47 protein-coding genes (1 of these 47 cut by a window edge) are annotated in these 51,385 nt (G+C 63.2%); 19 read left to right on the forward strand and 28 right to left on the reverse strand.

Annotated features, from left to right (window positions below; translation table 11 throughout):
• The 6 genes from NKI69_RS18870 to olsB form a co-directional block, all read left to right on the forward strand.
• Window positions 1–317: the final stretch of an RsmD family RNA methyltransferase gene (locus tag NKI69_RS18870; RefSeq protein WP_023812530.1), read on the forward strand. It extends 778 nt beyond the left edge of the window; 317 of the gene's 1,095 nt are visible here — the last part of the coding sequence; its start codon lies off the left edge, out of view; its stop codon occupies window positions 315–317.
• Window positions 314–1,171: a TrmH family RNA methyltransferase gene (locus NKI69_RS18875; protein WP_013529576.1), complete on the forward strand. Its 858-nt coding sequence runs from the start codon at window positions 314–316 to the stop codon at window positions 1,169–1,171. Before NKI69_RS18870 ends, NKI69_RS18875 begins: the two co-directional genes overlap by 4 nt.
• A 13-nt stretch (window positions 1,172–1,184) precedes the next feature.
• The gene (gene lspA, locus NKI69_RS18880; RefSeq protein ID WP_352610182.1) at window positions 1,185–1,727 is read left to right on the forward strand and encodes a signal peptidase II; all 543 of its coding nucleotides are present in this window, start codon (window positions 1,185–1,187) and stop codon (window positions 1,725–1,727) included.
• 57 nt (window positions 1,728–1,784) lie between these two features.
• Complete coding sequence (acuI, locus tag NKI69_RS18885) at window positions 1,785–2,774, forward strand: acrylyl-CoA reductase (NADPH) (RefSeq protein WP_128303215.1); 990 nt, start codon at window positions 1,785–1,787, stop codon at window positions 2,772–2,774.
• Window positions 2,775–2,911: 137 nt separating this feature from the next.
• The gene (locus NKI69_RS18890) at window positions 2,912–5,170 is read left to right on the forward strand and encodes a response regulator (protein WP_352722329.1); all 2,259 of its coding nucleotides are present in this window, start codon (window positions 2,912–2,914) and stop codon (window positions 5,168–5,170) included.
• Window positions 5,171–5,350: 180 nt separating this feature from the next.
• Window positions 5,351–6,226 carry a l-ornithine N(alpha)-acyltransferase gene (gene olsB, locus NKI69_RS18895; RefSeq protein ID WP_023812526.1) on the forward strand — a complete coding sequence of 292 codons (876 nt, stop codon included), beginning with the start codon at window positions 5,351–5,353 and terminating at the stop codon, window positions 6,224–6,226.
• Window positions 6,227–6,380: 154 nt separating this feature from the next.
• Here the strand turns inward: olsB and NKI69_RS18900 are convergent, their stop codons facing one another.
• Complete coding sequence (locus tag NKI69_RS18900; protein WP_352440853.1) at window positions 6,381–7,013, reverse strand: trimeric intracellular cation channel family protein; 633 nt, start codon at window positions 7,011–7,013, stop codon at window positions 6,381–6,383.
• Window positions 7,014–7,119: 106 nt separating this feature from the next.
• On the reverse strand, window positions 7,120–7,755 hold the full coding sequence (gene grpE / locus NKI69_RS18905) for a nucleotide exchange factor GrpE (RefSeq protein WP_127296395.1): 636 nt from the start codon (window positions 7,753–7,755) through the stop codon (window positions 7,120–7,122).
• Window positions 7,756–7,994: 239 nt separating this feature from the next.
• Here grpE and NKI69_RS18910 point away from each other — a divergent pair, with 239 nt between their 5' ends.
• The 3 genes from NKI69_RS18910 to NKI69_RS18920 all read left to right on the forward strand — a co-directional run bounded on the left by NKI69_RS18910 (window position 7,995) and on the right by NKI69_RS18920 (window position 9,821).
• Window positions 7,995–8,195 (forward strand): hypothetical protein, encoded by a 201-nt coding sequence (locus NKI69_RS18910; RefSeq protein WP_023812523.1) that lies wholly within the window; start codon window positions 7,995–7,997, stop codon window positions 8,193–8,195.
• A 97-nt stretch (window positions 8,196–8,292) separates the two neighbouring features.
• Window positions 8,293–8,670, forward strand: coding sequence for a hypothetical protein (locus NKI69_RS18915; protein ID WP_023812522.1), 378 nt, complete (start codon window positions 8,293–8,295; stop codon window positions 8,668–8,670).
• A gap of 128 nt (window positions 8,671–8,798) precedes the next feature.
• Window positions 8,799–9,821: a fatty acid desaturase gene (locus tag NKI69_RS18920; RefSeq protein ID WP_023812521.1), complete on the forward strand. Its 1,023-nt coding sequence runs from the start codon at window positions 8,799–8,801 to the stop codon at window positions 9,819–9,821.
• Window positions 9,822–9,938: 117 nt separating this feature from the next.
• Here the strand turns inward: NKI69_RS18920 and NKI69_RS18925 are convergent, their stop codons facing one another.
• The 6 genes from NKI69_RS18925 to cysG all read right to left on the reverse strand — a co-directional run bounded on the left by NKI69_RS18925 (window position 9,939) and on the right by cysG (window position 16,479).
• On the reverse strand, window positions 9,939–11,543 hold the full coding sequence (locus NKI69_RS18925) for a GMC family oxidoreductase (protein ID WP_352554969.1): 1,605 nt from the start codon (window positions 11,541–11,543) through the stop codon (window positions 9,939–9,941).
• A gap of 96 nt (window positions 11,544–11,639) precedes the next feature.
• Window positions 11,640–12,173 (reverse strand): DUF934 domain-containing protein, encoded by a 534-nt coding sequence (locus NKI69_RS18930; protein WP_352722330.1) that lies wholly within the window; start codon window positions 12,171–12,173, stop codon window positions 11,640–11,642.
• 111 nt (window positions 12,174–12,284) lie between these two features.
• On the reverse strand, window positions 12,285–13,049 hold the full coding sequence (locus NKI69_RS18935) for a phosphoadenylyl-sulfate reductase (protein WP_023812518.1): 765 nt from the start codon (window positions 13,047–13,049) through the stop codon (window positions 12,285–12,287).
• Entirely contained in the window at window positions 13,024–14,694 is a 1,671-nt protein-coding gene (locus NKI69_RS18940) for a nitrite/sulfite reductase (RefSeq protein WP_352722331.1), read from the reverse strand. The genes NKI69_RS18935 and NKI69_RS18940 overlap by 26 nt, the downstream gene beginning before the upstream one ends.
• A gap of 43 nt (window positions 14,695–14,737) precedes the next feature.
• Window positions 14,738–15,031, reverse strand: a complete 294-nt coding sequence (locus NKI69_RS18945; RefSeq protein ID WP_027037731.1) for a DUF2849 domain-containing protein — start codon at window positions 15,029–15,031, stop codon at window positions 14,738–14,740.
• The gene (cysG, locus tag NKI69_RS18950) at window positions 15,028–16,479 is read right to left on the reverse strand and encodes a siroheme synthase CysG (protein WP_352610166.1); all 1,452 of its coding nucleotides are present in this window, start codon (window positions 16,477–16,479) and stop codon (window positions 15,028–15,030) included. Before cysG ends, NKI69_RS18945 begins: the two co-directional genes overlap by 4 nt.
• Before the next feature lie 419 nt (window positions 16,480–16,898).
• On the opposite strand from cysG, the gene NKI69_RS18955 reads away from it, so the two are divergent.
• Together NKI69_RS18955 and ybaL are read left to right on the forward strand one after the other, a co-directional pair.
• Complete coding sequence (locus NKI69_RS18955; protein ID WP_023812513.1) at window positions 16,899–17,348, forward strand: baeRF12 domain-containing protein; 450 nt, start codon at window positions 16,899–16,901, stop codon at window positions 17,346–17,348.
• Window positions 17,349–17,571: 223 nt separating this feature from the next.
• Window positions 17,572–19,365 (forward strand): YbaL family putative K(+) efflux transporter, encoded by a 1,794-nt coding sequence (gene ybaL / locus NKI69_RS18960; protein WP_128303224.1) that lies wholly within the window; start codon window positions 17,572–17,574, stop codon window positions 19,363–19,365.
• Window positions 19,366–19,435: 70 nt separating this feature from the next.
• On the opposite strand, the gene NKI69_RS18965 is transcribed toward ybaL, so the two are convergent.
• Window positions 19,436–20,245 carry an AraC family transcriptional regulator gene (locus tag NKI69_RS18965; RefSeq protein ID WP_023812512.1) on the reverse strand — a complete coding sequence of 270 codons (810 nt, stop codon included), beginning with the start codon at window positions 20,243–20,245 and terminating at the stop codon, window positions 19,436–19,438.
• A 198-nt stretch (window positions 20,246–20,443) separates the two neighbouring features.
• On the opposite strand from NKI69_RS18965, the gene NKI69_RS18970 reads away from it, so the two are divergent.
• On the forward strand, window positions 20,444–21,364 hold the full coding sequence (locus NKI69_RS18970; RefSeq protein ID WP_023812511.1) for a zinc-binding dehydrogenase: 921 nt from the start codon (window positions 20,444–20,446) through the stop codon (window positions 21,362–21,364).
• 13 nt (window positions 21,365–21,377) lie between these two features.
• Here the strand turns inward: NKI69_RS18970 and NKI69_RS18975 are convergent, their stop codons facing one another.
• A complete protein-coding gene (locus NKI69_RS18975) occupies window positions 21,378–22,130 on the reverse strand; it encodes an SDR family NAD(P)-dependent oxidoreductase (RefSeq protein ID WP_023812510.1) in 753 nt (250 codons plus the stop codon).
• A gap of 164 nt (window positions 22,131–22,294) precedes the next feature.
• Between NKI69_RS18975 and NKI69_RS18980 the strand changes: the two genes are divergently transcribed.
• Window positions 22,295–22,657, forward strand: coding sequence for a nuclear transport factor 2 family protein (locus NKI69_RS18980; RefSeq protein WP_023812509.1), 363 nt, complete (start codon window positions 22,295–22,297; stop codon window positions 22,655–22,657).
• A 9-nt stretch (window positions 22,658–22,666) separates the two neighbouring features.
• Here the strand turns inward: NKI69_RS18980 and NKI69_RS18985 are convergent, their stop codons facing one another.
• From NKI69_RS18985 to NKI69_RS19015, 7 genes are all read right to left on the reverse strand, one after another.
• Entirely contained in the window at window positions 22,667–24,928 is a 2,262-nt protein-coding gene (locus NKI69_RS18985) for a transglycosylase domain-containing protein (protein WP_352722333.1), read from the reverse strand.
• 170 nt (window positions 24,929–25,098) lie between these two features.
• The gene (locus NKI69_RS18990) at window positions 25,099–26,013 is read right to left on the reverse strand and encodes a hypothetical protein (protein WP_023812507.1); all 915 of its coding nucleotides are present in this window, start codon (window positions 26,011–26,013) and stop codon (window positions 25,099–25,101) included.
• Window positions 26,014–26,031: 18 nt separating this feature from the next.
• Entirely contained in the window at window positions 26,032–26,178 is a 147-nt protein-coding gene (locus NKI69_RS18995) for a hypothetical protein (RefSeq protein WP_013529552.1), read from the reverse strand.
• Window positions 26,179–26,203: 25 nt separating this feature from the next.
• Complete coding sequence (locus tag NKI69_RS19000; RefSeq protein ID WP_013529551.1) at window positions 26,204–26,458, reverse strand: GlsB/YeaQ/YmgE family stress response membrane protein; 255 nt, start codon at window positions 26,456–26,458, stop codon at window positions 26,204–26,206.
• A gap of 110 nt (window positions 26,459–26,568) precedes the next feature.
• Window positions 26,569–26,772, reverse strand: a complete 204-nt coding sequence (locus NKI69_RS19005; protein ID WP_352722335.1) for a hypothetical protein — start codon at window positions 26,770–26,772, stop codon at window positions 26,569–26,571.
• 104 nt (window positions 26,773–26,876) lie between these two features.
• A complete protein-coding gene (locus NKI69_RS19010; protein ID WP_031213535.1) occupies window positions 26,877–27,497 on the reverse strand; it encodes a ribonuclease D in 621 nt (206 codons plus the stop codon).
• Window positions 27,498–27,621: 124 nt separating this feature from the next.
• Entirely contained in the window at window positions 27,622–29,007 is a 1,386-nt protein-coding gene (locus NKI69_RS19015; RefSeq protein WP_352722337.1) for a M20/M25/M40 family metallo-hydrolase, read from the reverse strand.
• Between the two features lie 416 nt (window positions 29,008–29,423).
• Between NKI69_RS19015 and polA the strand changes: the two genes are divergently transcribed.
• A complete protein-coding gene (gene polA / locus NKI69_RS19020) occupies window positions 29,424–32,375 on the forward strand; it encodes a DNA polymerase I (RefSeq protein ID WP_023812503.1) in 2,952 nt (983 codons plus the stop codon).
• 82 nt (window positions 32,376–32,457) lie between these two features.
• Here the strand turns inward: polA and NKI69_RS19025 are convergent, their stop codons facing one another.
• On the reverse strand, window positions 32,458–32,862 hold the full coding sequence (locus NKI69_RS19025) for a Fur family transcriptional regulator (RefSeq protein WP_013529546.1): 405 nt from the start codon (window positions 32,860–32,862) through the stop codon (window positions 32,458–32,460).
• Between the two features lie 245 nt (window positions 32,863–33,107).
• Here NKI69_RS19025 and NKI69_RS19030 point away from each other — a divergent pair, with 245 nt between their 5' ends.
• The 3 genes from NKI69_RS19030 (at window position 33,108) to NKI69_RS19040 (ending at window position 36,498) form a co-directional block, all read left to right on the forward strand.
• Entirely contained in the window at window positions 33,108–35,303 is a 2,196-nt protein-coding gene (locus tag NKI69_RS19030) for a caspase family protein (RefSeq protein WP_023812502.1), read from the forward strand.
• 110 nt (window positions 35,304–35,413) lie between these two features.
• Window positions 35,414–35,794 carry a hypothetical protein gene (locus tag NKI69_RS19035; RefSeq protein WP_031213534.1) on the forward strand — a complete coding sequence of 127 codons (381 nt, stop codon included), beginning with the start codon at window positions 35,414–35,416 and terminating at the stop codon, window positions 35,792–35,794.
• A complete protein-coding gene (locus tag NKI69_RS19040; RefSeq protein WP_023812500.1) occupies window positions 35,791–36,498 on the forward strand; it encodes a DUF4760 domain-containing protein in 708 nt (235 codons plus the stop codon). Before NKI69_RS19035 ends, NKI69_RS19040 begins: the two co-directional genes overlap by 4 nt.
• 60 nt (window positions 36,499–36,558) lie before the next feature.
• Here NKI69_RS19040 and NKI69_RS19045 read toward each other — a convergent pair whose 3' ends face one another.
• Window positions 36,559–37,653: a trypsin-like serine peptidase gene (locus NKI69_RS19045; RefSeq protein ID WP_352722338.1), complete on the reverse strand. Its 1,095-nt coding sequence runs from the start codon at window positions 37,651–37,653 to the stop codon at window positions 36,559–36,561.
• A gap of 397 nt (window positions 37,654–38,050) precedes the next feature.
• Between NKI69_RS19045 and NKI69_RS19050 the strand changes: the two genes are divergently transcribed.
• The gene (locus NKI69_RS19050; protein WP_352722339.1) at window positions 38,051–39,148 is read left to right on the forward strand and encodes a S1 family serine peptidase; all 1,098 of its coding nucleotides are present in this window, start codon (window positions 38,051–38,053) and stop codon (window positions 39,146–39,148) included.
• A 71-nt stretch (window positions 39,149–39,219) separates the two neighbouring features.
• Here NKI69_RS19050 and mgrA read toward each other — a convergent pair whose 3' ends face one another.
• From mgrA to NKI69_RS19085, 7 genes are all read right to left on the reverse strand, one after another.
• Entirely contained in the window at window positions 39,220–40,266 is a 1,047-nt protein-coding gene (gene mgrA, locus NKI69_RS19055) for an L-glyceraldehyde 3-phosphate reductase (protein ID WP_023812497.1), read from the reverse strand.
• 120 nt (window positions 40,267–40,386) lie between these two features.
• A complete protein-coding gene (locus tag NKI69_RS19060) occupies window positions 40,387–41,529 on the reverse strand; it encodes a Gfo/Idh/MocA family protein (protein WP_023812496.1) in 1,143 nt (380 codons plus the stop codon).
• An 11-nt stretch (window positions 41,530–41,540) separates the two neighbouring features.
• Window positions 41,541–42,287: a sugar phosphate isomerase/epimerase family protein gene (locus NKI69_RS19065; RefSeq protein ID WP_128303236.1), complete on the reverse strand. Its 747-nt coding sequence runs from the start codon at window positions 42,285–42,287 to the stop codon at window positions 41,541–41,543.
• Window positions 42,288–42,341: 54 nt separating this feature from the next.
• Entirely contained in the window at window positions 42,342–43,439 is a 1,098-nt protein-coding gene (locus NKI69_RS19070) for an ABC transporter ATP-binding protein (protein ID WP_023812494.1), read from the reverse strand.
• A gap of 5 nt (window positions 43,440–43,444) precedes the next feature.
• The gene (locus NKI69_RS19075) at window positions 43,445–44,377 is read right to left on the reverse strand and encodes a carbohydrate ABC transporter permease (protein ID WP_352722345.1); all 933 of its coding nucleotides are present in this window, start codon (window positions 44,375–44,377) and stop codon (window positions 43,445–43,447) included.
• A gap of 2 nt (window positions 44,378–44,379) precedes the next feature.
• Window positions 44,380–45,267: a carbohydrate ABC transporter permease gene (locus NKI69_RS19080; protein WP_352722340.1), complete on the reverse strand. Its 888-nt coding sequence runs from the start codon at window positions 45,265–45,267 to the stop codon at window positions 44,380–44,382.
• A gap of 81 nt (window positions 45,268–45,348) precedes the next feature.
• Window positions 45,349–46,587, reverse strand: a complete 1,239-nt coding sequence (locus tag NKI69_RS19085) for an ABC transporter substrate-binding protein (RefSeq protein ID WP_023812491.1) — start codon at window positions 46,585–46,587, stop codon at window positions 45,349–45,351.
• A 403-nt stretch (window positions 46,588–46,990) separates the two neighbouring features.
• On the opposite strand from NKI69_RS19085, the gene NKI69_RS19090 reads away from it, so the two are divergent.
• On the forward strand, window positions 46,991–48,046 hold the full coding sequence (locus NKI69_RS19090; protein ID WP_023812490.1) for a LacI family DNA-binding transcriptional regulator: 1,056 nt from the start codon (window positions 46,991–46,993) through the stop codon (window positions 48,044–48,046).
• 9 nt (window positions 48,047–48,055) lie between these two features.
• Here the strand turns inward: NKI69_RS19090 and gnd are convergent, their stop codons facing one another.
• Together gnd and NKI69_RS19100 are read right to left on the reverse strand one after the other, a co-directional pair.
• Window positions 48,056–49,483 carry an NADP-dependent phosphogluconate dehydrogenase gene (gene gnd, locus NKI69_RS19095; protein ID WP_352722341.1) on the reverse strand — a complete coding sequence of 476 codons (1,428 nt, stop codon included), beginning with the start codon at window positions 49,481–49,483 and terminating at the stop codon, window positions 48,056–48,058.
• Window positions 49,484–49,622: 139 nt separating this feature from the next.
• On the reverse strand, window positions 49,623–51,260 hold the full coding sequence (locus NKI69_RS19100) for a copper resistance CopC/CopD family protein (RefSeq protein WP_352722342.1): 1,638 nt from the start codon (window positions 51,258–51,260) through the stop codon (window positions 49,623–49,625).
• Window positions 51,261–51,385: the final 125 nt, after the last annotated feature.

The following is a 51,385-nucleotide window of genomic DNA, read 5'->3' on the forward strand; positions in this document are numbered from 1 at the left end:
GTCGCGGCAGCCGCTACGACATCATCTTGTTCGACCCGCCGGCCTATGGCCGCGGCCCCAAGGGCGAGGTCTGGCAATTGTTCGAGGACCTGCCTGATTTGACCGACCTTTGCCGCGCGATCCTGACGCCGAAGCCGCTCGCCGTGGTGCTAACCGCTTATTCGATCCGCGCCTCCTTCTTCGCCATCCACGCCTTGATGCGCGATACGTTTGCCGGCATGGGCGGCAAGATTGAATCGGGTGAGCTGATCATCCGTGAAAAGTCCGCCGGCCGGGCGCTCTCGACCTCATTGTTTTCGCGTTGGGTGGCTGAATGAACGAGCGGCATGCAGGCGCACCTGGCCAGGTGAAGGAGGTCACCAGCCTCGCCAATCCGCTGGTCAAGGACATCAAGGCGCTCGCTCAGAAGAAGTTCCGCGACCAGCAGAACGCCTTCATGGCCGAGGGGCTGAAGCTGGTTATCGATGCGCTCGATCTCGGCTGGCAGATCAGGACGTTAGTTTTCGCCAAGGCAGGGCGCGGCAATGCGGCGGTGGAGAAGGTGGCCGCACGCACGGTTGCCGCAGGCGGCATGGTGCTAGAAGTGTCGGAAAAGGTGCTGGTCGCCATCACCCGCCGCGACAATCCGCAAATGGTGGTGGGCGTCTTTTCGCAGAAATTCCTCGCCTTGAAGGATGTGCGCGCCGACAATGGCGACGTCTGGGTGGCGCTCGATCGGGTACGCGATCCCGGCAATCTCGGCACCGTCATCCGCACCGTCGATGCCGTCGGCGCCAAAGGCGTCATCCTGGTCGGCGATACCACTGATCCATTCTCCGTGGAAACGGTGCGCGCCACCATGGGTTCGATCTTTGCCGTGCCGGTAGCCAAGGCGACGACCGAGGCTTTCCTTGCCTGGCGAGGCGGCTTCTCAGGCCTCGTCGCCGGAACCCACCTGAAAGGCGCCGTCGACTACCGCTCGGTCGATTTTTCCCGCGGGCCCGTGCTGCTGATGATGGGCAACGAGCAGCAGGGGCTGCCCGAAAGCCTGGCTGCGAGCTGCGACAGGCTGCTCAGGATTCCGCAAGCGGGCCGTGCCGATTCGCTCAATCTGGCCGTCGCCACCGGCATCATGCTGTTCGAGATCCGGCGCGGCGCGCTGAAGCTCGAGCCAATCCTGGACCAGCAATGAAGGTTGCCTGCCCGTGAGATCATGGACTCCCTACGCACTGCTCGTCGTCGCGGCCATCGCGCTCGACCAGTGGATAAAGTACCTGGTCGAGGCCGGTCTGCCTTTTCAGGAAAAGGTTGATCTGTTGCCCTTCCTGGCGCTGTTTCGCACCTACAATACCGGCATCGCCTTCTCGATGTTCTCATCCTTCGGCGACACCGGGCTGATCGTCATTTCGCTCGCCGTCGTTGCCTTCGTGCTGTTCCTGGCGACGCGGATCGCGCCGTCCCAGATCCTTGCCCGCACCGGCTTTGCGCTGATCGTCGGCGGCGCGCTCGGCAACCTGATCGACCGCGCCGTCTACGGCCACGTCATCGACTACATCCTGTTCCACACGACGGTCTGGTCGTTCGCCGTCTTCAACCTTGCCGACGCCTTCATCTCGGTGGGCGCGGCACTGGTCGTCTTCGACGAGCTGTTCGGCTGGCGGCGCGAGCCCGGGCCGTCCAACGCCAAGCCTTCCAAAGCCATGCCTTCCAAGGCCAAGTCTTCGAAGGCCAAGTCTTCGAAGGATTGACCCCGTGCCGCCATCGCCGCACAGTTCATGTCGCCAAACACGATCGCGGAGAAAGACATGTCCGAAACCTTCAAAGCCATCCTCGTTTCGCGTGACGCCGAGAAAAAGCAGTCGGTAACCGTGACCGATCTCACCGACGCCGACCTGATGGAAGGCGATGTCACCATCGCGGTCGAGGCAACGACGGTGAACTACAAGGATGGTTTGGCGATCACAGGCAAGGCGCCGGTGATCCGCCGCTGGCCGCTGGTGCCGGGCATCGATTTCGCCGGCACCGTCATCTCGTCTTCCCATCCCGACTGGCGCGCCGGTGACAAAGCCATCCTGAACGGCTGGGGCGTCGGCGAAACCCATTTCGGCGCCTATGCTGGCCGCGCCCGTGTCAAAGGCGACTGGCTGGTGCCGCTGCCGCAGGGCATCAGCCCGCATGACGCGATGGCCGTCGGCACCGCAGGCTATACCGCCATGCTCTGCGTCATGGCCCTGGAGCGGCACGGCATCCTGCCCGATCGCGGCCCGGTGGTGGTGACGGGGGCGGCCGGCGGTGTCGGCTCGGTCGCGGTCTCGATCCTGTCCAGCCTCGGCTACCATGTCATTGCTTCCACCGGCCGCAATGCCGAAAGCCCCTATCTGATCGACCTTGGCGCCGCCGAAGTGATATCGCGCGACGAGCTTGCCCAGCCGGCCAAGCCGCTGGCCAAGGAGCGCTGGGCCGGCGGCATCGACGCAGTTGGCAGCCACACGCTGGCCAATGTGCTCTCGATGACCTCCTATGGCGGCGCGGTCGCCGCCTGCGGCCTGGCCGGCGGCATGGACCTGCCGACCAGCGTCGCGCCCTTCATCCTGCGCGGCGTCTCATTGCTCGGCATCGATTCAGTGATGGCGCCGAAAGCAGTCCGCCTCGAGGCATGGCGCCGCATCGGCACCGACCTCGATCTTCAGAAGCTCGCCAGCCTGTCCAGCACCATCGGGTTCGACGGCATCGTCGATGCCGCGCGCGACATCGTCGACGGCAAGATCCGCGGCCGCGTCGTCGTGGATATGTGACTCCGCCCAACTGCCGGAAGGGATGGAATCGCCAGATCTGCGGCAAACCCGCCGCGCCTCGGCAAAAAGCGCTCATCCGCTAAAATTCGAACGATCCGCCGCAATTTTCCATAATCTCTGTCTGGCAAGGATTTCGCATGATCGCGGAATCCGGCAGCCAACAGGCGGACACTGGCGACGACGTCGATGCGGTGCTCCCGCCGCTGGTGCCCGAGCCGGAATTCTCCAGGCGCGAAAGCCTGCCCTTTCTGACATTCGTCGCCATCGTGGTGGTGGCCGGGCTGGCGCATCTGACCGGGGCACCAATCTTCATTAGCGTCGCATTGCTGGCAACCGGTCTTGCCGGTCTTGCCCTGCATCTGCGCGCCAGGCGGAGCGAACATCGCACCTCTGCCCTTCTTGACGAAACCACTGCCCGCAGCCGCGCCGAGATCGAGACGCTGGCCGACCGCATGTGGGAGATGCAGGAGAGCGATGAGCGCTTTCGCGGCCTGATCGACGCGCTTGGCGATCTCGTCATCCATCGCGACCGCGATGGCTACATCGTCTATGCCAACAAGGTCTTCGCCGATCTCGTCGAGATCGACCAGCGCGACCTTGCCGGCAAGACCCTGGCAGAACTGGGCATCGAGGTCGGCATGGTTCCCGATGCCGCCTTTTCCGACCATGAGTGCCTGAGTTCCACCGATGTCTCTATCAGCACGCCGAGCGGGCAGCGCTGGTTCTCCTGGATCGAACTGTCGGTGCGCGACAAGGACAGCGGCGCGGTTTCGCACCGCGCCATCGCCCGCGACATCACCGCCCGCAAACGCGCCGAATCCTCGCTGATCACCGCACGCGAACGGGCCGAATATGCCAGCCAGGCCAAATCGCGCTTCCTCGCCACCGTCAGCCATGAAATCCGCACCCCGATGAACGGCATCATGGGGATGGCCAGGTTGCTCGCCGACACCAGCCTGTCGCCGGAGCAGCAAACCTATGTCGGCGCGGTCTCGACCTCGGCCAGCGCATTGCTTGCCCTGATCGAGGATCTTCTCGACTATTCCAAGATCGAAGCCGGGCGTTTCGACCCTGAGCCGCAGCCGATGTCGGTGCGCGAGATCGCCGACAACATCATCGAATTGCTGGCAGCGCGGGCTTTCGCCAAGGATATCGGGCTGGGTTGCCATGTCGAACCCGACGTGCCGCAATTGATCACCGCCGATCCGGGCAAGGTGAGGCAGGTGCTTCTCAACCTCATCGGCAACGCCATCAAGTTCACCGACAGCGGCGGCGTGCTGGTGAGCATAGCACGCGCACGCACCGAAACCAGCGACCGCATATGCTTCACCATCGCCGATACCGGTCCGGGCCTGCGTGATGCCGACCTGGAGCGCATTTTCGAGGAGTTCGAGCAGGCCGACGGCACGTCGACACGCACACATGGCGGGGCCGGCCTCGGCCTTGCCATCTCCAGACGCCTGGTGGCCGCCATGGGCGGCACGATCTCGGTATCCAGCCGGCTCGGCCAGGGATCCGAGTTCGTCTTCGAAATCCCTGCGATAGCGGCCACCGAAGCGCCGCAGGGCCACCAGAATGCTCTCTCGGGCAGACGCGCGGTGATCCTGTCGAAGAACGCCGTCGAGGCCGACGCCATCGCCCGCACCATCCGCGCCAATGGCGGCGCGGTCGACATCGCCACCACTGCCGCACAGGCCGCGCCTTTCGCCGCCGGCTGCGATGCGATCCTGGTCGATGCAGCGATGGAAGAAGGCGACGGAAGGCTGCTCAAGCGCCTGCGCCAAAGCGGTTTCTCCGACTGTGAGGCGATCACGCTGATCGCGCCGACCGATCGCGGCATGCTTGGCGAGTTCCGAGCCAGCGGCTACGCAACCTTCCTGGCCAGACCGGTGCGTGGCGGAACACTTCTGCGTGTGCTGTTGAGCAGCCATGCTTCGAGCCTCGGCCCGCCGCAGCCGGAAAGGCGCGGCGCGCCGACGCTGCGCGCCGTCGGCAACCGCCAGCGCGGCCTGTCGGTGCTGATCGCCGAGGACAATGACATCAACGCCATGCTGGCCCGCGCCACGCTGCTGAAGGCCGGGCATCGCGTCAAGGTGGTCGGCAACGGCAAGGCCGCCGTCGAGGCTGTCACCGGCGCCGCGCACAAGGACCGCTTCGACGTGGTCTTGATGGATCTGCACATGCCGGTCATGGACGGGCTGGACGCGATTGCCGCCATCCGCCGCCATGAGGAAGAAAGTGCAGTGCGGCCGGTGCCGATCATGGTGCTGTCGGCCGACAGCCAGGAAAAGACCCGTCATGCGGTGTTGGCCCATGGCGCCAGCGGCTTTGTCACCAAGCCGCTCGACCCCGAGGCGCTGGTCAATGCTGTCGAGGGGCAGGTCGTCGCGGCCTGAGCTTTCCACCGTCATTCGGCACGGGCGATCACTTAAACGTAGCCGGTTGATCGTATTCGCCAGCCGACGAAGTATTGCCCATGACGTCGTATCACGGTACTGTCACAATCCTGTTGCACCTACACCGTATCCCCGTGCCAAGAGGGATGGCTCGAAGGAGAATCACTCGTGCATACAGTTATGCCGGAATGTGACACTCGGCCGAACGCCAGCAGCGCCTTGCTTGCCGGACGTAACGTCGATTCCGTCATAAAGGGCGCGGCGCTGGGCCGTATAGGCAATCTTGAAGTGCGGCTCGCTCGCAACGAGGCCGAGATCGCGGCCGCGCAGGAAGTGCGCTACCGGGTGTTCTACGACGAACTTGGCGCCAGGAAGGACCTGTTCCAGGCCCATGACCGCCGGGACGCCGATCGGTTCGATCCGCTCTGCGACCATCTGCTGGTTTTGGACACCACGCTTTCCGGTCCCGAACATCGCCGCATCGTCGGCACATATCGGCTGCTGCGGCAAGAAATCGCGGCCACGGCCGGTGGCTTCTATTCCGAAGGTGAATTCGAGCTGACCAAGCTCATCGCCCGCCACCCCGGTCAGCGTTTCCTTGAACTCGGCCGCTCCTGCGTGTTGCCGGAATACCGCTCGAAGCGCACCATCGAGGCGTTGTGGCAAGGCATCTGGGCTTACATCAATCATTACGAAATCGGTGTGATGACCGGCTGCGCGTCCTTTCACGGCACCGTGCCGGCGGCGCATGCCGAGGCGCTCACCTACCTAGCCCACCACTGCCGGACGAACTCGGCCTGGGACGTGCGCGCGGTGTCCGGGCGCTATTGCTCGATGGATCTGATGCCGATCGAGGCCGTCAATGCCAAGGCGGCGATCGCCGCGATGCCGCCTTTGGTCAAGGGCTATCTGCGCGTCGGTGCCCGCATCGGCGATGGTTGCGTCATCGATCGCGAATTCTCGACGGTCGATGTGTTCGTCGTGATGCCGGTCAAGGAGATCGGCGCACGCTACGTCAACTATTATGGCGGCGAAGCCCAGCGCTTCGCGGCGTGAGATTGAGTAGGCAGTAGGCAGTAGGCAGTAGGCAGTAGGCAGTAGTGATGACGCCACGATTGCTCCTGTGACTACTGATTATTCCCTATTCCCTATTCCCTATTCCCTATTCCCTATTCCCTATTCCCTATTCCCCATTCCCTATTCCCTCTCTTCACGGAATATCTTCCGGCCGCCTGCCGGGTCGGCTCTTGTAGGACGGAAACGACCAGCCGAATTTGAGCGCACCACCGCGCACGAGGAACGCTGCCGCAAAACCGGCGAGGTCCGAGGCGAGCGGCGGCAGTCCGGCAAGTTCGCCAAGCGTGTAAAGGCCGGCACCCGCAAGGGCCGCCGTAACGTAGATTTCGGGCCTGAGCAGCACCGATGGCTCGCCGGCGAGGAGATCACGCAGAATGCCGCCGAAAGTGGCGGTGAGCACGCCGGTGATGACGGAGACGACCGGCGAACCGGTAATCGCAAGCCCCTTGGCCGCGCCCATCACCGAAAAAGCGGCGAGCCCGACGGCGTCGAGCCAGAGCAGCCATTTCCAGCGCGATTCGACACGATGCGCGCTGAAGAAGACCAGCACCGCAACCGCGGCGCAGACCAGCACATAGCCGGAGTTGGCGACCCAGAAAACCGGCAGGTTGAGGATAACGTCGCGAAGCGTGCCACCGCCTATCCCGGTGACGCTGGCCAGGAACAGGAAGCCGATAATGTCGAGTTGCTTACGCGAAGCCGCCAGCGCCCCGGTCGCCGCGAAGACGGCGACACCGGCATAGTCAAGAAGCGCGATAGGGTTCATGAGGCCAAGGCAGTAGGGATTAGGGATTAGGCAGTATGAATAGCACGAAGCCGCGCGATTGATACGACTGCCCTAGTTTCCTACTGCCTACTGCCTATCCCCTGCCTCACGCATCTTTCTCAGCCTGTTCGTTCACCGGCCCCGGCTCAACCGGTGCTTCAGCGGCGACGAACTTTGGCCCGCCCTTGGCGACGCCCACCATGGCCGGGCGCAGCACGCGGTCGCCGATCGAATAGCCCGGCTGCACGACCTGGACCACGGTGTTGGCCGGGACATCCGGATTGGGCACTTCGAACATCGCCTGGTGGAAATTGGGATCGAACTTCTCGCCTTCAGGCGCGAGCTTCTTGACCCCATGCCGTTCCAGCGCCGACAGCATGGCGCGCTCGGTGAGGTCGACGCCTTCGATCAGCGCCTTGAAGCCGGCGTCACCCGATGCCTTGGCTTCGGCGGGAATCGCATCCAGCGCGCGGCGCAGATTGTCCGACACCGACAACATGTCGCGGGCGAAATTCGCGACCGCGTAGGTGCGCGCATCGTGCACATCGCGTGCCGTGCGGCGACGCAGGTTTTCCATCTCGGCCGCCACGCGCAGCGCGCGGTCCTTCAGCTCTTCATTTTCCTTCAGCAGCCGCACAAGGGCTTCATAGTCACCGTCGGTGCTGCCTTCGGTGCGCTCGGCTGTGGGCTCGGTCGCCTCGACTTCATCGGGCGCGCGTTCGTCTTTTGCCTGGTCGCTCATCGCCGTTTCCCGTCAATCTCGAATGATGTGGATTTTGTGCCCGATATCGATGTTTGGCGGCCAAAAATCAAGGGGTAAGCGACTATGGAAGCCGCCGGCCAAGGCCGGACAATGACAGGCAAGACATTTCGACTTTAATTCAAATTTTACCTTAACCGCCGGCTTTGCTTGCCACACAGGCATGATGGGGGAACCATTCTCTTGCTGCAGGAGTTTCGAAGCCGAGACAGGATTTTAAGATGATGACCCGCAACATGGGCGAAAAGGCAGAGGGGCTGGCCATCGAGATCAGGCGCCAGTTCGGCGCCGAGGCGGTGACTCGCTTTCTGCGCACCTTGCCGGCCTTCCGCACCGAAGCCGACATCCCCGACCGGCTCAGAGAACTGCTCGACCGCCTCGATGGGGCGGAGCGCGGTGACATCGGCTGGCGCCGGCCGTAACGCAACAATCGATCTTGGCAGCAAACCTCCTATCGGCAATAGCCGGGGAGAGCCGAACCATCTAAGGATAGATGGGTTGGTTCAAATGGAGGACGTAATGCGCAAGGTTTCGATTACCTCATCGCTGATGGCGCTTGTCGGCCTCGGCGCCATAACTTTGGCGGCCTTTCCGGCACAAGCAGACAATCTGCAGCTGCAATTGGGCAAACATGGCCCGCGGCTGAAGCTCATGGAAGATTGCGACCCCGCCTACGACGATTGCGAAGGTCCCCGTCGCGACGATCGGCGCGACCGGCGTCAACGAGGCTGCACGGAAGACCGGGCTCTCGACAAGGCAGAGCGAATGGGCATCCGCCGCGCAAGAATTGAGTCCATCGGCCGCCGGGAGATCACGGTCCGCGGCAGACAGGGTGGCGACCGCGTGCGCGTGACTTTTGGCACCGAGCGCGGCTGTCCTATCCTCGATCGCGAATAGCGGTCGACGTCATCAGCAGGTTGAGCTGGCGGTTGGCTGGCTCGACCGCCAAGCCACGCGACAATTACGCACAGTAATTTTGCGTGATGTTGCCTTGCGGCGGCGAAGCACCGCGCCTATGCTTCCTGATGAACATGATTTCCCCTGAGGCGGTGGCCAACAGCAAGCGCGCCTGGCTGAAGATTCTCGCCCGCTACAAGAAGCCCGACAGGCGGCGCAGCGCCGTCGAACTCGCCATCACCCTCATTCCATTCGCCATACTCTGGGGACTGTCCTCGGCGGCCTATGCCTATGGCCATTGGTGGGGACTGGTCCTCATCCTTCCCGCGGCCGGGTTTCTGGTGCGCATCTTCATGATCCAGCACGACTGCGGCCACGGCTCCTTCTTCGCCAATCGCTACGCCGACGACTGGATTGGCCGCGCGCTCGGCATCCTGACGCTGACGCCCTACGATTGCTGGCGGCGTGCCCACGCGACGCACCACGCCAGCGCCGGCAATCTTGACGAACGCGGCATGGGCGACATCCGGACGCTGACCGTTGCAGAATACCGGCAGATGTCATGGCGAGGCCGCCTCGCCTACCGTCTCTATCGCCACCCGCTGGTGATGTTCGGGCTCGGTCCGATCTGGCTGTTCATCTTCGAGCAAAGGCTTCCCGTCGGCATGATGCGCGGCGGCCTGACCCCTTGGGTGTCGTCGATGACCACCAATCTTGGCATCGCGGTCGCAGCAGCTATCCTCATCTGGTTCGTCGGCCCAGGCGCTTTCCTGGTGGTCCACCTGCCGATCGTCATCCTCGCCGGTTCGGCCGGCATCTGGCTGTTCTACGTCCAGCACCAGTTCGAGGAAACGGAATGGGCGAAGGATGCCGACTGGGAATTCCAGCACGCTGCCCTGCACGGATCGTCCTACTACGATCTACCGCCGGTGCTGAACTGGCTCACCGGCAACATCGGTGTCCATCACGTCCATCATCTCTCCGCCAAGGTGCCGTGCTACCGGTTGCAGGAAGTGCTGCGGGATTATCCCGAGTTGCGCGACATAGGCCGTGTCACGCTGCTCGAAAGCTTGCGCTGCGTCAAATTGGCATTGTGGGACGAAAACCGCCGCAAGCTGGTGTCGTTCCGCGAGGCACGGGCGGCGGCTTAAGCAATTCCAGGAGAAGTTTGAACGGTCTTCCAGGGAAAGCGCGTAACGTTTTCCCTGGGCAATTGCGTCATAACAAAAGGACCGCCGCGCTATGGGCGCCGCGGCCTGGAGCTCCGATCAGGCAGCCCTGATCATGTCGGCGGCCTTTTCGGCGATCATGATGGTTGGGGCATTGGTGTTGCCACCAATCAGTGTCGGCATCACCGAGGCGTCGACGACACGCAAGGCTTCAAGCCCGCGCACCTTGAGTTGCGGATCGACCACCGCCATCTCGTCGACCCCCATCCGACAGGAGCCGACCGGGTGATAGACCGTGTCTGCGCGGGTACGGATATGGGTCATCAGATCGGCATCGCTCGGCTCGCCGGCGATGTGCATTTCCTTGTGCCGGTAGCGCGTCAGCGCCGGCGAAGCCAGCACCTGCCGGGTGATCCTCACGCCTTTCAGCAGCAGTTCCGCATCGCGCTGGTCGCCGAGAAAGCGCGGATCGATGCGTGGCGCGGCAAGTGGATCGGCGCTGGCCAGCCCAACCTCGCCACGTGAGTGCGGCCGCAATATGCAGACATGACAGGAAAAACCGAAGCCGTAGTGCAGCGTGCGCGCATGGTTTTCGACCAGGCCGATGACGAATTGCAGCTGCAGGTCAGGGCGTTCAAGCGCCGGGTCGGATTTGACGAAAGCGCCGCTCTCGGCCGCCGGCGAGGCGATCAGCCCGGTTCCATCCCGGCGCCACTGCGCGATGTGCCTGAGGAAACTCAACGCGCCGCGCGGGCTCATGCCAAGCATATCGGTATCCTTCGATTTCCAGCCGACGATGAAATCGAGGTGATCCTGCAGGTTCTTGCCGACGCCCGGCAATTCGTGGACGACGGGAATGCCATGCACGGCAAGTTCGGCCGCCGGGCCGATACCAGACAACAACAGAAGCTGCGGCGAACCGAAGGCACCGCCACAGAGGATCACCTCGCGCGACGCCTGTGCCACTGTCTCGCCTTTGCGTGTCCGGTAGCGGATGCCGGTGGCGCGCTTGCCGTCAAGGACGATGCCTGTGGCGTGCGCCCGCGTGACCACGGTCAGATTGGTCCGCTGCATCACCGGATGGAGATAGGCGGCGGCAGTCGAACAGCGCTCGCCATTACGGGCGCCACCGGCAAACTGGGTCACCTGGAAATAGCCGGCGCCCTCTTGTTCCGGTCCGTTGAAATCGTCCGAGGCGCGAATCTGGTTTTCGGCACAAGCCTCTATGAAGGCCTTGGCGATCGGCCTCGGCGAGCGCTGGTTCGACACTTTCAGCGGGCCGTCCCCGCCATGCAACGCATCAGTGCCGCGCTCATTGCCCTCGGCGCGCCGGAAATAGGGCAGCACCTCATCCCACGACCAGCCCTCGCAGCCTAGATTTGCCCATTCGTCATAGTCGCTGCGATGGCCCCTGACATAGAGCATTGCATTGATTGCGCTGGAGCCGCCCAGCGCCTTGCCGCGCGGCTGGTAGCCCTTGCGGCCGCCAAGACCTTGCTGCGGCACGGTCTCGAAGGCCCAGTTGTTGATTCTGGGCCGGCCGGAAAGCATGCTGATAATGCCAGCAGGAGCGCGGATCAGCATATCCCTGCCCTCGCCGCCAGCTTCGATCAGGCAGACCGTTTTCGATGGATCTTCCGAAAGCCGCGCGGCAAGCGCACAGCCGGCGGACCCACCGCCGGCTATGACATAGTCGTAACGCATGAAGACCCCTCCCCGATCGTCCACGGATTTCCATCCGGATGATCAAGAAAAGGCCTGAACACGACTGATGTAAAGACGCGCGGAATTACCGCAACGTCAGCTGCTGCGAACGCGCCGCCAGGAGTATTTCGGGCCTTTTGGTTCCGGCACGGCGGCTGGCTGGTAGTAGAGCCCCAATCCGCCGGTACGGTCCTCCTCCAGGCGCTTCAACAGCACCGGATTGGAAATCTCGAACTCGTCGAAGCCCAGCCGCAGCATATGCGGCAGCTGGTCCACCAGCACCTGGCCCGTGGCGCGAACGGCACCTTCGAAATGGTAGCGGCCGCGCAGCAGTTCTCCCTTGGAGAACGAGCGGCCGTCGCTGAAGGCCGGGAAGGCCAATGCCACCAGCGACAGCTGGTCGAGCAGGTCGGCAATCTTCTCGAGCTGATCACCCGGCTGCAGCACGACGCCGAGCCGTTCCTTGGCCGAGCGGCGCACCTCCGGATCCAGATCGAGGAAGACTTGCAACGGCAGGATGAAGCGGCCGTTGCCGGACAGCGCATCGGCGCTTTCGGCATGCGTCCACTCATCCTCGTGAAAACCCGCAGGGGTCCAGAGCCGGGTCTCCGGTGTCGTCGGTCCAGTCATAAAGATTCCTAAAGCCCCAAGATCCAGGTCCGCTGAAAGTCCATCCCACGCAAAGCCGGCGGCCTCCGGATGAAGGTCGCCGTTCGCAGGCCGGCTGAATTTCAGCATACCCTATAGTGATGCGTCGGTCAGCGACTTCTCCAGCCCCGACAGGTGAATGCCGCACTCGGTCTTGGCATGACCGGCCCAGCGGCCGCTGCGCGCGTCCTCGCCCGGCTGCACCGGCTGCGTGCACGGGAAGCAGCCGATCGACAGATAGCCATAGGCGACCAGTGGATTTTCGCGCAGCGCATGCGCGCGCATGTAGTCGGCCTGGTCCGATGTCGTCCAATGCGCCAGCGGATTGATGCGGATGCGCGGACCGACCGCCTCGAACACCGGCAGCGCCGCCCGCGTCGCGGCCTGAAAACGCTTGCGGCCGGTGAGCCAGGCACGAAATGGCGCGACACCGCGCGCCAGCGGCTCCACCTTGCGCACGTCGCAGCAGGCGTCGGTGTTGCTCTGATGCAGATTGCCCGTCGGATCGATCCGTTCGAGTGCTGCTTCCTCGGGTTTGATCACCCTTATGTTGGTCAGCCCGAAATCGGCGGCGAGCGCGTCGCGATAGCCGAGCGTCTCCTCGAAATGCTTGCCGGTGTCGAGGAAGATGACCGGCAGTGTCCGGTCGATCTTGGCGATCATGTGCAGCAGCACAGCCGAATCCGCGCCGAACGACGACACCGCGGCGATCTCGTCGAGGAACAGTTCGCGGGCCGAGCGTTCGATGATCTCGAGCGGCTTCAGATGACCGTAGAGCGCATCGAGCCCCGCCGCTTTGGCGGCGATGCCGTCATCGACGTCTCCAATACGGTCAAGCGGCCTTGGCTTCGCCAGCATAGAGCGCCTCCTTGAACGGCGCGGGACCGACTCGGCGGTAGGCGTCGATGAATCTCTCTTGTGGGTCGAGCCGAAGGCCGAGATAGGTCTCGACGATCTGTTCGATGGCGTCGGTGATCTCTTCCGACGAGAAGCCGCGGCCGATGATCTCGCCGACCGAGGTGTTCTCGTCTGCCGAGCCGCCCAGCGTCACCTGATAGAGTTCGGAGCCCTTCTTCTCGACGCCGAGGATGCCGATGTGGCCGACATGGTGATGACCGCAGGCGTTGATGCAGCCGGAGATCTTCAGCTTCAGTTCGCCGATCTCGCGCTGCCGCTCCAGCGAGGCGAAGCGTTGCGAGATTTCCTGCGCGATCGGGATCGAGCGCGCCGTGGCCAGCGCGCAATAATCGAGACCCGGGCAAGCGATGATGTCCGATATCAGGTTGGAATTGGCCGTCGCCAGGCCGATGCCGACCAGCGCATCATAGACCGCCTTGAGGTCGGCGCGGGCCACATGCGGCAGGATCAGGTTCTGCTCATGGCTGACACGCAGCTCGTCAAAGCCATACTTCTCGGCGATGTCGGCGATCGCTTCCATCTGGCTGTCCGAAGCGTCGCCGGGCACCTCGCCGATGCCCTTCAGCGAGATCGTCACCGCCGCATAGTCGGGATGGCGGTGCGTCACGACGTTCTGGTCGAGCCACTCCGAGAACCCCTTGGAATCGAGCCGCGCCAGCTTGACCGCCTGGTCGCCTTCCGGCCGCCCAGCGAGCACCGGTGGCGCGAAATAGGCCTCGATGGCGCGGATGTCGGCTTCCGGCAGCTTCAACTCGGCGTCCTTCAACTCCTGCCACTCGGCCTCGACCTGGCGGGTGATCTCCTTGACGCCGGTCTCATGGACGAGGATCTTGATGCGCGCCTTGTATTTGTTGTCGCGGCGGCCATAGAGGTTGTAAACGCGCAGGATCGCCGTGCAGTAAGACAAAAGATCGGCTTCCGGCAGGAAGTCGCGGATTTTCCGGGCAACCATTGGCGTGCGACCCTGGCCGCCGCCGATATAGACGGCAAAACCGAGTTCGCCGGCGGCGTTCTTCTTCAGGTGCAGGCCGATGTCGTGGGTCTGAATGGCGGCGCGGTCGCGCTCGGCACCCGTCACCGCGATCTTGAATTTGCGCGGCAGGAACGAGAATTCCGGATGCACCGACGACCACTGGCGCAGGATTTCCGCGTAGGGACGCGGATCGGCGACTTCGTCGGCGGCAGCGCCAGCGAAGTGGTCTGCGGTGACGTTGCGGATGCAATTGCCGCTGGTCTGGATGGCATGCATCTCAACGCTCGCGAGATCCGCCAGGATCGCCGGAATGTCCGACAGCGCCGGCCAGTTGAACTGGATGTTCTGGCGCGTGGTGAAATGGCCATAGCCCTTATCGTATTTGCGGGCGATGTGGCCAAGCATGCGCAACTGCTTGCCGTTCAGCGTGCCGTAAGGCACCGCGATGCGCAGCATGTAGGCGTGCAGTTGGAGATAGACGCCGTTCATCAGCCTCAATGGCCGGAACTGGTCCTCGGTGATCTCGCCGGCAAGACGACGCTGCACCTGGTCGCTGAACTCCGCGACGCGGGCCTGGACAAAATCGTGGTCGAACTCATCGTAACGGTACATGCTTGGTCTTTCAGGGCGCGTCCGCCCATGCCTGGTGTCTTGGTTATGCTGCCCGCGCAGCCTGCTTGCCGAGATCGTTGCGGATTGTCGGGCCGGCGGCGCGGATCTTCTCGCGCAGCCGCACCGGTTGGACGACGCCGTTGACGACTTCAGCGTCGATCAAATTGACGTCGACCACTTCGTTGGCGGCATAGGCCTTGGCGCCGATCGCCTCGAGCCTGTCCTCGGCTGCCTTGTCATGGGCGAGGTCGGCATGGTCCACCGTCTCGGCCCAGCCGCCATCGGCGTACCAGACGGCAATACCGTCGGTGAGGCGGTTGGCGGTCAGTATCTTCATTGCTGAACTCCTTCGGCGACCGAACTGGACGCGCCTTCATGCCTGTGTGCCGCCAGCGGCTCGGACCGTTCAAAGTTGGCGCCGGCGACCGCATCGCCGATGATGGTCATGACCGGGCCGGAAAGATCGGCGCGCGTTTCCAGCGACGGCAGGTCGGCAAGCGTGCCGTGGAAGCGACGCCGGTTGGCGAGGCTGGCATTCTCGACCACGGCCACCGCCGTATCTGGCGACAGACCGGCCTCGATCAGCCGTCCGGCAACCTCGGCGGCCACCGAGCGGCCCATATAAACGGCGACGGTGGCGCCGGAAATGGCGAGCTTGGCCCAGTCGGGCAGCGAATTGCCCTTGAGGTCGTGGCCGGTGGTGAACACCATCGACGAGGAGACACCGCGCAAGGTCAGCGGCAGTTCGAAATCGGCGGCGGCAGCAAAGGCCGCGGTGACACCCGGAACCACCTCATAGGCGATGCCGGCATCGCGAAGTGCCGCCATCTCTTCGCCCGCCCGGCCGAACACCAGCGGATCGCCTGACTTCAGCCGCACGACACGCTTGCCTTCACGGCCAAGCTCGACCAGCAGCGCATTGATCTCAGCCTGGCTCTTGGTGTGGCAGCCCTTACGCTTTCCGACCGGCAGGCGCTCGGCATCGCGGCGACCCATGGCAACGACCGCCTCCGGCACCAGCGCGTCATGGACGATGACATCGGCTTCCATCAGCAGACGATGGGCCCGCAAGGTCAGTAGATCCTCGGCGCCCGGACCGGCGCCAACCAGCGCGATGTGACCGCAAGCGGGCGTGTTCGACAGCAGAATATCGACGGCAGCATCATGCGCCTGCGAAAGCTGACCGATTTCAGCCGCGCGTGCAGGAGCACCAGTGAAGAAATCATTCCAGAAGCGGCGCCGGGCATTGCCTCTCGGCAGCAGCTTCTCGGCAGCCCCGCGAAACGAAGCGGCAAGCGTTGCCAGCGGCCCGAGCGACGGCGACAGCATACGGTCGATGCGGCCGCGCAGCATTTGCGCAAGCACCGGCCCGGCGCCTTCGGTGCCGATGGCGATGGCGACTGGCGCGCGGTTGACCAGCGCCGGGGTGAAGAAATCGCAAAGCTCAGGCCGATCGACGGCATTGACCGGAATGCTTAGGCGGCGCGCATCCGCAGCCACCCGGCGGTCGAGTTCCTCGTCGCCGCTGGCGGCAAACACCATGATCGCGCCTTCGAGCTGCGATGCGTCGTAAGCGGCGGCAAAATGGCTCGCGCCGGCCTGGGCGACGAAGGCGAGCAGGTCAGGCTCGGCGTGTTCCGCGATAATCCGCAGGACCGCACTCGACTGTCCGATCAGCCGCGCCTTGGCCAGCGCCTCTTCGCCGCCGCCAACGATGGCCACAGCTTCGCCCTCGACCCGCATGAACACGGGGAAGGCATTGAGCTTGGGAGCAGTGTGCGACATGGACGCGAGCGGAATCCTGAATGAGCTTGCAGTTCTACGCGCGGGCGCGAGAAACCAGAAGGAACGCACTCGCGCATCCCTTATCGGGATGCAATTGCTTTTCTGAAAGCATCCCGGCCAAGAGAAAAATATTTCTCGTTTACAGATGGAGCGGATTCAAGCTGCTGTCGCAGGCCTTGTTTTCCGGGTCTTTTAGCGCCCGGGGAGAAAAGCCGCAAAACCGTTTTTTCTAAATTCTACCAAATTAGTAGATTAAAGCCGCGAACTCTGGATAGCCAGAATGTCCAACGCCGACGCGGCTGCCGACTGGAACATTAGTGGCTCGGGGCGCGTTCTCAAAAGGCCTGTCATATCGGATCGAAACCCCGGCTGCGGAACGCCACGAAAGGCCACCACGCGGCTGAAAAGGAGCCTGTCACATGAACACAATCATACTCAAGCACGGTATCTGGGTCATGGTGGCCGATGGCGAGAAGGCGCTTTTCCTCCGAAACGCCGGCGACAACAAATATCCGAATCTCGAGGTGGTGCAGGAAATGCAGCAGGACAACCCGCCCACCCGCGAGCAAGGCAGTGACAGCCCGGGCCGATACAATGATGGTCCCTCCGTACACCGCAGCGCAGTCGAGGATACGGATTGGCACCGCATCGGCAAGGAGCGTTTCGCCGATGAAATCGCCGCCCGGCTCTACAAGCTCGCGCATGACGGCGAATTCAGCGAGATCGTGCTGGTCGCACCGCCGGTGGTGCTTGGGACAATGCGCAAAAAGCTGCACAAGGAGGTCGGGGACAAGGTGACCGCCGAAATTCCCAAGACATTGACCAACCATGCCATACCGGAAATCGAGGCCTTGCTGCAGGCAGCCTGATCATTGTCGATCGGCCCTGACCGATCGAGACGAATAGCACCGCACAAATTCCGATTTGACCGGCAGCTTTCTCAGCTGCCGGTCAAATATTTGCGGCAGCGCCGTCGATTTCATGGCTTTGCGGGTTGCATCGCCAACATACCATCCACCATATTGCAAACAGGCGGCGGCTTTGGGCGGCGCTCATCCAACATCGCTGTTTTTGAAAGGCGCTCCATAGACAATGCCGCATGACACGCCCCTTATCGCCACCATCGTCGCCGGTCTGGGGCTGGCTTTCGTCTTCGGGGCTCTCGCCAACCGCTTCCGCATTCCGCCGCTGGTCGGCTATCTCGTAGCCGGCGTGCTGGTCGGGCCGAACACGCCTGGCTTCGTCGCCGATGCCGGCCTTGCCAACGAACTGGCCGAAATCGGCGTCATCCTCCTGATGTTCGGCGTCGGGCTGCACTTCTCGCTCAAGGATCTGCTGTCGGTGCGTGCCATCGCCGTGCCGGGCGCCATCGTCCAGATCGGCTTTGCCACCGCACTTGGCGCCGGTCTTGCCTGGATGCTTGGCTGGTCGATGGGCGCGGGGCTGGTGTTCGGCCTGGCGCTGTCGGTGGCCTCGACCGTGGTGCTGCTGCGTGCCCTGCAGGAACGGCGGATGATCGAGACCGAGCGCGGCCGCATCGCCGTCGGCTGGCTGATCGTCGAGGATCTGGCCATGGTGCTGGCGCTGGTGCTGCTGCCGGCGCTCGCCGGCGTGCTCGGCGGTCAGGAGCAGGCTGACGCCCATGCCAGCGGCCTGCTGTCGCTGCCGGCCAGCTACGGCATCTGGGGCGTCGTCGGCATCACGCTGGCCAAGGTCGCCGCTTTTGTGATCGTCATGCTGGTGGTCGGCCGCCGGGTCATTCCCTGGATCCTGCACTATGTCGCCCATACCGGCTCGCGCGAACTGTTCCGGCTGGCGGTGCTCGCCATCGCGCTCGGCGTCGCCTTCGGTGCGGCAAAACTATTCGGTGTCTCGCTGGCGCTGGGCGCCTTCTTCGCCGGCATGATCATGAGCGAGTCCGAGCTCAGCCACCGCGCGGCGGAAGAATCGCTGCCGCTGCGCGATGCGTTCTCCGTGCTGTTCTTCGTCTCGGTCGGCATGCTGTTCGACCCGTTCAGCCTGATCAGCAATGGCTGGCCGATCCTGGCGACGCTCGCCATCATCGTCATCGGCAAATCACTGGCCGCGTTCGCCATCGTCGTTGCCTTCGGCTATCCCATCGCCACGGCGCTGATAATTTCGGCAAGCCTTGCCCAGATCGGCGAGTTCTCCTTCATCCTGGCTGAACTCGGCGTCGGGCTGAAGCTGCTGCCGGAACAGGGCCGCGACCTCATTCTGGCCGGTGCGATCCTGTCGATTGTCCTCAATCCGCTGATGTTCCTGGCCATCGACTGGATGAAGCCGTGGCTGGAACGGCGCGCCGCCAGGACGGCACCGGTTGAGGCAAAACCGGTTGGTCCGGCGACGGAGCCGGGCCAGGTAGCCTCTGTCGCGGCAACGACGAAAAAGGAGGACGGCCCGCCTCCAAAGACGGCACTCACCGGCCATGCCATCCTGATCGGCTACGGCCGTGTCGGTGGCCTGGTCGGCTCGGCGCTGAAAGACGCGGCAATGCCCTTCCTGGTCATCGAGGACGCCGACAAGACGCTGGCGAAATTGAAAGCGGACAGCATCGAGACCGTCGCCGGCAATGCGGCCAATGCCGAAGTGTTCGCCGCCGCCAATCCCGAAGGCGCCAGCCGGCTGATCCTTGCCATCCCCAATGCCTTCGAAGCCGGCCAGATCGTGCTCCGAGCCCGCACCGCCAACCCTGGCATCAACGTCATCGCTCGTGCCCATTCCGACGCCGAGGTCGAACATCTCAAGGGTTTAGGCGCCGATACGGTGATCATGGGTGAACGCGAGATTGCGCGCGGGATTGTGGAAGAAGTTCTCGGTCCCAAACCGGAGTTGAGGCGCGAAACCGCCGAGCCATCGGTGGCCTGAGTTCCAAAGCCCAGGCTGCACTCTCGCACGCTGGCACCGTGATCGGCTCGACCACCCTTTCAAGCGAGCATCACGCCACGAATGCAGAGCCGCCATTTTGCGCGATACCACTGAGGTATTTGGCCGGCGGCTTCCCAAGCGCCTTCTTGAACATGGTGATGAAGGCCGTAACGGAACCATAGCCGAGATCGCCCGAGACCTGCTGGACACTCTTGCCGGAAGCCAGTTCCCGAATTGCAACGATCAAGTGCAATTGCTGGCGCCAGCGCCCGAAACTCAGCCCTGTCTCCTTTGTCACAAGGCGGGCGAGGCTGCTTTCGCTGAGCGCGACGCGATTGGCCCATTCCGCCAGTGTGCTGCGGTCGGCGGGGTCCTGCGCCAACGCTTCGGCGATCCTGTTCAAGCGCGGCTCGGATGAGATCGGCAGGTGCAATTGCTGGACAGGCATGCGTGGCAACTCGGTGAGCAGTATCTTGGTCAAGAGCTCGCCCCTCGCCTCGTCGTCCTGCAGCCGATCGGAAAGCTCGATGATCAATTCGCGCAGCAGTGGCGAGATCGAAAGTGTGCAGCACCGCTCCGGCAGGTCGGCGGCGCCCGGCTCTATGTAGACGAAAAAAATCCGGGCGTTGGCGGTTGCGACATTGCTGTGCTCCATGCCGCCGGGGATCCACACCCCGCAATGCGGCGGCACCATCCATAGACCGCTTGGAACGCGGCATGTGACGCCGCCGCCGAGCGCGAAGACGAGCTGGCCTTTGCGGTGCCGATGGGCGGGGACTTCCGCTCGGGTGTCGGGGATGTCGACGCGCACGGCAATCGCCAGCGCGGCTGGGTCATCCACATCGAGATCGAGCCAGGGGTAGCTGAGGGGCTGTCTCATGATTGACTGTTATTAGCGATGAAACGCCACGATAGCTAAATTCTTTAACCGCGAAAGTCGATAGGCTTCGGTTCGCGCAGGGTTGATCTCGTGACGCTGCGCGCCCCCGGCGGTATGGCCCGCTACCTACGTGGGTACTCAGCTTGCAGTGCTTTCCAACGCAAGCTGGCACCGACAAGCCAGCAACAAGGTACGCCCATGCTTGCCCTGGTCATCTCTCCAGAAAACGCGACCGGGTTGAGGCTCGCCGACGTCGCCGAGCCTCAACCGGCCTCGAATGAAGCACTTGTCTCGGTCCACGCGACTTCGTTGAATCGCGGCGAACTGCGCCTGCTTGCCATACGCCCCAAGGGTTGGATACCCGGCCAGGACATTGCGGGGATTGTCGAACGAAGAGCAGCCGATGGTTCCGGGCCAACCGTCGGCGCCCGGGTTGTCGCGTTGGTCGACGAGGCTGGTTGGACCGAACGCATCGCAGTCCCAACCGACCGTCTCGCCGTCCTGCCGGATGACGTCAGCTTCGTTTCCGCAGCTACGCTTCCGGTCGCCGGTACGACGGCGCTGAGGACTCTACGCCATGGCGGGGACCTCGCCGGCCAGCAGGTCTTGATCACCGGCGCAAGCGGTGCGGTCGGTCGTTTCCAGATCCAGCTCGCCCGCCATCAGGGCGGATTCGTGACCGCTGTCGCCGCCGCCCGGCACGCCGAGGATCTCCGCGGCCTTGGAGCCGAGCAGGTTGTCGAAGCGATCGATCTGGCCGAGGGACCGTTCTCGCTGATCACGGAGTCGGTGGGCGGCAAAAGCCTCGCTCACGCGATCGAGCGCGTCGCCCCTGGCGGGACCATCGTCATGTTCGGTTCGAGCAGCGGCGAACTGACGCCCATTGGATTTCGCCAGTTCGTTCCGAATCACGAAGGGGCGAGGCTTCAGACTTTCGCGTACTACACGTCTGGTCCAGGCATTGGCGAGGACATCGCCTCGCTGCTCGCTCTGGTCGCAGCCGGCCGGCTCGAAACGCGCGTGGCCTTGACCGTGCCGTGGACAGACATCGCCCAAGCGCTGAACGCACTGCGACAGCGCAGCTTCAGCGGCAAAGCCGTTCTCACAATAACCGGATGAGCACCCTCTTTTGTCACACGTGCTGACCGCCATTGATGTGGATTTCCGAGCCGGTCACGTAGGACGCCTGCTGCGAACACAGGAAGAAGATGATGTCGGCGACTTCCGCCGTGGTGCCAAGGCGCCTGAGAGGAATGGTCTCGACGATCTTGTCAGTGCCCGGCGACAGGATCGCGGTGTCGATCTCGCCGGGCGCAATGGCATTGACGCGGATGCCGTGCGGGCCGAAATCATGTGCCATCTCGCGCGTCAGCGAGCCGAGTGCCGCTTTCGATGTGGCGTAGGCCGTGCCGGCGAAGGGATGCACGCGGGTTCCGGCGATCGAGGTTACGTTGACGATCGAGCCCTTGGCCGCCGCCAGTTCCTTGAACAGGCCGCGCGCCAGCATGATCGGCGCGAAGAAATTGACCTGGAACACGTCGCGCCAGACATGCATCGGCGTGTCGATTGAATCCATGCGGCTGTTGCCGTCCTTGAGCTTCGGCGAAATGCCGGCATTGTTGACCAGTGCATGCAACTGGCCGCCATGCGCTTCCAGCCGGTGGCGGATTTCGGAGACGGCGATGCCGACATCCTCCTGATCGGCGAGATCGACCTTGATGTGGTCTTCCGGCCCGGCCGGCCACGGGCAATCCTCGGCGAAAGCCTGCCTGGAGCAGGTGATGACGCGCCAGCCCTCGCGCGAAAAACGCTTGACGGTGGCGTGGCCGATGCCGCGGCTGGCGCCGGTCAGCACGATGGTCTTTCTGGTGTCGAGTTCAGTCATTTCAAGGTCTCCGGCCGGCAGATGTAGCCGAACGCCGCCGAGGTGGCGAGAGGCCGAAATGTCACCATTCACGTCAAAGGAGGAACCGGGAAGCCAACTCGCCGTTGGTTCGGGAGTGCAGGACAAGGGTGCGGGGTTTCACATCAAATCAATCGGACAGAGCCATGACACAGACAGCACCCCTCGACATCGCCACGGCCTTCACCAAGGCGTGGACAGGCCACGACCTCGAAAAGGCAGCATCCTATGTCGCCGACGACGTCGTTTTTGATGGGCCGATGCAGCAATCGACCGGCAAGGCCCCCTACCTGAAGGGCCTGACCAAACTTTCACAGGATGTGACCGGTGTGCGCATGATCGCTGCTTTCGGCGACGATCACCAGGCGCTGCTGATGTATGACTTGATGACAAAGTCGTCCGGCGCGCTTTCCTGCGCCAAGCACCTTACCGTCCGCGATGGCAAGATTCACAGCGACAAACTGACCTTTGACAGCAAGAAATTGGGCAACGCCAAACCACGGAATTAGCGGATCGGATCAGCCGCCAAGGAGGTCGAGGATCGAGGTCTGCCGCTTTTTGCGCGGACCGCCGACGTCACCTGGCGGCACCGGGTGCTTGATCGATGCGGTGGCGCCGTCATCCTCTGGCATGGAAAGGCCATCGGCATCGACGGTTTGGGCGGGACGGGCCGCGCGGGACGGCGCTTGGGCAACCGGCGCTGCTGGCCGCGCCGGAGCCTGCTGGCCGACCGACGTTGACGGAACCGGCGCCGTGTTGTTCGCCGAGGGGATCTCGTCGGGGACGATTGTGTCGGCCGGCGTCGATTTCCAGGTGCCGGGCAGCGGCCGCACCGGCACACCCTCGTGGGCCGCAACCATGAACTCGTGCCAGGCCTGCGCCGGCAGTGCGCCGCCGGTGACCTTCTTCATCGGGCTGCCATCATCATTGCCGAACCACACACCGGTGGTGAGGTTGGCGGTGTAGCCGACGAACCAGGCGTCGCGCGAATTCTGACTGGTGCCGGTCTTGCCGGCCGATGGCCAGGCGAAAGCCGCTTTCCGGGCAGTGCCGATCTCAACCGTGCCCGTCATCATCGAGTTCATCATGCCCACGATCTCAGGCTTGACGACGCGCGGCGCGCTGCCGCCGCCGCTGTCGTAAAGCACTTTGCCCTCGGTGGTCGTCACGCGCCGGATGAAGTGGATGTCGGGCTTGTAGCCGCCATTGGCGAATGGGACATAGGCCGAGGTCAGCTCCAGCGGCGTCACTTCCGAAGTGCCGAGCGCGATCGAGGTGTTGGCTATCAGGTCGGACTGGATGCCCATGCGGTGGGCCGCCTCGACTACCGCGTTCGGCCCGACCTCCATGGTCAGCTGCGCGGCCACCGAGTTCAGAGACTTGGCCAGCGCGGTGGCCAGCGTCACCTTGCCGAAATACTTGCCGCCGTAATTGTCGGGTGTCCAATTGCCGATCTTGATCGGCGCATCGTTGCGGATGCTGTCGGGCGTGCGACCGGCTTCGAGCGCGGCCATATAGACGAACGGCTTGAACGCCGAGCCCGGCTGGCGACGTGCCTCCGAAGCACGGTCGAACTGGCTCGTCGAATAGTCGTAGCCGCCGACCATGGCGCGCACCGCGCCGGAATCGTCGATCGACACCAGGGCGCCCTGGCTGACGTTGAGCTTCTTGCCGCTGTCGTCGATCAGCCTGCGGATCGACTGTTCGGCGAGCTTTTGCAGGTTCAGGTCGACGGTGCTGTCGATGACGATGTCGCCGCGCACGTCGCCGATCAGGTCGGGCAATTCTTCCATGATGGTGTCGGCGACGTAATTCTCCGAGCCGGTCCAGTAGGACGGCGCACGCGTTGCCGGCGCGCTCATTGCCGAGGTCAGTTCCTTGGCGCTGATCTTTCCCTCGTCGCGCATGGCGGCAAGCACCAGTTGCGAGCGTTCCTCGGCGGCCTTCGGATCGCGTGCCGGCGACAGCCGCGACGGCGCCTTCAACAGGCCGGCAAGCAATGCGGCTTCCGACAGGGTGACGTCACGCGCGCTCTTGCCGAAATAGCGGCGCGAGGCGGCCTCGACGCCATAGGCGCCGGAACCGAAATAGACCCGGTTGAGGTACATTTCGAGGATCTGGTCCTTGGTGTGCTTGTGCTCCAGCCACAGCGCCAGCAGCACCTCCTGCACCTTGCGCTCCAGCGTGCGGTCGGGTGTCAGGAACAGGTTCTTCGCCAATTGCTGGGTCAGCGTCGAGCCACCCTGCGAGAAATGCCCGCCAAGCACATTGGTGACCATGGCGCGAGAAAGCCCGATCGGGTCGATGCCGAAATGCGAGTAGAAGCGCCGATCTTCGATGGCGATCACGGCTTCCGGGATATAGGGCGACATTTCATGCAGGCCGACGGCCTCGCCACCGCTCATGCCGCGATTGGCGAGCAATTGGCCGTCGGCAGAGACGATCTTGATGTTGGGGGCGCGGTCGGGGATCGACCAGGTCGTCGCCGCCGGCATCTTGGCGCCATAGTAGATGACGATGCCGGCCCCCGCGATGCCGCCCCAGATGGCGAACACGAAGCACCAGTAGAACAGCCGGCCGAGCACACCGAACAGGCCGCGCCGGCTTCTGCCGCGCTTGGCCCGCGACGATTTCCCTTTGGCCGGCTTGCGTTTTGCGGAGACTTTGCGATTGCTCGGCACGACGCGATCCTCCTCGTTCACCGAAAGACCCGCCGAGGACCGCGCCTGCGGCGGCCCCTCGAAACTGGGTTCGATGCGACTGTCTCTGCGGTTCGCCATGCGCTGTGCTTGATATCCCCGATGCCTATGGCGTTCGGGTTGAAGAGTAGATGCGGCGATTTAAGGGCGGGTTAAGTCGTGTTCGAATGCCGGCCTTGGGGGTTGGGCAGCCAAAAAGGCCAGCGTCTGCTCTTTGCAGGTCACTGCCACCACGCTGTTCGGTGTCTCGTTCAGATGGGCTCGAACTTCACATCCGGCTGGTCGGGACCGCCGGCTTGCCGCAACAGCGCGAGAATGTGTTCGCCCCTGTCAAGCTGCTGTCGTCTCCAGTTTGAGGCGTTCGTCACGTGCAGCCAGCCATCGACCACCATGAAAAAATCCTCGGATTGATCATGTCCAGCGCCGAAGCGAAGCGATTTGTTTTCAGCGAACCGAACCAGCGCCGGATCGATCGACCTGTAGAGCACCGGCCAGTTGCCGCCGCCGGAATCCATATGAAACTTGTAGCTCGGGGCGAAATCCAGCCGCCGCCGCAACAGGCTTCCATCGAAAAAACAGAAGCCGGGCCACAGGAACCAGCCCCCTGGCGTCGGCGTATCGCGCCGCACGCTGCCGTAGAGGCTTTTGTCCTCCATCCGGGCGCGGATCGAAAATGGTTCAGTCGGAAAGATGTCATGATCGATGAAGCCGAACAGCTTCGGCCCGAACCCAGGCAAGAAATTCCGCACGATCCAGTTGAGCGCTTGGCCGTGCGATCTGCTGACGACCAGCCTGTTCCTCGGCAATGCCACATAGGGGACATGCTGACGACGGCAGAGATCGCGGATTGCTTGCCTCGCCTCGTCCTTCTTGCTGTTGTCGAAGACGATGTAGCTCTCGTGCTCGGCAAGGTATCGGCGCACCAGGTGGATCTGCCATTCGATCACGTCTGGCCGGTTGAAGGCCACGGTGGCGACGACCGCATCACGGAATACCTGCTCTTGCCCCTGCAATTCGCTGACCGGCGCGGACGCTCTCAGGAAGCGAAACACCCGCCAATGATAGCGCAACAGCGCCTCGCGCCTCGGCGGCCTGTTCAGCCTCTCCCATTCCGCCACGGTAATCCCAGGCTGATCGACGCCTTCCGGGGCGTCAGAAGCAACCATGTCGCGCTCCCGCATGGCTTAGTTCTGCTGGATCGAAATGCCCTTGTCGTCGATCTTGAGTTCGACGCCTTTGGGTTTGGTCTGCTCGCGATAGACGTAGATGCCGAGCGCAATGACCACGACGACGAGCGCGCCAATGACGAGATAGAGCGTATTCTGTTTCATGGCGCGCTCTTTGCGTTGTCGAGCTTCAGGCTCGTTTCAGGACCTTGACCAGCACCAGCAGGATGATGGCGCCGATTGTGGCATGGATGATCGCGGCGAGAGTGCCGCCGCCGATGGAAAATCCGATCCTCGGGAACAGCCAGCCAGCGATGAACGCGCCGACGATACCGACAATGATGTTGCCGATCAGACCGAAGCCGAAGCCGGAAACGATAAGACCGGCGAGCCAGCCGGCGATGGCACCGATGATGATGAAGACGAGCAGGCTTTCGACACCCATAGAGAGTTCCTCCGAGCAAGAGGACGACGGCGGAACGGAAAGCTCCGAATCGGCCTCGATATCAAGAGCTTCAGGCTATTCGAAAGCGGCCGGCCTCACCAGCGGCGCCATCATTGATCGTCATCGTCGCTTGCGGCAGGGCGCCAACTGGTCGGCTCGACCTTCTTTCGCGTGTGACTGTCGATATAGACCCACCAGCCGTCGTCGCGATATTGCGCGATGGATTCGTTGATCACGCCGTCGCTGTCCTTCCAGGTCACGGAGATCTTGGAGCCGTCTGTCGGCGCGGTCGCAATCGGCTTTCTGTCCGCCATGTCATCATCCCCCAATTGCACCGACAAACTGAGCCGACAGAACGCCGCGGCCCGCATCCAGTTCCAGCCGGTACCGGCCGCGCGATGTGTTGGCCGGACGGCCGTCAGCTGTGGGCAAAGATATCCTCTTCGTCCCAGCCCATCAGGTCAAGCTTGGCACGCGTCGGCAGGAAGCGGAAGCAGGCATCGGCTTCCTTGATCCGCCCATCGCGCGCCAGCCGTCCGGCAAGCACATCGCGCAACCGGTGCAGATAGAGCACATCGGAAGCTGCATATTCGAGCTGTTCGGGCGACAGCGTCTCGGCCGCCCAGTCCGACGATTGCTGCGCCTTGGAGAGGCCGACGCCAAGAAGCTCGAAGCAGATGTCCTTCAGCCCGTGGCGGTCGGTGTAGGTGCGGGTCAGCCGCGAGGCGATCTTGGTGCAGAACACCGGCTCGGGCATGACGCCGAACGCATTGTAGAGCACGGCAAGGTCGAAGCGTCCGTAGTGGAACAGCTTGGTTACGCCGCGGTTCCGCAGCAGGCTGACGAGGTTCGGCGCCTTCTTCTGGCCGGGCGCGATCTGGATCACATCGGCCGTGCCGTCGCCAGGCGAAATCTGCACCACGCACAGCCGGTCGCGATGCGGATTGAGCCCCAGCGTTTCGGTGTCGATGGCCACTGCCCCGACATTGTAGTGCGAGAGGTCGGGCAGATCATGCTTGTGGAAACGGATATCGGCCATTGTCTTCTCCGGTCGAGCCTTGCGCGTCCCTTGACCCGCAAGGGACGCTGTAGCGCTTTGTCTTGTGGCCCGTCCTCGCCGCGTTCCGCTGAAAAATCAACTGAAAGTTGATTTTCACGCCGCGTCAGCGGGTCAGCGCATCGAGAATCCGCGCCCAGGAGCGCTGGCCCTTGTGGAAGGAGCTGAGCTCGTATTTCTCGTTGGGCGAGTGGATGCGGTCGTCGTCGAGGCCGAACCCGACCAGCAGCGATTCCATGCCGAGATAGGTCTGGAAGTCGCCGACCACCGGGATCGACCCGCCGCTGCCCGTCGTCACCGCCGGCTTCGGCCATTCGTCGGACAGCGCATCCTTGGCCTTGGCCAGGAAGGGCGAGTCGTAGGAAAGCTGGATTGCCGGCGAGCCGCCATGCGGATGGAATTCGACCGAGCAGTCGGCCGGAATCCGCTCCTTGACGAACTTCTGGAACGCGGCGCGGATTTTCTTGGGATCCTGCTTGTGGACGAGGCGAAACGACACCTTCGCCGAGGCTTCCGCCGCGATCACCGTTTTGAAGCCCTTGCCGGTGTAGCCGCCGATGATGCCGTTGAACTCGGCCGTCGGCCGCGCCCAGGTCAACTCCAGCACGGAGCGGCCCTTTTCGCCCGACGGGATCGACAGGCCGACCGGTCCCAGGAACGTCTCGGCGGTCTCGCCCAGCGTCTCCCAAGATTTCAGGATCTGCGACGGCGTTTCCTCGACGCCGTCATAGAAGCCGGGAATGGTGATGTGACCGTCCTTGTCGTGGATATCGGCCAGCACCTTGGCCAGGATGCGGATCGGGTTGGCGGCGGCACCCCCATAGAGGCCCGAATGCAGGTCGCGATCGGCCGCCTTCACCGTGATCTCCTCACCGACCAGCCCGCGCAGCCCGACGCAGATCGACGGCGTGTCGCGGTCCCACATGCCGGTATCGCAGACCAGCGCGAAATCGGCCTTGAGTTCGTCGGCATTGGTTTCGAGGAACGGCTTCAACGAGGGCGAGCCGGATTCCTCTTCGCCCTCGAACAGGATGGTGATGCGGCAAGGCAAATTGCCGTGCACCTGCTTCCAGGCGCGGCAGGCCTCGACGAAGGTCATCAGCTGGCCCTTGTCGTCGGCCGAGCCGCGTCCGGTGATCACCTTGTGATCCGGGCCGACCTCCTTGACCGCGGGGGCGAACGGGTCGCTTTCCCACAATTCGATCGGATCGACCGGCTGCACGTCATAATGGCCGTAAAACAGCACATGCGGCGAACCGGCCGGGCCATCGTGATGGGCGACCACCATCGGGTGTCCGGGCGTGTCGCGCACACTGGCATCGAAGCCGATCAGCTTGAGCTCCGCCACGAGCCATTCCGCCGCCTTGCGGCAGTCGGCGGCATAGGCCGGATCGGTGGAGATCGACTTGATCCTGAGCAGGCCGAACAGGCGTTCGAGGCTCTGGTCGAGATTCTTGTCGAGACGGTCGAGGACGGGGGAAACTGCGGACATATGTGAAGCCTTTCGATTCAGAACCCGAACCGTAAAGGCAGGACAGCAAAACGAAAAGCCCGCGATCATTGGACCACGGGCTGCAAACGTCTGTCTGGGATAAAAAAGACCGCCGTGGTGGAGGGGGAACCACGGCGGCCTTCTACTCGAAACGATGCGGCAGCCCGGAGAGGGGGGATAGGCTGCCGCAGGTGTCCGGGATAGGCGGGGGACGGGCCTTGCTCCGGACTCGGCGAAAACTGCCGATGACGTGTATTTGGGTCTCTGAACGTGGCGATTCAAGGGCACGAAAATTACAGTTTTGTAACATAGGCGTGAGCGGGGTGACGGCGATCTGTCAGGGTGTTGCCGGAACCGATAGTCGAGGCTGCCTTTTGGCATGGACCAAGCCGCCGCGCCGCGCTATCCCTGCCGACATGAAAAAAGGCGATCATCTCTTCCTTGTCGACGGCTCCGGCTACATCTTCCGTGCCTATCACGCGCTGCCGCCGCTGACCCGCAAATCCGACGGCCTGCCGGTGGGCGCCGTTTCCGGCTTCTGCAACATGCTGTGGAAGCTGATGCTCGACGCCCGCAACACCGATGTAGGCATTGTGCCAACGCATTTCGCCGTCATTTTCGACTATTCGTCGAAAACCTTCCGCAACGACCTCTACCCCGAATACAAGGCCAACCGCTCGGCACCGCCGGAAGATTTGATCCCGCAATTCGGCCTGATCCGCCAGGCGACCAGGGCGTTCAACCTGCCCTGCGTCGAGATCGAAGGCTACGAGGCCGACGATCTGATCGCCACCTATGCGAGGCTGGCCTGCGAAGCTGGCGGCGACACCACCATCATCTCCTCCGACAAGGATCTGATGCAGCTGGTCGGCGACACGGTCGCCATGTACGACCCGATGAAGGACCGCCAGATCGGCATTCCGGAAGTCATCGAAAAATGGGGCGTGCCGCCGGAGAAGATGGTCGATCTGCAGGCACTGACCGGCGATTCGGTCGACAATGTGCCTGGTGTGCCCGGCATAGGGCCGAAGACGGCGGCGCAACTGCTCGAACAGTTCGGTGACCTCGACACGCTGCTGGCCCGGGCCGGCGAGATCAAGCAGGACAAGAGGCGCGAATCGATCATCGCCAACGCCGACAAGGCGCGCATTTCGCGTCAGCTGGTGACGCTGATGAACGATGTGCCGGTCGCCGAGGGACTGGACGATTTCGTCCTGCACGCGCCGGACGGCCCGAAGCTGATCGGTTTCTTGAAGACCATGGAATTCACGTCACTGACCCGCCGTGTCGCGGAGGCGACCAGCACCGAGGCCGGCGATGTCCAGGCCGTCGCGGTCACCGTCGAACGCGCCGACCATGCCCATGGCCCGGATGTTGGGGCCGGTTTGCCGCCGGTTGCCCGAAACGCGTCCGGCACTGGATCGGACGAAGCCGGCGGGACGGCGGAGACGTCAAAACAAGGCGATACCCCTTCCCTGCTCGCGGCACTAAGGCTGGAGCGCGCGGCCACCGGCAAGATCGACACTTCGGCCTATCACTGCATCCGCGATATCTCGGCCCTGAAAGCCTGGGTCGCCGAGGCGCGAGAGGCCGGCATCACCGCCTTCGATGTCAGGGCAACATCGGCTGATCCGATGCAGGCCGAACTGATCGGCATGGCCATCGCCACGGCGCCCGGGCGCGCCGCCTATATCCCCTTTGCCCACATGAGCGGCAATGGCGACCTGCTCGGTGGTGGCGCGCTCGAAAACCAGATACCGCTTCGCGAGGCGCTGGCTGTGCTGAAACCGCTGCTCGAAGACAGATCGGTTCTCAAGATCGCGCAGAACCTGAAATACGATCTTGTCATCATGAGCCGCTACGGCATCGATGTCGCACCGTTCGACGACACCATGCTGATCTCCTACGTGCTCGATGCCGGCACGCCCCATGGTCACGGCCTGGACTCGCTAGCCGAGAAATGGCTGGGTCATACCCCTCTCCTGCTCAAGGACGTCACCGGCTCCGGCAAAAGCTCCGTCGGTTTCGATCAGGTCGACATCGACAAGGCGACCGCTCATGCCGCCGAAGACGCCGATATGACGCTGCGGCTCTGGCTGGTGCTGAAACCGCGGCTTGCCGCCAAAGGCCTAGTGTCGGTCTATGAGCGGCTGGAGCGGCCGCTGGTGCCGGTGCTGGCGCGCATGGAACAGCGCGGCATCTCGGTCGACCGGCAGATCCTGTCGCGGCTCTCGGGCGAACTGGCCCAGGGCGCCGCTCGCCTCGAAGAGGAAATCTACCAGCTCATCGGCGAGCGCATCAACATCGGCTCGCCAAAACAGCTTGGCGACATCCTGTTCGGACGCATGGGCCTGCCCGGCGGTTCCAAGACCAAGACCGGCCAGTGGTCGACCTCGGCGCAGCTTCTCGAAGATCTCGCCGCCGAAGGTCACGAACTGCCGCGCAAGATCGTCGACTGGCGCCAGCTGACCAAGCTGAAATCGACCTATACCGATGCGCTGCCGGGCTTCATCCACCCCGACACCAAGCGCGTTCACACCTCCTACGCGCTGGCCGCGACGACGACGGGACGCCTGTCGTCCTCCGATCCGAACCTGCAGAACATCCCGGTGCGCACCGCCGAAGGCCGCAAGATCAGGACCGCCTTCATCACCGACAAGAGCCATCGGCTGGTCTCGGCCGACTACAGCCAGATCGAACTGCGGGTGCTCGCCCATGTCGCCGAGATCCCGCAATTGCGGCAGGCTTTCGCCGACGGCGCCGATATCCACGCCATCACCGCGTCTGAGATGTTCAACGTGCCGGTCGAGGGCATGCCTTCGGAAGTCCGTCGCCGCGCCAAGGCGATCAATTTCGGCATCATCTACGGCATTTCGGCCTTTGGTCTCGCCAACCAGCTGTCGATCCCGCGCGAGGAGGCCGGCAACTACATCAAGAAATATTTCGAGCGCTTCCCCGGCATCCGCGATTACATCGAGGAGACCAAGGCCTATGCCCGCGAGCATGGCTTTGTCGAAACGATCTTCGGCCGTCGCATCCATTACCCCGACATAAGATCGTCCAACCCCTCGCTTCGCGCCTTCAACGAACGCGCCTCGATCAACGCCCGCCTGCAAGGCACCGCCGCCGATATCATCCGCCGTGCCATGATCCGCATGGAGGAGGCGCTGGAAAAAGCAGGGCTTTCCGCACGCATGCTGCTGCAGGTGCATGACGAACTGATTTTCGAGACCGTCGAGGCGGAAGTCGAGGCGACGATCCCGGTCGTGCGTCACGTCATGGAAAACGCGGCGATGCCAGCGGTATCGATGTCGGTGCCGCTGCATGTCGATGCGCGCGCCGCCAACAACTGGGACGAGGCGCATTGACGCTCCGCCTCTTCGTCATCCTAGGGCGAAGCAAGGAGCGAAGCGACGCGGCGTAGACCCTAGGATGACGAAGCGATGGGCCTCAAGCCGCTTCGGCCAGGCACTTGGCACACGTCCCGCGAAACTCGATCACCGCCTTCTTGGCGGCGAAGCCTGTCGAGCGCACCCATTCGTCCAAGCTGTGGCCGACATCGTGGTCGGACATTTCGGTCACCTGCCCACATGTGTCGCATATCGCGAAGGCGGTCATCGAATGGCTGTGGTCGTGCGGCTCGGCGCAGGCGACGAAAGAATTGATGCTTTCGAGCCGGTGCACGAAACCTGACTTCACCAGCGTGTCGAGCGCTCGATAGACCTGCAGAGGCGCGCGAAAACCGCGCTCGCGCAGTTGGTCGAGCAAGGTATAGGCACTGAGCGGTCCGCTGGCGGTCTCGAGTTTCTCGAGCACGCACAGCTGGTTCTTCGTCAGCACATCCCTTGCCGCCATGATCCTGTTTCCAACTCGCCTTCCGTCGCTTGCGCCGCGCACAAACTATCCATGTACCCATCCAGATAGCGACGAACAGGCATTTTTGCTACTGTTTCCAGCATTCTGCCCGCAAGGCGGTCGAGAACATCGATCGGAGCGGGGCAACAGGCAGGTTGCTCTGCGATGTAACGTTCAAAATACTGACAATATCTTCAGCGAGGATTGCCGCGCTTGGAATTTCGGTCGGGCTTGGGGAAGCAATCATGATCAAATTGACGCGGCGGACGCTGCTGGTCGGCACGTCCGCTTTGACCATGGCCGGCATGGTGTCGTTCCGGACCATGGCCGCATCGCGCACCTATCATGCGCTGCTGGTCGCCTGCACCGAATATCCCAACCTTCCGCAGAGGAATTGGCTGGTCGGGCCGAAGAACGACGCAGCCCTCGTCCGCGACTATCTCCTGAAGAATGTGCCCGACCCGGTGCGGTTCGCGCCGGAGAACGTCACGCTGCTCGCCAAGGATGTCCCCGGCGCCAGTGGCCTGCCGACCCATGCGGCCATCAAGGCCGCATTGGCCGACCTTGCCGCCAAGGTTCAGCGCGACGATTTCGTCTATCTGCATCTGTCCGGTCACGGCGCCCAGCAGCCGCAGATGGTCAAGGGCGACGAAACCGACGGGCTCGACGAGATCTTCCTGCCCGTCGATATCGGCAAATGGATCAACCGCGATGCCGGCGTGCCCAATGCGCTGATCGACAACGAGATCGGCGCGGCACTCGACGCCATTCGCGACAAGGGCGCTTTCGTCTGGGTCGTGTTCGACTGCTGCCATTCCGGCACCGCGACACGCGCCGTCGAGGTCGATGACGAGTTGGAGCGCAAGGTCGAGTTCGCCGACCTGGTCGGCGGCAACGAGGCCGAGCGGGCTGCCGCGATCAAGGCCTATGACGAGGTGATTTCGGTCGCCGGCTCGCGCGGCGTCGACGACAATGGCACGCGCAAGCCCGCCTTCACCCTGACGCCGACCGGTGGCGAACCGATCACCAAGGGCAAACTGGTCGCCTTCTATGCCGCGCAGACGGTGGAGACGACACCGGAAATGCCGCTGCCTAAGGGCATCGCGGATGCGCCGCGGTTCGGCCTGTTCACCTTCACCATCCTGTCGAAACTGGCCGAGAATCCCAACGTCACCTATCGCCAGCTCGGCCAGGCCGTGCTGCAGCAATATTCGGCCGACAGCCGCACCCGGCCGACACCGCTGTTCGAGGGCGAACTGGATGCGCGGGTGTTCGGCACCGACAAGACCGACGCGGTCATGCAGTGGCCTGTCGTCATCAAGGACGGCGAAGCGACGATCGGCGCCGGCCTGCTGCACCGCCTCACCCCCGGCAGCAAGCTCGCCATCCTGCCGTCGGCGCTATCGCCGCTGTCCGACGCTGTCGGATTTTTGGAAGTGCAGTCGGCAAAAAACCTGGAAAGCCGCGTCAAGCCGGTCGAGTTCGACAAGAAGCCGGCGCTCAAAGTCGTCGACATTCCCGCCAATTCCTATGCGCGGGTGGCGGAGATCGCCGTCGACTACAAGCTCGTCTTGGCGCGGCCGGCCGCGGCCAAGGGACTTGAGAAGGAAACCGCTCTGGTCAATGCGGTTCTCGACGAACTGGCCATAGCCAGGGAGACCGGCTTCAACATCGAGCTGGTCGAGCCCGGCAAGAGCGCCGACCTCCGCCTCGCGGTGATGCGCGAGAATGCCGTTCCCGGCGCCGCCAAGGATGCGACCGCTAAGCCGGCGCTGTGGTTCCTGCCGGCGTCGGGCGACGTGACCTTGAAGGAGGGCGGCAAACCGCCGCTGATCATCATTCACGACCGCCAGAAACTGGCCGATGCAACGACCAGGAACCTGCGCACCATCTTCCGTGCCACCGGGCTTTCGCGGCTGGCGGCGGCCTCAGACTACAAGCCCGAGGTCGACGTCCAGTTCCAGGTCAAACGCCGCGACAAGAATGGCCTCGAACCGCTGCAGGCCTCGGTGGTGCCGCGCGTCTCGCCGGGCGACGAAGTGCATGTGCTGGCCAAGAACGGTTCGGATCTGCTGGTCGACATCAATGTGCTCTATGTCGGCAGCGATTATTCGATCACCCATATCGTTGCCGAACGCCTCGCCCCGCAAGCCATGCTCGAAGAGGGGCTGCTGGCTTTCACCGACACCAGTTTCGGCATGGAGCGGATGATCGCGGTTTTGACCGAGGCGCCGCCGGAGAGCGAGAAGCAGGATCTGAGCTTCCTGGCACAGGACGGCGTCGCCTCGGCGACACGCGGAATGGACTCTGCCGGCTTCTCCGACATGCTGACCGATCTCGGCATGGCGCCGGCAACCCGCTCGGTGATGCGGCTTGCCGACAAGAGCGGCCCGAAGGGCGCGGTGATGATCTTCCCGATGGAGACGGTGCCGCGCGCCTGAGCGGATGCCGGCGCGCAGGGCTCTGCGGCGGCTCTTGCGCGATCGGCGCGATATGAGAACATTCCCGGCCGCTGACGCATGACGGCCGGATGAAACGGATAGGATCGATTGTGAAGAATTCTGTGTTTTCCTGGCGTGGAACGGTAGCCGGCCTTGCCGGCGGCCTGCTGCTGATCGCCAACGCTTCGGCGGACGATGCCTGCGGCCTGTGCGTCAAGCAGATCGTCACCAACTCGGAACTGGCGACGTGTTTTCTCGATCAGTACGACCAGTTCGCCAAAAGCGGCAGCGACGCGGTTGTCGTCGATCTCAGCAACTGCGCCTCGCGCGGCGTCGTCGAAGCCTTGCCGTCACCGAACAAGGGTGCGGCGGACCCTGATGTCCAGTTCATGATTTCGCGCCTGCAGCTGGAATGCCTGAAAAAGAAGCTGGAGGCGCCAGGCATCGTATTGGATCCCTCCGCCACCATCGAACTGGACACCTGCGGATGAAGAAGCCGGCGGGCAACACCAGGCAAACAGCGGCTGCCGCGCCTGCAAAGGCGCCAACGGCGAAACAGACCTTGCCGGAAACCACGGAAGGCTTTCCGTGGCCGAGCAGCCACGAGATCAAGAAGGAGGGCAACCCGTTCACCGACCGCGACTGGCGCATGCTGGTTTATGCCTGGTCGGGCATGGCCGTGCGCCTCGCCATCATCTTCACCCTGATGTTCTCGGTCTACCAGTTCCTGGCCAACCAGGAGCAGAAGCGCGTCGAGCAGACCATGTCGCTTGTCGAGCTCTGGGAAAACAAAGACTACCAGCAGGCGCAGCGTGCGCTGAAAGATCGTCTGACGGCGCTCAACGCCAAATATGACAATCTGCTCAGCGCCAACCCATCGCCGACCGAGGAGCAGGTGTTCCGGCAACGCATCGGCATCGAGGCGATGACTGCCTCCGGCGGCGACATGCCGCTCGCCGATTTCAGCGAGAATTTCGATCGCATCGTCTATTTCCTCAACCGGCTGTCCTTCTGCATCGACGGCGATTTGTGTTCGCGCAAAGTGACCGATGCTTATTTCCGTGACTATGCCGTCTCTTTCTGGAGCTATTTTGCCGGCTACATAGACAAGCAGCGCAAGGCGGGTTCTCCCACTTTCGCTTCGGCAATCGAGAACTATGTGCGCAACGGCCCGCCTGCATCCGCAGCCAAATAGCGGCGAAAAAGGCGGCGGGATTGCGCCGCCGCCTTTGTCTCCATCGCGAATGCGCAGCGATTACTTATACAGGCTGTTGATCCACTGGACGTTGGCAGCGTTCAGGCGCACGGCGGTGTTCGCGTCGGGGCTTTCCGCCACGTTGACACCGGTGACGATGCGCTGCTTGGCCTTGTTGTCGTAAGCATAGACCGAGCTCCCGCTCGACCCTGGGAACGTATCGCAGTCATACTGGAAATATTCCGGCGCGATGTTTTCGGCGTGCACTTCGCAGTTTGCCTTCCACATCGTGCCCATCGGCTTGTCGCCGGGATAGCCGACGAGATTGGCGGTGAAATCGCCGAGATCCTCATAGTTGGCATAGCCCAGCCAGCCGAGATTGGTGCCGACATCCTGCTTCAGCGTGACGATGCCGAGATCCCACAGCAGGACCGACCCGTAATAGCCCTGGTAGTTGTCGATGAAGCCTTGCAGCACATAGGCGCTTTCGAAGGCGAAGGCGCCGAACGGTGCGTCGTCGGCCGTGCTGCCGTTAAGGCCCGGCACGAACAGGTAGTCGGAGAGCCAATCCTTGTCCTCATGACTGTAGAGGCAGTGCGCGGCGGTGAGTACGGTTCGCGGACCGATCAGCGTTGCCGAACAGCTGCCGAAGCTGCCCGTCTTCGGCGATTTGGCTTCGAGATAGCCTATTGCCGAGAACGGATAGGTCTTGGTGTTCTTGACCTGCTCGCGATCGTCGGTGCCGAAAACCTGGCGGCCGGCTTCGCCTTCGCCGAGGTCCGGATCCTCGGTCTTGCGCTCAGCCCCGTCTTTTCCAGTGGCCGGAGCGTTCAGTTCCTTGATGATAAGCTCCCGCAGCGCTTCGCTCGGCTCGATCTTGATCTCCTTGCCATCGGCGGACCGTCCGACGATGCCGTAGGATTTGACAGCCGTTGCCTCGTCGGCAAGCGGCGCGGCGCGGCTGTCTTCGTCGGTCAGCTTCGGTGGCGCGATTGGCTTTGCCCGCCCGGGCTTGTAGTCGCCTGAAGTCGCGTCGCGCGCGCTTTCGCCATTGCCGGCACTGGCGGTGCCAGGATCGGCGGCGAAAGCTGGAACCGCCCACATTGCGGTGGAAAGCAATGTGGACGCAACAAGTGCGTTTGTCAGTTTTGTCATGGTGAGACTCTCCCAAAAGTCAGCAAGGACTGGATCAAGATACAGAAATATTGTCGAGATCGTGGTGAGGCCAAAAAAGGAGTTTTTGATTACCGGTGCCTGACCTGATCATTACCCCTACAGTCTGTCGAGGTCCCGCCAGAGGCACTCGCGCGGATATATTGCCTAAATTAATACAACATTGGAATGACAAATCGCTTCCACATAGCCCGTGGGGGGCTATAGGATTTTGAGCGAGGTCTGCACAGGAACGCGATCCGCGAAGCGGTGCCCGACTTGGTGTTCCTGCCGTGCCGCAACAACTGTGCTGCGCGGTCTGATCCCCAGGCTGAGGCTTGTTTCGTTGATCATGTGCCGGGGCTGGTCCGCTCGGGTACATGTCTCAGGAGGGCTTCAGGTGAACATCATCCATCGGTTCAGGCCGATCGCCGCCGCATCGCTGCTCGGCATCGCGGCCGTCCTTGCGGCAGCCAATTTCACCCAGGCCGACGAAGCGGTCGCCCGACCGGAGGCAGCGGTCTCGCCAATGAAGCGCGTGACGGAAGCCAGGGCGATTGCAGCGGCGGAGAACCCCGACGCGGCCGACCGCGTCTATGGCGGCAACCAGGCCGAAAAGGGAGTCTACCCGTTCCAGGTCGCGCTGCTCACCACCGACAGGCTGGACGAGAATCCGGCATCGCAGGCCAACGCCCAATTCTGCGGCGGCAGCCTGATCGCGCCGCAATGGGTGCTGACGGCAGCACACTGCCTCAACGACAAGGGCCAGCCGGTTTCGCCCGAGAGCGTCACCGTGCTGACCGGTGCAACCGATCTCAGCGAAGGCAAGCGCCACAAGGTGGTGGAGGTCATCGTCAACGAAGGCTACAGCGAGCAGACCCTCGACAACGACCTCGGGCTGCTTCGGCTTGCCGAACCGGCCGACGCTCCGGCCATCAAGGTCGCCCAGGACGCAACGCCCGAGACCGGCAAGACGACGGTCACCGGCTGGGGCAAGATGCAGGACGGCACCTTTCCGACCACGCTGATGGTCGCCGACCTCGACCTGCAGCCGAACCAGGCCTGCAACAGCGCCATCAAGGCCATCTATGCACATGATCTGAAGGCAGCACTTGGCGATTTGTCGCGCCGTATGCGCTATTCGAAAAAAGGCATCGACGCGGCCGCCAATGCGATCGCCGCCGACATGACCGACCCGCTGACCGGCAACATGATCTGCGCCGGCACCACCAGCGGCGTGCGCGATGCCTGCAATGGCGACAGCGGCGGCCCGTTGTTCATGACCGGCACCGGCGGGCCGGTCCAAATCGGCGTCGTCAGCTGGGGCGAAGGCCCGGCTGACGGCAGTGCTGCCTGCGGCCACAAGGACGCCTACGGCATCTACACGCGGCTGGTCAACTACACCGGCTGGATCGAGGCGAAGATGAAAAGCTCTGCTCCGGCGCCTGCCAAACCCAAGGCGGGACTCGGCACGGCGCAGAAGCCGAAAACGCCCTGAACCGCGGCCATTTGGCTTCCCATGAAAAACGGCGGGAGTGCCGCCGCTCTTATTTTGCCGGCTCGAGTGGTCTATTTTCGCGGCGGGCCTTTGCGCTCGGCCGAAGCTGCCCACAGATTGATATCGGACTCCCGGGCATAGGTATCGATCTCGGCGAGTTCGGCATCGCTGAAGTCGAGCACCTTGAGCGCGCCGACGCAGTCCTCGACCTGCTCCGGCCGGCTGGCACCGATCAGCGCCGAGGTCACCCTCCCCTTGCGCAGCACCCAGGCCAGCGCCATCTGCGCCAGCGTCTGTCCGCGCTTGCTGGCGATGGCGTCGAGCGCTTTTATGTTGGCGATGGTCTTGTCGTTGATGAAGGCTGTCTTCAGCGACTTGCCCTGGGAGGCGCGGCTGCCGTCCGGAATGCCGCCGAGATACTTGTTGGTCAGCATGCCTTGCGCCAGCGGCGAGAACACGATGGAGCCGACACCGAGCCCTTCGAGCGTGTCGAGCAGGCCGTCTTCCTCCACCCAGCGGTTCAGCATCGAATAGCTCGGCTGGTGGATGACGCAAGGCGTGCCAAGCTGCTTCAATATATCGGCGGCCTCGCGCGTGCGCTGCGAATTGTAGGACGAGATGCCGGCATAGAGCGCCTTGCCCGAGCGCACCGCATGGTCGAGCGCACCCATCGTTTCTTCCAGCGGCGTGTCGGGGTCGAAACGGTGCGAATAGAAGATATCGACATAGTCGAGCCCCATGCGCTTCAGGCTCTGGTCGAGGCTGGCCAGAATGTATTTGCGCCCGCCCCATTCGCCGTAGGGGCCGGCCCACATTTCGTAGCCGGCCTTCGTCGAGATGATCAGTTCGTCGCGGTAGGCGGCGAAGTCGGTGCGCAGGATTTCGCCGAAAGCGGTCTCGGCAGAACCGGGCGGCGGACCGTAATTGTTGGCGAGGTCGAAATGCGTGATGCCGAGGTCGAAGGCCTTGCGCGCGATCGCCTGCTTGGTCTTGTGCGGCGTGTCGTTGCCGAAATTATGCCACAACCCCAGCGAGATTGCCGGCAGCTTCAGGCCGGAGCGGCCACAGCGGTTGTAGATCATCTTTTCATAGCGGTTTTCGGCAGGCGTGTAGGGCATCGGAAAATCCTCAAATGGAAACGAGCCGGTCGGCTGCATCGCGACAACGCGGCGAGTTGGCTCTGCCCCTCACCCTTACCCTCTCTCCGTCGAAACGGGGAGAGGGTTGAGGTGTGCTGCCTATTTCTTCTTCGCCAAAAGCGCCTTGGCTTCCTTGACGCCAAGTGCCGCCGGCCGTTCGCAGGTGGTCTGCATGGCGACGAACTTGCCGGTTTCGCCGGAACGCAACAGCCCGGTCATCACGTCGACGGCGTGCAGCGCCAGCTCCATCGAACAGCGGTGCGGCCGGCCTTCCGCGATTGCCACCGCCATATCGGCGAGGCCTGATGTGCGGTAGTTGGCCATCATGCCTTGCGAATGCATCTCGTTGGGCACGCCGAACGGATGCGGCCAGTTCGGCAGCTTCTTGACCGGCTTGGCCGCGTCGGTGAAGCGAACGTCACCGCCGAAGAAATTCGGATCCGGCACGAACACCGTGCCTGTCTCGCCATAGAGTTCCATCGGCGCGTGGCCGTGAGCCCAGACGTCCCAGCTGGTGTTGAGCGTGATAACGGCGCCGTTCTCGAACTCCAGCAGCCCATGGATGGTCGTCGGCGTGTTGACCGGTATCTTTTCACCCGCGCGCGGCTTTGAACTGATCGTCCGCTCCTTGGCCGGCGTCGTCGCGAAGGCCGCGACCTGCTTCACCGGCCCGATCAGCTGGATCAGATTGGTGATGTAATACGGTCCGATATCGAGCACGGGACCGGCGCCCGGCTGGAAGAAGAAATCCGGATTGGGGTGCCAATGCTCCATGCCGTGGCCCATGACATGACAGGTACCACTCGTGACCTTGCCAAGCTTGCCGGTGTCGATCAGGTTGCGCACCAGCTGGTGCGCGCCGCCGAGGAAAGTGTCTGGCGCCGAGCCGATCCGAAGACCCTTTTTCTGCGCCCGCTTCTTAAGGTCGAGCCCTTCCTTGACCGACAGCACGAACGGTTTTTCCGAATAAACGTGCTTGCCGGCGTCGAGTATCTGCTTCGACACCTCATAATGCACCGCCGGGATGGTCAGGTTGACGATGATGTCGATGTCGTCGGCCCTGAGCAGGTCTTCGACGGTCTCGGCGCGCAGCTTGAACTCCTTCGCCCGAGCCCTGGCCGCCTCCATGTTGATGTCGGCGCAGGCACGCATCTCGATGCCGCGAAACAGCGGCGCCAGCGAAAAATACGCTTTCGAGATGTTGCCGCAGCCGATGACGCCGATGCCAAGTTTCTTTGCCATGCTGATTGCTCCTAATAGGTTTTGGCGGCTGCGATGGAGCGGCGGGCGAAACGCTCGATGTCGTTGGGGTTGTCCTGTTCCATGACGTAGTATTGGGCCGCACTCTTGGCACGCAGCACCTTGATCAGACCGGCCCAGTCGATGGTGCCATGGCCGACATCCGACCAGCCATCCTCATCCAGCCCCTCGCCGGGCTTGGCCATGTCCTTGACGTGGACGGCACTGATGCGCTTGCCGTGTTTCTCGATCCACGGCAACGGATCATCGCCGCCGCGCACCACCCAGGCAACGTCCATCTCCCAGCTGACATCGGGCGCGGATGACAGGATGTGGTCCTGCGGCACCGATCCGTCGGCAAGTTTCTTGAACTCGAAATCATGGTTGTGCCAGGCAAAGCCGTAGCCAGCCTTTTTCGCGGCGTCGCCGACCTTTGCCAGACGCTCACCAAAGCCGCTCCAGCCGGCGGCGTCGGATGGCCGCTGGTCGGGCATCAGGAAAGGGCAGATGAGCAGCGTGATACCGAGTGCGTCGGCGGTTCTGCGCACGCCGTCGAAATCGTTCTCGAGAGCGTCGATCGAGAAATGCCCAGTCGGCATGGCAAGCCCGTTCTTGTCGAGCTCGGCACGGAATGCCTCGGGATCATCATAGACGCCGCCAAAACCTTCGACCTGAGCGTAGCCGAGCTTGCCGAGCGTGGCGAGCACACCGTCCCAGGGTTGGAAATTGCGGGCGCTGTAAAGTTGGAATGACCAATTCATCGTCTCTGTCCGTTTCGCTTGGGGATTGTCGTTGGAAGGTTGGTTCTCGGAAAGCTAGATGCGTGTGCCGGTTGCCGTGTCGAAAAGCGAGGCGCGCATCGGATCGAAGCCAAGCGTCACCGCCTCGTCGTTCTTGGGCGTGCGTTCCGAGGTCACCCGGACGCTGAAATTCTGCTGGGCAAGCTTCAGCCAGACCAGCGTGTCGGAGCCCATGGGCTCGACCACCTCGACATTGGCGGCTATCGAGAACGGCCAGCCGGTGCCACTGTTCAGGCTGACATGCTCGGGCCTGATACCGAATGTGACGGGGCCTGGAGCCGGAGGCTTGGCAAAGTCGTAAGTGCCGAGCGGGATCTTGATATCCTCGGCCGCGAACCGCCAGCCGCCGTCCGCGTCTTCCAGACGGCCATCGACGAAGTTCATTGCGGGCGAGCCGAGGAAGCCGGCGACGAAGCGGTTGACCGGACGGTTGTAGATGGTCTGCGGCGCATCGAGCTGCTGGATGACGCCGCCCTTCATCACCGCGATACGGTCGGCCAGCGTCATCGCCTCGATCTGGTCGTGGGTGACGTAGATCATGGTGTTCTGCAGCTTGCGATGCAGCAGCTTGATCTCGACGCGCAGTTCGGCGCGCAGCTTGGCATCGAGATTGGACAGCGGCTCGTCGAACAGAAACACATCGACATCGCGCACCAGCGCCCGTCCGATGGCGACGCGCTGGCGCTGGCCGCCGGAAAGGGCGGCCGGCTTGCGTTGCAGCAGCGGTTCGATCTGCAGGATTTCAGCCGCCCGCGCGATCCGCTTGGCGATCTCTTCTCTTGGCGTGCCGGCGACACGCAGCCCGAAGGACAGGTTCTTCTCCACCGTCATTTGCGGATAGAGCGCATAGGACTGGAACACCATGCCGATGCCGCGATCCTTGGGCTCTTCCCAGGTGACGTTCTTGCCCTTGATGAAGATGCGGCCCTCGGAGACATCGAGCAGGCCGGCAATGCAGTTGAGCAAGGTCGACTTGCCGCAGCCGGACGGCCCGAGCAGCACGATGAACTCGCCATCGGCGACATCGAGATTGAGCGTCTCCAGGACGGTCACCGCGCCGAAATTCAGCGACAGGTCCTGGATCGAAACGCTGGTATCGTTGGCTGCCGTCATCGCCATCACCCCTTCACCGCGCCGGCGGCGATGCCGCGTACGAAAAGCTTGCCGGAAATGAAGTAGACGATGAGCGGCACAAGCCCGGTCAGGATGGTTGCGGCCATGTTGACGTTGTACTCCTTCACGCCTTGCACCGAATTGACGATGTTGTTGAGCTGCACCGTCATCGGATAGGTGTCGGGGCGGGTGTAGACGACGCCGAACAGGAAGTCGTTCCAGATGCCGGTCACCTGCAGGATGATGGCGACGACGAAGATCGGCAGCGACATCGGCAGCATGATGCGCAGGAAGATGCCCCAGAAGCCGGCGCCGTCGACGCGTGCCGCCCGGAACAGCTCTTCCGGCATCGAAGCGAAATAATTGCGGAACAGCAGCGTCAGGATCGGCATGCCGAAAATGGAATGGACGATCACCAGCCCGCTGAGGCTGCCATAGAGGCCGATCTCGCGCAGGATGATGACGATCGGATAGATCATCACCTGGTAGGGAATGAAGGCGCCGACGATCAGGATGATGAAGAACGTGTCGGCGCCCTTGAAGCGCCAATTGGCCAGTGCATAACCATTCACCGAGGCGATGGCGATCGACAGCAGCACCGACGGCACGGTGATCCGCACCGAATTCCAGAAACCGCGCGAGAGCCCGTCGCAGTTAAGGCCGGTGCAGGCCGTTGACCACGCCTTGACCCACGGCTCGAAGGTGATCTCGAGCGGCGGTGAGAAGATGTTGCCGAGCCGGATCTCCGGCATGCCCTTGAGCGAGGTGACGATCATGACATAGAGCGGCAAGAGGTAGTAGATCGCCATGACGAACAATGTGCCGTAGAGGAAGACGTTGCGGCGCGAGATCATGCGGCGCGGCTTTGGACCGTAGGGCCCGGCGATGTCCTGGCGCGCGCCGGCGGCAACGCTTGCTTGAGCGGTGATGTCTGCCATGCTCATTTGCGTCGCCCGAACTCGAGATAGGCCCAAGGTACGATGACGATCACCACCGAGAGCAGCATCATGGTCGAGGCAGCAAAACCCTGGCCGAGGTTCTGGGCGAAGAACATATAGTCGTAGACGTATTTGGCCGGCACTTCGGAGGCGATGCCCGGGCCGCCGCTGGTCTGGGCCACGACCAGGTCATAGACCTTGACGATGCCGGAAGCGATGATGACGAGCGTGGTGATGAAGACCGGCCGCATCATCGGGATGACGATGAACAGATAGGTCTTCCACATCGGGATCCCATCCACGCGCGCCGCCTTCCAGATGTCTTCGTCGATACCGCGCAGGCCGGCCAGCATCAGGCACATGATGAGCCCGGTGCCTTGCCACAGCGCAGCGATCGATATGCCGTAGATGACGATGCTGGAATTATAGAGCGGATCGAAGCTGAAGCTCGTCCAGCCTAAGTCCCGCACGACCTGCTGGATGCCGAAATCCGGATTGAGCAGCCACTGCCAGACCAGGCCGGTGACGATGAAGGAGAGCGCGAAGGGATAGAGGAAGATGGTGCGGAACGTGTCCTCGAAGCGGATCTTCTGATCGAGAAGTGCGGCAAGCAGGAAGCCGATGACCAGCGAGAACACCAGCGAGATCGCGCCGTAGATCAGCAGGTTCTCGATCGAGATCAGCCAGCGTGGCGCCGCCCACAGCCGGTAATACTGGTCGAGCCCGACGAAATTCAGGCGCGGCAGGAGCTTCGAATTGGTGAAGGAATAGAGCACCGTCCAAACGGTGCCGCCGACGAAAACCACCATGGCGGTGAGGATCATCGGGATCGAGGCGACCTTCGCATTGAGGTTGCGGAACAGAAGGTTGGGGCGTTCGCTCTTGCTCATCTCGTCAGCCGGCTGGGTAAGGGCGGTGCATTCCCGGCCCTGCATTCGCAAGGCCGGGAATGAGGCGGGTTGCCTCCAGCGTCAGTCCGCCGAAGCGATGAGGTCGGCGAAGCGCTTCTGCGCGTCTTCGATGGTCAGTTCCGGCTTGGCGAAGAATTCGGCGAAAAGGTCTTCCTTCTGTTTCTGGGTGTCCTGTGAAAGCAGTTGGTCCGTCCACGGCATGACGGCGCCCTTGGCAAGAATGGCGAGGCCCTTCTTCATGCAGTCGTTGGCCGCATTGAGATCGACGTCGCCGCGCACCGGCAGGGATCCCTTCTTTAGATTGAAGGCAACCTGCGTCTTGGGATCGAGCAGCGTCTCGGCCAGCACCTCCTGCGCCTTGCTCTTGTCGGCATCCTTGAGCAGCGGGAAATAGAAGGCGTCACCGCCCGTGGCTATGACCTCGTTCAGCCCAAGGCCCGGCAGGCAGGTATAATCCTTGCCGGCGGTCTTGCCGGCAACCTGGAACTCGCCCTGCGCCCAGTCGCCCATGATCTGGCCAGCGGCCTTGCCGGTGATGACCAGGTTGGTCGCCTGGTTCCAGTCCTGCACATTGGTGTTCTTCGCCATCTTGCGGGCATCGTCCGCGGCCTTGAAGACCTTGGCGACTTCGGGCCCGGCGGCGAACTTGGCATCCTTGTCCTTGTAGACCTTGAGGAATGTGTCCGTACCGCCCACAGCCGCAAGCAGGACGTCGAAGGCACCGGAGGATTGCCAGGCCTGACCGCCGACGGCGAGCGGGATGATGCCGGCCTTTTCCAGCGCCGGCGCTGCCGCCACGAATTCATTCCAGTCCTTCGGCAACGGCACGCCGGCCTTCGCGAAGGCTTCGTTGGACAGCCACAGCCACTGCCAGGAATGGATGTTGACGGGCACGCAGTAGATCTTGCCGTCGATGGTGCAGCCGTCGAGCAGGCTCTTCGGCCGGACGACATCAGTCCACTTGCCCTTGGTGGCGACGTCGGTGAGGTCGCGCATCAGGCCGGCCTGCACCAGTTCCTCCGCCTGCCGGCCATGGTTGAACTGCGTGGCGCCCATCGGATCGCCACCGGTGATGCGGCTGATCATGATTGGCCGCGCCGTGCCGCCGGAGCCGGCAATGGCGCCATCCACCCAGTGGTTGCCGGTTGCATCGAATGCCTTGGCAAGTTCCGCAACCGCCGCCGCCTCGCCGCCCGACGTCCACCAATGGGTGACTTCCAGGTCCGTCGCGGCCGCCTGGCCGGCAAACTGCAACGCGGCCGTCGCTGCCAGCGCAGCGGTCAAAAGTTTGTATCGCATTTCGGCTCCTCCCAGAATCTGAAACGTTACAGATTTTCGATACGGCAATTGCGCGGGCTGTGCAACCCATCAACGAAGCGCCCTCGATATTTTTTCGGACCGCGAACAAATTCGCATGAATGATCGCGCTTCCCATGCACTGCAGCATGGTCTGCTGCGGCGCAAACACCGAAATGCCGCCTGATACGGGCAAAAGGCGGCGGCAGAGGCGATTTCTCCTGGAATCCCAATGCGTTTCGCAAAAGAACCATCCACCTCGTGGCGAGGGACATGTAACTCGATATGGCAATCTGTAACGTTTCAGTATATTGAGGCTTTGCCGGGGCTGGAACGCATATCGTACCGCTATGGCGGCGATTGCCGACATGGCTCGCGGCTGCTATGCGCCTGACGGGCGGGACGAATGGACAGACAGCGTACGGACAAGAACGGGGAGACCTCGGCACAGGGACGGCCGACGTTGAAGACGCTTGCCTTCATGACCGGGCTCGGCGTCACCACCGTGTCACGCGCCTTGAAGGATGCCCCGGAAATCGGCGCCGAAACCAGGCGTCGCGTCCAGCTCGTCGCCAAGCAGATCGGCTACCGGCCGAACCGCGCCGGCGTGCGTCTGCGCACCGGCAGGACCAATGTCATCAGCCTCGTGCTCAACACCGACCGCGAGATCATGAGCTTCGTCTCGGACATCATCTACGGCGTTTCGGAAGTGCTCGCCGAAACGCCCTATCACCTGATCGTCACGCCCTATTCCCGCTCGCAGGATCCGATGGAGCCGATCCGCTATCTCGTCGAGACCGGCTCGGCCGACGGAGTCATCATTTCGCGCACCCAACCGAACGATCCGCGCGCCCGCTACATGCTCGAGCACGGCATGCCCTTTGCCACGCATGGGCGCACCGACATGGGCCTCGTCCATCCCTACCATGACTTCGACAACCATGTTTTCGCGATGGAAGCCGTGCGCCGCCTGGCGAGCATGGGCAGGCACAAGCTGGCGCTTCTGTCGCCGCCGCCCGGGCTGACCTATTATGGCCACACGCTGAACGGCTTTGCCGATGCGCTAAGCGAGGTCGGAGCCAGCGAAATTCCGTTCAACACCGTTTCCATCGATCACACGATCGAGCAGATCAGGACCAGAACCGCGCAGGTGATGCGCCGCGAGAACAGGCCGGACGGCTTCGTCAGCAGCGCTGCCGCCGCGACACTGGCGATCGTCGCCGGCATCGAGGATGCCGGCCTCAAGCTTGGCCGCGACGTCGATGTCGTGTCCAAGCAGTCGTCGGACCTGTTGCACCTGTTCCGGCCGGAATTGCTCGTCGTCAACGAGAACTTCCGCCTGGCCGGCTCCGATCTCGCCCGCTCCGTGCTCGGCTGGATCGGCGGCGCCGCACCCGGCTCGTTGCAGCGCCTGGTCGCCACCAGCGAGGTTCGGGCGTTCAGCCCGCCGGTTTCCGTTTAGGCCCTTGGGCTAACCAGCCGCACCGCTTCCCCACGGCCCATGGAACGCGCCTTTGTCGTCGATACGCTCGAAGCCGTGCGCGCCGAAAAAGTCGCGCTGCGCCTGGATCAGGTTCGACGTGCCGCGGCCCTGGCGGTAGCTGTCGAAATAGGCAAGTGCGGAAGACAGCGCCGGAACCGGCGAGCCGGCCTCCGAAGCCCTCGCCACGATGCGCCGCAGCGACGGATGCGCTTCCTGCATCAGCGCGATGAAGGCCGGGGCCATCAGCAGGTTGGTCGAGGCGCCGCCCTTGCTGAAGGCCTCCGCCATGGTGTCGAGCATCTGCGAGCGGATGATGCAGCCGGCGCGCCAGATCCTGGCGATGGTCGGCATTGGCAGGTTCCAGTTGAATTCCTTGGAGGCGCCGCTCATCACCGCAAAACCTTGGGCGTAGGCGGCGATCTTGCCGGCGAACAGCGCCAGTTCCAGATCTTTCAGCAAGGCGTCCTTGTCACCGGAAATCTTCGTCACGCCGATGTTGCCATAGGCCTTTTCCGCCGCCAGCCGCTCGTCCTTGATCGACGATAGAACGCGCGCCGCCACCGCCGCCTCGATCGCGGTGGCCGGGATGCCGAGCTGCTGCGCCTCGATGACAGACCATTTGCCGGTGCCCTTCTGGCCGGCGCGATCAAGGATGATGTCGACCACCGGCTTGCCGGTCTTCGGATCGTCTGATGCCAGCACCTTGGCGGTGATCTCGATCAGGTAGGAATTGAGCCGGCCCTTGTTCCAGTTGGCGAACACCGTGCCGATCTCCTTCGGGTCCATGCCCAGGCCGTCGCGCAGGATGCCGTAGATCTCCGCGATCATCTGCATGTCGGCATATTCGATGCCGTTATGGATGGTCTTGACGAAATGTCCGGCGCCGTCGGTGCCGAGCCATGCCGCGCAGGGTTCGTCCTTGAACTTGGCGGAGATCGCCGTCAGCACCTTCTCGACGCGTTTCCATGAGTCCTCCGTGCCGCCGACCATGATCGACGGTCCGTGGCGCGCACCCTCCTCGCCGCCGGACACGCCCATGCCGATGAAGGTGAGACCCGAGCCGGAAAGCTCGGAGAAGCGCCGCATCGTGTCGCGGAAATTGGCGTTGCCGGCGTCGATGACGATGTCGTTGGCCGACAGCACGCCGCGCAGAGCCGCGATCTGTTCGTCGACCGGCTTGCCGGCCAGCACCATGATGATGATCGGGCGCGGCGGCCGGATCGCGGCGGCAAGCTCTTCCAGGCTGTAGCAGGGCACGACCATGTCCCTGAGCGCGCCGGCATTCTCGATGAAAGCGTCCGTGCGCGCCCTGGTGCGGTTGAAGACAGCGATGCGGTGCCCGTGCTCGGCGATGTTGAGCGCCAGGTTGGAGCCCATCGTGCCAAGGCCGATCAGGCCGATTTCGGCATTTTCCATCGTTTCTTCCCTGCTTTCGGATCTTGTTGGCTGAAGCCCGCGATTTTGCCGGGATGATTGACGGGCCTTTTGGGCCACGTCAACCGCCTCGCCGAATTGTGTTGCACGGATGCCTAGCCAAGCTCGTGTCGGTCCGGCCTTACGGCCTGATGTCGACGGGCGCCTCGATCTTCACCATCTGAAAATCCGAGACCAGTATGTCGATGCGCACTGTCCACCGGCCGGGCACCGGGATGACGAGGTTGTCGACACGCCAACTGCCGTCGCCGGGCTTGGCCGCCGCGCGCTTCAAGGGCTCGATGCCCGAATCGGGTTTCGACAGCACAAGCGTCACCTCCTTGGCGTCGAGCGGGCCGAAATCGCCGCTCATGATGATCATCGAGGCGACGACCGGTCCGGCATGGCCGGGGGTGATGCTGAGATCGGCCATGGCTTTCAGCGCGTGGATATGGACCGACACCGGTTGCGCTGCCGCAATCGCGAGGGCTCGTGGCGGCGGTGTGAAACGCCAGCCCGCGGCAACGCCGAAAATCGCCAACACGATCAACATCTCGACGCCGATCGAGCGGACCAGCCTGCGTTGAACTTCCGTCGATCCCGCCTCGGCCGACGCGGTGAGTTTCCAGCGGTTGACGGCGGCGAGCGTGAACAGAAAGACCAACAGCCCGAGTTTGATCAGCAGCAGCCTTCCGTAGGCGGTGTCGACCAATGCCGCGGGGGTTTGCACCTGGATGACGGCAAGCACGATGCCGGCAGAGGCAAGCACGGCCACCACCGGCAGGATCGCCCAAGAAAACCGCCGCAGGAATGGCGTGGCCCCCGCCGATTGCCCCTTCAGCGCCAGCCCGAGTGGGACCAATGCGCCGGCCCACAACGCGATGCCTACGCCGTGCAGGAACACCATCGGCCGCGTCAGCCATTGCGGTTCGGCGGCACTGGCATGGCCGCTGGCGGCAAGGGCAACCCCCACCCCGGCCAGACCTGCCAGCGCAAGTGGTTTGGCGGTGGCGCGGGGGCCGGCCAGCGACAGCAGGCCAAGCCCCAGCGCGATCAGCGCGACCAGCACTGTCCAGCCGAAACTGGTGCCGAGCCCGGTCCGCCAGATAACCGCCTGTGCCAGATGGGAGAGCGGTGCCCCGAGCGCATCAAGCCCCTGCAAGCCGAGCGACAAGGGCGCCGCGACAAGTCCGCCCAGGATTGCGGCTGCAACGAAGCGCTGTCCGGCGCGGCCACCTTGGGACAGCCAGGCGAGGGCGAAAGCGCCGCCGACGCCGAGAAAAAGGCCGAGGTAGAGAAAAACCTTGCCGAGCCAGATCGCCGACCGCAACGGCCAGTCGACGGCTTCGGACACGGCGGGCGGCTCGCTGGGCGCGCCGATGGAAAACAGCAGCGATCCGCCGACGGGATGACCGTCTGCGGAGATGACGCGCCAGCTCAAGACATGCGTACCGGATTTGAGCGGTTGCGGATTGTCGATCTCGAGCGTCTGGTCGCTAAGCCGGAATGACGTCAGAGCAACCGGCGTGCCGTCGGGCTTCACCAAGGTCAGCACCAGCGGCGAGACCGGCTCACTGAAGGTCAGCGAGAACTGTGCCGGCCCCTGTTCCAGCACCGCGCCGTCGGCCGGATCGGTCTTGATCAGCGCGGCATGGGCAAAGGCCTGATCTGACACGGCAAGGCTGGCAAGAAACACGATCACGGCCAACAGGCCGGCGGCAAGCCGGCCGGCAGGTTTGCAGGCCATGGAAGCCGTTTGCAGGAGGGGGGTCGTGCTCATGTCACCGCCACGAAAAAGAGCGGCGCGCACGAAATAGAGCGCCGCCGGTGAGCGGATTTGATCGGCAACAGCGTGATGCCGGGTGGCGGGGTGTTCAGGGCCTCCTCATACATGCCCGGTCCCGG

Origin of the sequence: Mesorhizobium sp. M0491, assembly GCF_040321265.1 — a bacterium.
GTDB lineage: Bacteria > Pseudomonadota > Alphaproteobacteria > Rhizobiales > Rhizobiaceae > Mesorhizobium.

Coding starts and splice junctions, on each gene's coding strand:
- NKI69_RS19085 (WP_023812491.1), bottom strand. CDS start 46,587: ATGCGATACAAACTTTTGACCGCTGCGCTGGCAGCGACGGCCGCGTTG.
- gnd (WP_352722341.1), bottom strand. CDS start 49,483: ATGGAAAATGCCGAAATCGGCCTGATCGGCCTTGGCACGATGGGCTCC.
- NKI69_RS18995 (WP_013529552.1), bottom strand. CDS start 26,178: ATGAAACAGAATACGCTCTATCTCGTCATTGGCGCGCTCGTCGTCGTG.
- NKI69_RS19080 (WP_352722340.1), bottom strand. CDS start 45,267: ATGAGCAAGAGCGAACGCCCCAACCTTCTGTTCCGCAACCTCAATGCG.
- NKI69_RS19075 (WP_352722345.1), bottom strand. CDS start 44,377: ATGGCAGACATCACCGCTCAAGCAAGCGTTGCCGCCGGCGCGCGCCAG.
- NKI69_RS19030 (WP_023812502.1), top strand. CDS start 33,108: ATGATCAAATTGACGCGGCGGACGCTGCTGGTCGGCACGTCCGCTTTG.
- NKI69_RS19065 (WP_128303236.1), bottom strand. CDS start 42,287: ATGAATTGGTCATTCCAACTTTACAGCGCCCGCAATTTCCAACCCTGG.
- NKI69_RS19100 (WP_352722342.1), bottom strand. CDS start 51,260: ATGAGCACGACCCCCCTCCTGCAAACGGCTTCCATGGCCTGCAAACCT.
- NKI69_RS18915 (WP_023812522.1), top strand. CDS start 8,293: ATGCGCAAGGTTTCGATTACCTCATCGCTGATGGCGCTTGTCGGCCTC.
- NKI69_RS18970 (WP_023812511.1), top strand. CDS start 20,444: ATGCTTGCCCTGGTCATCTCTCCAGAAAACGCGACCGGGTTGAGGCTC.
- NKI69_RS19025 (WP_013529546.1), bottom strand. CDS start 32,862: ATGGCGGCAAGGGATGTGCTGACGAAGAACCAGCTGTGCGTGCTCGAG.
- NKI69_RS18980 (WP_023812509.1), top strand. CDS start 22,295: ATGACACAGACAGCACCCCTCGACATCGCCACGGCCTTCACCAAGGCG.
- NKI69_RS18940 (WP_352722331.1), bottom strand. CDS start 14,694: ATGTACCGTTACGATGAGTTCGACCACGATTTTGTCCAGGCCCGCGTC.
- NKI69_RS19005 (WP_352722335.1), bottom strand. CDS start 26,772: ATGGCGGACAGAAAGCCGATTGCGACCGCGCCGACAGACGGCTCCAAG.
- NKI69_RS18920 (WP_023812521.1), top strand. CDS start 8,799: ATGAACATGATTTCCCCTGAGGCGGTGGCCAACAGCAAGCGCGCCTGG.
- NKI69_RS19045 (WP_352722338.1), bottom strand. CDS start 37,653: ATGACAAAACTGACAAACGCACTTGTTGCGTCCACATTGCTTTCCACC.
- NKI69_RS19010 (WP_031213535.1), bottom strand. CDS start 27,497: ATGGCCGATATCCGTTTCCACAAGCATGATCTGCCCGACCTCTCGCAC.
- NKI69_RS18935 (WP_023812518.1), bottom strand. CDS start 13,049: ATGCTGGCGAAGCCAAGGCCGCTTGACCGTATTGGAGACGTCGATGAC.
- mgrA (WP_023812497.1), bottom strand. CDS start 40,266: ATGCCCTACACGCCTGCCGAAAACCGCTATGAAAAGATGATCTACAAC.
- olsB (WP_023812526.1), top strand. CDS start 5,351: ATGCCGGAATGTGACACTCGGCCGAACGCCAGCAGCGCCTTGCTTGCC.
- NKI69_RS18965 (WP_023812512.1), bottom strand. CDS start 20,245: ATGAGACAGCCCCTCAGCTACCCCTGGCTCGATCTCGATGTGGATGAC.
- cysG (WP_352610166.1), bottom strand. CDS start 16,479: ATGTCGCACACTGCTCCCAAGCTCAATGCCTTCCCCGTGTTCATGCGG.
- NKI69_RS19015 (WP_352722337.1), bottom strand. CDS start 29,007: ATGTCCGCAGTTTCCCCCGTCCTCGACCGTCTCGACAAGAATCTCGAC.
- NKI69_RS18945 (WP_027037731.1), bottom strand. CDS start 15,031: ATGAAGATACTGACCGCCAACCGCCTCACCGACGGTATTGCCGTCTGG.
- NKI69_RS19040 (WP_023812500.1), top strand. CDS start 35,791: ATGAAGAAGCCGGCGGGCAACACCAGGCAAACAGCGGCTGCCGCGCCT.
- NKI69_RS18925 (WP_352554969.1), bottom strand. CDS start 11,543: ATGCGTTACGACTATGTCATAGCCGGCGGTGGGTCCGCCGGCTGTGCG.
- NKI69_RS18900 (WP_352440853.1), bottom strand. CDS start 7,013: ATGAACCCTATCGCGCTTCTTGACTATGCCGGTGTCGCCGTCTTCGCG.
- NKI69_RS18985 (WP_352722333.1), bottom strand. CDS start 24,928: ATGGCGAACCGCAGAGACAGTCGCATCGAACCCAGTTTCGAGGGGCCG.
- NKI69_RS18875 (WP_013529576.1), top strand. CDS start 314: ATGAACGAGCGGCATGCAGGCGCACCTGGCCAGGTGAAGGAGGTCACC.
- NKI69_RS18990 (WP_023812507.1), bottom strand. CDS start 26,013: ATGGTTGCTTCTGACGCCCCGGAAGGCGTCGATCAGCCTGGGATTACC.
- NKI69_RS19000 (WP_013529551.1), bottom strand. CDS start 26,458: ATGGGTGTCGAAAGCCTGCTCGTCTTCATCATCATCGGTGCCATCGCC.
- polA (WP_023812503.1), top strand. CDS start 29,424: ATGAAAAAAGGCGATCATCTCTTCCTTGTCGACGGCTCCGGCTACATC.
- NKI69_RS19060 (WP_023812496.1), bottom strand. CDS start 41,529: ATGGCAAAGAAACTTGGCATCGGCGTCATCGGCTGCGGCAACATCTCG.
- grpE (WP_127296395.1), bottom strand. CDS start 7,755: ATGAGCGACCAGGCAAAAGACGAACGCGCGCCCGATGAAGTCGAGGCG.
- acuI (WP_128303215.1), top strand. CDS start 1,785: ATGTCCGAAACCTTCAAAGCCATCCTCGTTTCGCGTGACGCCGAGAAA.
- NKI69_RS18930 (WP_352722330.1), bottom strand. CDS start 12,173: ATGACTGGACCGACGACACCGGAGACCCGGCTCTGGACCCCTGCGGGT.
- NKI69_RS18910 (WP_023812523.1), top strand. CDS start 7,995: ATGATGACCCGCAACATGGGCGAAAAGGCAGAGGGGCTGGCCATCGAG.
- NKI69_RS19070 (WP_023812494.1), bottom strand. CDS start 43,439: ATGACGGCAGCCAACGATACCAGCGTTTCGATCCAGGACCTGTCGCTG.
- ybaL (WP_128303224.1), top strand. CDS start 17,572: ATGCCGCATGACACGCCCCTTATCGCCACCATCGTCGCCGGTCTGGGG.
- NKI69_RS18955 (WP_023812513.1), top strand. CDS start 16,899: ATGAACACAATCATACTCAAGCACGGTATCTGGGTCATGGTGGCCGAT.
- NKI69_RS18890 (WP_352722329.1), top strand. CDS start 2,912: ATGATCGCGGAATCCGGCAGCCAACAGGCGGACACTGGCGACGACGTC.
- NKI69_RS18975 (WP_023812510.1), bottom strand. CDS start 22,130: ATGACTGAACTCGACACCAGAAAGACCATCGTGCTGACCGGCGCCAGC.
- NKI69_RS19090 (WP_023812490.1), top strand. CDS start 46,991: ATGGACAGACAGCGTACGGACAAGAACGGGGAGACCTCGGCACAGGGA.